Origin of the sequence: Nocardia sp. NRRL S-836 (assembly GCF_001279525.1) — a bacterium.
Classification (GTDB): Bacteria; Actinomycetota; Actinomycetes; order Mycobacteriales; family Pseudonocardiaceae; genus Lentzea.
On the sequence record NZ_LGDY01000025.1, the window covers coordinates 1 to 57,671 of the forward strand.

A 57,671-nucleotide genomic window follows, 5' to 3' on the forward strand; every position below is an offset into this window, starting at 1 on the left:
CAGCGGGTTGTTGCTCGCGGCGACCGCGACCGGGTCGGCGGCCATGCCGGACACGGAACCGGAGCCGGACGGGACCTGCTTGGCGTAGTCGGCACAGCCGGGACCGACCAGGTCACGGGCCGGGTCCGCCATCGCGGACGAGGACGACGGAGCGGTCGAGGTCGCCGGGGTGGTGGCGGTGGTGGAGCTGCTGCCGCTCGCCATGTCGCCCGAGCCGCACGCTGCGCCGAACAGGGCGAGCGAAGCGGCGCCGATGGCCAGGGCGGTGCTGCGGACGGTCTTGTTCATGACAGGACATCTCCAGGGGGTTGCCGAACGGTTGTTGCCGGTGATTCGGCACCCCTGGACGAACGGATGGGTGCGGTTACCCGTTCGTTACCAACCGCTTCCACGCCACACCGGAGAGAACCGGGATTGTGCTGCGCGGCAACGACATCGTCACCCCGCCTCGGGACACAGGGCGGCAGCCATGCCCTCCCCGCCACACCGCAGCTGCGCGAACACCGTCTTGCCGCCCAGTCTGAACCGCGTTCCCCAGTCACAGGACAGGGTGTGCACCATCACCAGGCCGCGCCCGCGGTGCTCACCGAGCCGCGATCTGCCGCGCACGGGTTCGAGCCACGACGCGTCGTCCACCTCGACCGTGATCTGGCAAGGGTTCCGGCTGCGCGCGAGACGCAGTTGTCCCGGTCCGGCGGTGTGGTCGACCACGTTGCGGACGAGCTCGCTCACCACGAGGACGACGTCGTAGCGGTGGTCGGGGCCGAGGTCGGTGAGAGCCGTGTCGACCTGGCCGCGCAGAACGGACAGGTCGGTGTCCCTGTCCAGCCGGACGTCCAGGAGACAGGGCTGGGCGTGCTCTCCGGTTCTGGTCACGGTGGATCTCCGCCCTGCCGCACTGGTTGGTCGGCAGTGCGGCGGCACCGACGCTACTCCCCCGCGTTTCGGCGGCCCTACCGGCCACCGGCAGGTTCGCCGAGGACCGGACCAGGAACCCCGGGAGCGACCTGTGACCAGCCGCACGAGACGCGATGTGCACGCGCGCGCCACGGGGGTATTCCGGACCATGAGCGAGATCAGCGCAACGGACGTGCTGCTGGACGGCTTCGACCGGGTCGAGCAGGCGGTGACGCGGGTTCTGGACGGCCTGTCCACCGACCAGCTCGTGCAGCGGGTGGGCGGTTCGGCGAACTCGATCGCCTGGCTCGTCTGGCACCTGACCCGCGTGCAGGACGACCACGTCGCCGACCTGGCGGGCACCGACCAGGCCTGGGTCGCCGACGGCTGGGCCGAACGGTTCGACCTGCCGCTGCCCGTCGCGGACACCGGCTACGGCCACGACTCCGGCCAGGTCGCCGCGGTGGTCGCGCCGGCTGAGCTGTTGCTCGGCTACCACCGGGCCGTGCACGAACGCACCGCCTCCTACCTGCGTGAGCTGAAGGCCGCCGAGCTGTCCACTGTGGTCGACGAGTCGTGGGACCCGCCGGTGACCCGCGCGGTGCGGCTGGTCAGCGTGATCGAGGACGACCTGCAGCACGCCGGGCAGGCCGCCTTCGTCCGCGGACTGCTGCCGTAACGCCGAACGCGTCTCTCCGTTGCCGCACGGCTGCGGCGATCGGGTGAAATGGGCAGGCGCTCCTGTTCGGACGGCCGAAGTGTTCACCGGCGCCGGTGAACGGGAACCCGTAGCGGCATGGACGAGCGAGAAGTGGCCTGCCCATGAGCGCCGAGCAGCTCGACATCAGCTTCCTCACCTGGGCGCTGACGGTCGGTTTCATCGTGCTGCTGCTGGCCGTCGACCTCGTGGTCGCGGCCAAGCGCCCGCACCACGTCGGGTTCGGTGAGGCGACCGCGTGGACGGTGTTCTACGTGGCGGTCGCCCTCGGGTTCGGCGTGTGGTTCCTGCTGCACTACGGCACCGGGCCGGGCTCGGAGTACTTCGTCGGCTACCTGGTCGAGAAGAGCCTCTCGGTCGACAACCTGTTCGTCTTCGTGATCATCATGTCGACGTTCGCGGTGCCGGACGAGCACCAGCACAAGGTGCTCACGTTCGGCATCGTGCTCGCGCTGGTCATGCGGACGATCTTCATCGCGCTCGGTGCCACGCTGCTGTCGTTGTTCACCTTCGTGTTCCTGCTGTTCGGCCTGCTGCTGATCTACACGGCCGTGCAGCTGTACCGGCACCGCGACGAGGACCCCGACATCGAGGACAACGTCGTGGTCAAGACCTCGCGCCGGGTCCTGCCGGTGACCGACGACTACGTGAACGGTGACCTGGTCACCCGCCACGACGGCAGGCGCATGGTCACGCCGCTGTTCGTGGTGCTGGTCTCGATCGGGACCATCGACCTGCTGTTCGCGCTGGACTCGATCCCGGCGGTCTTCGGCATCACCGCCCAGCCCTACGTCGTGTTCGCGGCGAACGCCTTCTCCCTGCTCGGCCTGCGGGCGTTGTTCTTCCTCGTGCAGGGCCTGCTGGACCGGCTGGTGTACCTGTCCGCGGGGCTGTCGGTGATCCTCGCGTTCATCGGGGTCAAGCTGATCCTGCAGTGGGCGCACGAGGACGTCGACGACCGCGTCCCGGAGATCCCCACGCTGCTCAGCCTCGTGGTGATCGCCGTGGTCCTGGCGGTGGTCACGGTCGCCAGCCTGGTCAAGACCAGGCGCGACCCGTCGGCCAAGGCACGCCCCGGCTCCCTGCGCACCCGCCGGGCCGCCGCGGGCCGCGAGGAGCGGGAGCAACGCCCCGCACGCCGCCGCTGACGTTCCAAACCCCCTCCACCGCATGAGCTGAACCGGCGAGCACGACTAGGCCGTTCGGGTTACCTTCGGACTCCTGGCGACTGGGCAACACCCCAGGGATCGGAGGTCGCCGTGCGCGCCGCACACGACTTCGTTCCCGCGTGGATCGACCCATGCTGGCCAAGCCGGACGGTGGCCGGCTGCGGGAGGGGCCGCAGTGGGCCTACGGGTACAAGCTGGACGGCTACCGGGTCGCCATGCGGATCGCTGCGACCGGCACGACCATGCTGACCAGCCGCAACGGTCTCGACCTCACCGCCGAGTTCGCCGAGCTGACCGAGGTGTTCACCGCGGCGCCGCGAGGGCGTGCCGCGGTGCTCGACGGTGAGGTCGTGGTCTACAACGAGTCCGGCCAGATCGACTTCGGCCTGCTGCAGCAACGCCGCGGCCAGTTCCAGAAGCACCGCACCGCCCGGCGCGACGAGCCGTTCACCGACGTCCCGGTCCGCTTCCTGGCGTTCGACCTGCTGCAGCTCGACGGGCGGCTGCTGCTGGACGAGCCGTACGAGCAGCGGCGGCGCCTGCTCACCGAGCTGCCGATGCCCGACCCGTTCCGCGTCGCCGTCGTGCCGTCGTTCACCGCCGAGGAGCTGGCCGCCGAGCGCCTGACCCCCGCGCGACTGCTCGACCGGGTGGCCGCGCAGGGTCACGAGGGCTCGTCGCCAAGCGCCTCGACTCGCCCTACCTGCCCGGCAAGCGGCCCGACTTCTGGTGCAAGCACCCGCTCGTGCAGACGTGGGAGGTCGTCGTGTGCGGGTGGCGGCCGGGGCAGAGCGGGTTCACCGGCACGGTCGGCGGCCTGCTGCTCGGCGCGCACGACCCGGACACCGGCGAGCTGGTCCACCTCGGCGACGTCGGCACCGGCTTCACCCGCCAGGACCGCGACCTGCTCCGCGATCGGCTGCGACCGCTGGAACGGCCCGGCCACCCCTTCGCGGCCACTCCCCCGCGCGAGGACGTAGTCCGAGCCAGGTGGGTGGAGCCGGTGCTGGTCGGCGAGGTGCGGTTCCGGCAGTTCACCCGCGGCACCGACGGCCGGCTGCGGCACACCGCGTGGCGCGGCCTGCGCGACGACCGCGACCCCGCCGAGGTGATCGCACCACGGCCTGGCCGGTCCAGCCCACCGCCCGCCCAGCCCGAGGCCACCCCGCCCGCGGCAACACGGTCCAGGAGCACGTCGTCCGCAGCCATCCGTCCCAGGACGACATCGGTTGTGACCGCCCGGTCCACGCCCAGACCTCCCGCATCCGCTCCTGCCCGGCCCACGTCCGCGGTCGCCCCGCCGGAGACGGGCAACCGGGTCGCGGTCAACGCGGGCGGACGCACGCTCACCCTGTCCAACCTGGACAAGGTCCTCTATCCCGACGGCACCACCCAAAGGCGAGGTCATCGCCTACTACACCCGCATCGCGCCGGTCCTGCTGCCGCACCTGCGCGACCGGCCGGTCACGTTCGTCCGGTTCCCCGACGGCGTGCACGGGCAGCGGTTCTTCCAGAAGAACGCCGACTCGGGTGCACCCGAGTGGGTGCCGGTCGTGCCGTTGCGCGGCGGAGGGTCGCGGCGCGGCGCCGACGAGGTCGTGAACTACCCGCTGCTGACCGAGCTGGCCGCGCTGGTGTGGGCGGCCAACCTCGCCGCGCTCGAACTGCACGTTCCACAGTGGACCGTCGCGGACGGCGCGCGGAACCCGCCGGACCGGCTGGTGTTCGACCTCGACCCCGGGCCGGGCACCACGGTCGTGCACTGCTGCCGGGTGGCCGAGCGGCTGCACGACGTGCTGGCCGCCGACGGACCGGACCCGGTGGCGACGACGTCGGGTCGAAGGGCCTGCAGGTCTACGCGGGGATCGACACCGCCGACCCGAGGTCCCCGTCGGTCTACGCGAAGTCCGTCGCGGTGGCGTTCGAACGGGAGACGCCGGGGCTCGTGACGGCGACCATGACGAAGGCCCACCGGGAGAACCGGGTCTTCATCGACTGGAGCCAGAACAACCCGGCCAAGACCACCATCACGCCGTACTCGCTGCGCGGCCGCGACGAGCCGACCGCGGCCACCCCGGCCACCTGGGACGAGGTGCGCGGGTGCCGGAAACCGGAGCAGCTGACGTTCACCGCGGACGACGTGCTCGACCGCGTCCAGGCCCTCGGCGACCTCTTCGCACCGGCCGGGCGGCACCGCGCGGCACTGCCCGGCTGATCCCGCAGCGCGACGCCGGCACCCGGTCGGGGACCGAGTTGTCGGCGCACCCGTTAGGCCCTACGGTCGTGAACCTGTTGGCCTGCAGTCGAGTTGAGCACGCAGCTCGGTGACCGGACCTCGTCGCGAGGGAGCACCCGAGATGCCGGACCCGGTTCACGACGCGCCTGACGGCTGGGCGGTCCACGCGGTGACGCGCGACGGGATCTCGGTGGTCGCCGTGGCGGGTGAGGTGGACGTGCGCACCGCTCCCGCGCTGGCCGCGGAACTGATCGCGCAGGTGGAACTGGGGCCCTCCGCCCTGCTGGTGGACCTGGGCCAGGTCGAGTTCTTCGGCTCGTCCGACGTCTGCGCGCTGCTCGACGTGCACGACCGGGCGGTGCACCGCGGCGTTGCGCTGCACCTGGTCGCTCCGGGGCCGAACGTGGTGCGAACACTGGAGATCAGCGGCCTCACCGGGGTCGTCACCCGGCACGAGACGCTGCGCGACGCGGTCCGTTGCGTGAGCCCCGCGGCACACCACCGGGTGAAGATCGCGCTGGTGTCCGAGCACGCGAGCCCGCTCGGCGCCGGCTTCGGCCAGGGCGCGCACATCGCACAGCTGTCGACCGCCTTGACCAGGCTCGGGCACGAGGTGGTGGTCTACACCCGAAAGGATGATCCTTCGGCTCCCGACCGGGTGCGCACCGACGCCGGTTACGACGTCGTGCACGTGCGGGCCGGGCCCGCGTGCCGGTTGCCGGAGGAAGAGGTCGCGGGCCGCCTCGGCGAGTTCGCCGAGTTCCTGGTGCGGGAGTGGCGGGCCGGGCCGCCGGACGTGGTGCACTCGTACCACTGGACGTCCGGCCTGGCCGGGGTGATCGCGGCACACGTGGTCGGGGTTCCGGTCGTGCACACCTACAACGCGCTGGGCACCGGGCGGGCGGGCTACCGGACCGACGCCGAGGCGCTGGCCGCGCGCAGGGCGTCGTGGATCGTGGCGTCGAACGCCCAGGAGGCCGCGGAGCTGGGGCGGCTCGGGGTGCGCCGGACGCGGGTCTCGGTCGTGCCGTGCGGCGTGGACACCGGCCTGTTCACCCCGGACGGGCCCGCCGCCCCGCGCAACGCACTGCGGCGGATCGTCGCGACGGGTGAGCTGACCTGCCACGACGGGTTCCCCGACGCCGTCGCCGCGGTGTCCACGATGGACGACACCGAGCTGGTGGTCGTCGGTGGGGGCGACCGGATCGCCGGGCTGCGCAAGCTCGCGGACGAGTTCGGCGCGCTCGACCGGGTGGTGTTCGCCGGCGTGGTGCCGCCCGCCGGGCTGCCCGCGCTGGTGCGTTCGGCCGACGTCGTGGTGTGCGTGCCGTGGTGCGACCCGTTCGGTGTCGCTGCCTTGCAGGCCATGGCCTGCGGTGTCCCGGTGGTGACCACCGCGGTCGGCGCGCTGACCGACGTCGTGGTGCACAACGTCACCGGCGTGCACGTCCCCGCGGGCAAGCCACGCGTACTGGCCCGTGTCCTGCGCCGGCTGCTGGCCGACGGGACGTGGCGCGAGGAGCTCGGCATCGCCGCGCGTGACCGGGTCGTGGCGCGCTACTCGCTCGACCGGGTCGCGAAAGAGGCTGCCGCGGTCTACGAACGCCTCGTGGCCGGATGCGGTCCCGGACGAGTGGTCGGCTGAGCCGGGTCAGCTCGGCCAGACCAGCGTCTGGTGCCTGCCGGTGTACTGCGCCGCGGGTTGGTCCTGCCGCGGCTGCTCCGCACCGGCCGGGGGCGCGGGGCACGTCGCGACGGCTCCCGAGGCAGCGGCTGCGCCCGCCACGTACTTGGCGTACAGCTCGTCGAAGATCGGCGTACCACTCATGCAGAAGATTGTGGCGACAAAATGTCACAGAAAGTGCACAGCGAACTGAAATCGCATGATCAGGTGATTTACGAGATATTTTTTCACCCACATCGTGGTGGCGGTAACAGCACGCAGTGACCAAACGCAGCACAGCGCCCGGCCGGGTGTACCGGCCGGGCGCTGTGGGGTGGCAGATCGCCGTGCTCGGAAACACGGCGGCACATGCCTGTTGACCACGCTCACGACGTTCGCCCGGCTCTCCCCCTTCGACCGAGGGGACGGAGACGACCTTCCGAACGTCACGCGACGATCAGACCTGGGCACCGCACCGAGGCGCGGTCAGGCCGGTGTCGACTGGTCTCAGTCGTCGTCGCCGTGCGAGTGGTGGTGGTTGTGCGTCTGCGCCTCGTTGATCTCGGTGTCCGGGTTCGCGCACAGGCCGCTGTCGTTGTTCGACAGGATCGGCACCGCGATCACGTTCACGTCGACGTGGCAGACGTTGATGTCGCTGAGGATCTCGGAGTCCTCCATGTTGACGAGGCCAACCTGGTGGTTGTGCTCGTACTGCGCGGCGAGCGCCATCATGTCGCCGAACTCGTCGGCCTCTCCGGCGAACGCGGGCGTGCCGACCAGCATGAGAGCGGCACCGACAGCGGCAGCAGCAACAGTCTTCTTCAGCATGAAGAATCGTTCCTTTCGGGCTTGACGTACGAGGTTTGACGATCTGCACGTACCGGCGAGAGGACCGGAGCCCGGCACCCCCGCCACAACTCCGTGCTCACCGCTGCAGGCGGCGCGACTGCGCCGCCTCACATCACTTGTCGTCGGGGTTTCCGCACAGGCCGCTGTCGTTGTCCGACAGCACCGGCACCGCGATGACGTTCACGTCGATGAAGCAGACATTGAGGTCGCTGAGGACCTCGGAGTCGTTCAGGTCCGCGACACCGACCTGCTCGGTGATGTCGAGATCAGGGGTGTCGGCCAGTGCCTGCGAGCCAAAACCGAGGAATGCGCCCGCGATAGCGACGGCCGCCCCTGCCTTCTTCAGCACGTGAATCTCCTTGAGTGATGGTATTTCAATCGGACCTGAGCCGTTCAGTTGATACCGGCCGCAACTCCGCGAGAACCGTATCGAAATACCTTCGCGGCACAAAATCCGACATCACGCTTTGGTGTGAATACCACCACTTGATCACACTATTGGGTGGTCCGCAGGAGTCGGCGTTTAGCAGTTTTCACGCATTTAAGCTGGCCCGATGTGATTCGCGAGCCGGACCGGGCTCCGAAGTGGTGGTGTTGTGCATCGACGACGGCGCCGGGCGTGTCGCTCACACGCCGGCACCCTCTTCCCGGCGGTCGAGCACGACCGGGCGCCGCGGCACCGGCGGGCTCGGCAGCACGCGCTGGTAGACCGACGCCACCTCCAGCGCCACGCGGTCCCACGCGTACCGCACGCGGGCCCGGTCCTGTGCGGCGAACCCGAGCTCCTGGCGCCGCACGTCGTCGCGCAGCAACGACCGCAGCGCCCGCGCCAGCACGGCCGGTTCCCTTGGGGGAACGAGAAGTCCGGTCGCGGCGTGCACCACGCTCTCGGCCAGCCCGCCCACCGCCGACGCCACCACCGGTACACCGCACGCCATCGCCTCCAGTGGCACGACACCGAACGGTTCGTGCCGCTGGGGGCACGCCACGACGTCCGCGGAACGGTAGAGCGGCGGCAGTTCCGAGTGCGGGACGTGCCCGAGGAAGGTGACGCGGTCGGCCACGCCGTGGTCGGCCGCCACCGCCCGCAGCCGGTCCACCTCGGCGCCGTCCCGCCCGCCGGCGACGACCAGCTCGGTCCACAGCACCCCGGGCAGAGCGCTGATGAGGTCGTCCACGCCGGCGCTTTGGCCGAGGTTGCTGACCGTGAGAACGCGGGACATCGCACCGCGCGCGGCGGCCGGACCGGTCGGCGTGAACAGCTCCGTGTCCACGCCCCACGGCACGGTCGAGACGACGGGCCGGCGCACGCCCAGCTTGACGAGCTCGTCCGCGTCGTGGCCCGAGGTGGCGACCACGGCCGCGGCGGCACGGCCGACCAGCCGCTCCGCTCCCGCGGCGTCACCACCGACGGGGTCGTGGAAGCTCTGCACGACCGGAAGCGCGTCCTGCCGGGCGCTGAGCACGGCCGCGAGGCCGGACGTCCACTGGTGGGCGTGGATCACGTCCGGCACGTCGTCGGTCCAGCACGCCTGCAGGTGCCGGGCGAACTCCCCGAGGTGCGGGACGACGTCGTCCTGTTCCAGCCGGCGTGGCGGGCCGGCCGGGAGGTGCACGACGGCGAACCCGTCGTCGAGGCGCATCCGGCAGGGCAGGCGCTCGTCGGTCTGGCGGGTGTAGACGGTCAGCTCGTGGCCCTGCCGGTGCAGCGCCTCCGCGAGCTTGGCGACGTGCAGGCGCGGACCGACCGCGTCGCCGTCGCGCAGCGCGGTCAAGGGGTTCGCCTGCAGCGAGACCATCGCGATCTTCACCTGGGTACCTCCGGGTTCGGCCATGGGTTCGGCACGCACGTCTTGCCGTCGCGTGGGACGGTCAGGCCCTGGGGGGTGGGGGCGGTGATGTCGGCCAGCCGGTCGTTGGAGACCGAGAACGTCTGCTGCATCATCACCGGCGCGGGTGCGCCGTCCGCCGGGCAGAACTCGTGACCGCGGCCGAGGAAATGCCCGATCTCGTGGTTGATCACGTACTTCCGGTAGCCCTGCAGGTCGCCCGCGTACGACTGGGCGCCGCGGTACCACCGCGGCGCGCTCACGTACACCACTCCGCCGGCGTAGCAGGAGGTGTCGTAGGGCAGCGTGTAGCCGCAGATGGAGCGGGCCGTCTCCGTTGCGGTGAGCCGGATCCGCACGTCGGGTTCCTCGACGTCGACGCGGCGGAAGGCGACGTCGCCGGAGGCGGTCCAGCCGCGCGGGTCCGCGAGGGCCTGGTCCACCGCCGCGGCGAAGGGCTGCTCGGCCTGGGGCGGCACCGCGCCCTGCTCCACCTCCACCGAGTAGGTGTGCACCTGGCCGGTGCCGACCTGCGCGGTCGTGCCCGCGACGGTCCGCCACCAGCCCTCCCCCAGCGCGCGCACCGGTTCACCGGGCGGCAGCTCGGGTCCCGGCCGCGGTGCGGCCGGGCTGGCCATCGCGAGCGGCGTCGTAGCACCGGAGGACGACGGCGCCGAGGAAGGCGGCGACGAGCTCCCCGGCCGCACCGAGATGTACGTGTCGATCACCGGAACCTGGGGCTGTGCGGCCCCGTTGCGCAGCTGCACGTCCGACGGCCAGCTCCGCAGCAGGCCGATCGTCACCCCGGCCAGCATCGCCGCGAAGACGTACATGGCGATTCTGCCGATGGACATCAAGTCACTCCCCCGGTCATGAACAGCTGAACAGCACTGGGCAGGGCGCGTGGTGCAGCGCCGCGAGCGCGCCCGGTTGCAGTCCTTCCGCCGGGCCCCTCTCCCGGCCGGACACCACGAGCAGGTCGCTCGGGTGCGAACGCGTCTCCTCGTCGACGGACCTGGTCTCGTGCACCAGCTCGACGATCACGTCGGGGCAGGTGGAGTGGACGAGGTCCGCGGCGGCGTCGAGCGAGTCGACGACGCCGGGGTACGGGCGGGTCAGCACCCGCAGGCGGGTGGCTCGGCGCGCACGGCAGAACGTGATAGCCCGGTGCAGCACGCCTTCACCACCCACCGCGTCGACGACCGCGGTCACCACACCGAAGCGACCGGCGATCGCCGCTGGCACACCGTCCACGACCACGACGTCACGGCAGTCGCGGCCGGCGAGCGGTGGTGCGGCCTGGGCAAGTGCGCGCGAGATGACCACCAGACCGCCTTCCCAGCGCGCGGGCAGCTGGCCGGGGTGTTCGACGTGGACGGTCAGGTCCGGGTGCCCGGACAGCAGGGCGGCGACATCCACGTGGTCCGGGTCGTCCTCGTCGGCCGCGCGCACCACCAGCCCGACGCCGAGCGACTCCGCGCACGCGGCCGCCCACCGCACCCCGACCACGCCGCAGTCGCGCAGGTCCACCAGCACGCAGGTGGCGGCGGTGTGCTGCACCAGCTCGTTCGCGAGCGGTTCGTTCGCGAGCGCGGTCATCACGCCACCTCCGCCGTGTCGGCGGCGTCCTCGCTGCCGGACGGGGCGGCGTCGAGTGCGACCTTGACCGGTGCCGGCTCCGCCCGCCGCGGCAGCGGCAGGTCCGACACGGCGGCGACCTCGGCGTACCACTGGTCCAGCAGTCGCTGCCGTTCGGCCAGGTCGGCGAGCATGCCGCGGGACTGCTCCAGCGCCTCACCGACGATCTCGCGCGCACGCTGGCTCGCCTCGGCCAGCCGGCGCTGGGTCTCCTGCTCGGTCTCGTCGAGCAGGCGGGCGTGCCGGCCGGCGGACTCCTCGGCGCGCTGCACGGCGTCCTCGGCACGGGCACGGGCGTCGTCCTCGATCTCCTGCGCCTTGCGCCTGGCGACGTGCAGCAGGTAGCGGATGCACCCGGAGACCGCGTTGTCCTTGTTGTACCCGGCGTGGATCATCCGGTACTCGGTGAGCTCGGAGCGCGCCTCCTCGAGGTGGCGGGCGAGGTCCTCGGCCGTGGCGAGAGCCGCGTCCCGGTCGGTGCAGGCGGCCGCGAGCTGTTCCTCCAGCCGGGCCACCACCTCGTGGACCTGGTCGCGGTCGTAGCCCATCCACTTCGTGCGGAAGGTCTCGGCGCCCTCGTCCAGGAGATCGTCGATAGCCATTGCCCTGTCCTTTCTCCGAACGCGGGCGGTGATCCGGTCGTTGGGTGGCAGGTACCCGCCTCCCGGCTCTCCAGTCGTTCTCCACCGCGTAAGCACTCGCTCTAGTGAATTCCTCACGGAGTGTCATCAATCGGCGTTCCGGTTCATCCGTTGTGGCCGCGCAATTCGCACCTCGCGGGGTATCCCGGTCGAAATCCGCCGGAGGTGAACGCGATGAGCGAGCACGAAGCACCTGTCGAGAAGAACGCGCACTGGCAACCGTTCACGGCCGCGCTGTGCACGGCTGCGTCCACCTGGGACACTGAGCTCGGGTGGGTCGTCGTCGACGACGAGCACCCCGTGCCGATCAGCCCGGACGACGCCGAGGACGTCATGCGTGCCATCGCCGCGCTCTCGCAGCGGATGGGCGCCGCGACGGCCTCGATCGTGCGCGCCACCGCGGAGGCGCGGCTCGATCCGACCGTGGACGAGGACGAGCTCGCCGGCCACGTCGAGTCACTCGGGCTGATGGCGCTGTACGCCGAGGCGATGCACCGCGCGGCCGACCTGGCCAGGGCCGTGGTCGTCACCAGGACCGGCGCCGCGTAGGCCGGCCGGGGCCACCTGCAGGCCGGCCCGCCAGGGCTCCGAGGTGTTGTCCACGGTGAACTTGAACTCGACCTCGGCCGTGAGCGACAACGACGTGGCGCTCGGCGCGCGGGCGATCAGGGTGTGCCTGCCCTCGGCCGGTCTGACCTCCTTGAGCGACAACCGGTCGCCCTCCCGCCGGGTGGCGACGGCGGTGTCGTCGACGAGCACCTCGACCCGGTCGAGGATGCGCGGGTCCCGTGCGGTGATCCGGACGTTGCTCATCGCCGCGGCCGTCAGGACCGCACCGTCCTCGATTCCCTCGACCGTGAGGCCGGTCCGCTCGATGTGCACAACCGAGATCACCACGAGTGTCGACGACACCGCGAAGACCACGGCGAGGAACACCAGCAAGATGAGGTTCGACCTGCTCGCCGAGATGGCCATGGGTCATCCTGTTGCCAGGGCGGCGAGCCGGTCGGCGCCGCCGTTGAAGACGTTGAGGTCGATCGGTGAGGACGAGTACTGCCAGATCGTGTGCCACGGCCACTGGAACGGCATGGGGCCGACCGCAGCCGCGTACCTGGCGAGCCACAACGGGTTGGTGGAGCTGAAGTCACCGGTGCGGCCGGTGCACCTGTCCCACCACTGCGTCGACGTGTAGATCACCGGCCAGCGCGAGGTGAGCGCGTGGTAGGTGTCGCTGAAGCTGCGGATCCAGTTGACCATCGCGGCGGCGCTCAGGCCGTAGCAGGTCTCGCCGTACGGGTTGTACTCGATGTCCAGCGTTCCCGGGAGCGTGCGGCCGTCACGCGACCACCCTCCGCCGTTCGCCACGAAGAACCGCGCCTGCGTGGCGCCGTCGGAACGGTCGGGCAGCGCGAAGTGGTACGCCCCGCGGGTCATGCCGACGTCGTACGAACCGTTGTACTGCTGGGTGAAGTTCGCGTTGCGGTAGGCGGTGCCCTCCGTCGCCTTGATGTAGGCGAACCGCTTGCCCGACCGCCACCAGTGTCCCCAGTCGACGTTGCCCTGGTGGCTGCTGACGTCGATCCCCTCCACCTGGCCCGCGGCGAGCTCCGGTGGTGTCATGAGCATTTCGCCGGTGCCCTCGTGCTTGGCGATCTGCGAGCCTGCGAAGTGGTCCTCAGACCCCTGCTCCACCGCCTGGGCGGGAACAGGGCACAGAACACTCAGGACCAACGCGATCGCAGCGGTGCGAACAAAACGAAGGCCAGCACATGAATGCGACGGCATTGGTTTCCTCCCCGTGCGTGAATCGTCTGCAGGCCAGCTACCCGTGTCAGGAACGGAAAAACCGGACACCCGCTTGTTGACACGAGCGGGTGGACAGACCGCTGTAGAAGCACGCTCGGTGACCAAGTTCGTGACCGGGGTTCATTCGATCCGGGCGCCTGATGACCGGTGCGGCGGGTAACCGTCGGAAGCCGTATCAGCGAGGGGAGTTCGACCGTGGACCGCAAGCGGATCGCGTCGTGCGTCGGCAAGCTCACCGGGCTGTGCCTGGTGGCCGGCGTTCTGGTCGCCGGCCTCATCTTCCCCGCCGCGGGAACGCTCGGAACGGTGTCGAACAAGATCAGCGATCAGGTGAAGTCCACATTGGCGCTGATGCTGAACAACGACCCGCCACTGATGACGACCGTGGTGGACAAGGACGGGGCGCCGATCGCCTACCTGTACGACCAGTACCGGGTGCGCACGCCGCCGGACAAGATCTCACCGCACATGAAGACCGCGTTGTTCGCGATCGAGGACCGCCGGTTCTACGAGCACAACGGCGTCGACTGGCTCGCGACCCTGCGCGCCGCCGCGCGCAACAACGCGAGCGGCGGGGTGGAGCAGGGCGCGTCCACGCTGACCCAGCAGTACGTGAAGAACTACCTGGTGCACGTGATCGCCCGCAACAACAAGACGGCGCAGCAGGACGCCCAGGAGCAGAGCATCACCCGCAAGCTGCGCGAGGCGCGGATCGCGGTCGGCCTGGAGACGGCGCTGAGCAAGGATGAGATCCTCGCGCGCTACCTGGACCTCGTGCCGTTCGGCGGGACGATCTTCGGCATCGGTGCGGCCGCACAGGCCTACTTCGACACGACGCCGGACAAGCTGACGATCCCCCAGGCCGCCACCCTCGCCGGCATGGTGAACAGCCCGACCTTCCTCGACCCCGAGGCGCGGCCGGACAAGGCGACGCAGCGCAGGAACACCGTGATCGACGCGATGGTCCACGACGGGAAGCTGTCCCAGGAGGACGCGGACCGGTACAAGGCCTCGCCGCTCGGGCTCCAGAACCCCGTCCGCCCGCTGCAGACCGGCTGTGTCGGCGCGGGGCCGTCGCACGGGTTCTTCTGCTCGTTCCTCGTGGAGTACCTGGCCGAGGCCGGTTTCGACCTGGAGCAGCTCAAGATCGGCGGGTACCGGGTGGAGACCACGCTCGACCCGAAGATCACCGAGCAGGCGAAGCAGGCCGTCGAGCGGCAGGCACCCAAGGAGACGCCCGGTGTGGCCAACACGATGGCGATCGTGAAGCCCGGCAAGGACGCGCACGAGGTCGTGGCGCTGGTGGCCAACCGCGACTACGGCCTCAAGAAGGACCAGTTCCAGACCCAGTTCGACCTGCCGAGCGGGGTGGAGAACAAGTTCGGCACCGGATCGGTGTACAAGGTCTTCACCGCGGCCGCCGCGCTGGAGAAGGGGTTCGGCATCGACACGGTGATCGCCTCCCCCAACTCCTACACCTCGCGGGTGTTCAAGGGCGGCGCGGCGTCCTGCCCCGGCGCCGGTGAGCCGAACACCTACTGGTACTGCCTGAACAACCACAACGACCGCTACCCGCCGCAGATGCCGCTGCGCCAGGCGCTCGCGACGTCGCCGAACACGGCGTTCGTGATCCTGGAGGAGAAGATCGGCCTCGACTCGGTCGTGGACATGGCCTCCCGGCTCGGCATGCGCAAGACGATGGCGACGAACATCGCCGGTGTCCCGCCGGACCCCAAGGCGGCGAAGGACCTGCGCATGACCCAGGCGGAGTTCTACAAGTCCAACGGCAACGCCTCGTTCACCCTCGGCCCCGCACCGTCGAGCACCCTGGAGCTCGCCAACGTCGCCGCGACGATCATGAGCGGTGGCACGTGGTGCAAGCCGACCCCGGTGCGCCGCGTCATCGACCGCGACGGCAAGACCCTGCAGCTGACCAAGCCGCCGTGCGAGCAGGCCCTGCCGGAACCGGTGGCGAACGCGCTGGCCAACGGCCTCAGCGAGGACAGCAAGGGCATGGGCACCGCCGCGTACACCGCGCGCCAGGCCGGCTGGACGCGTCCGATGATGGGCAAGACCGGCACGACCGAGGAGTACAAGTCCGCGGCCTACATCGGCGCCACGCCCGACTACGCCGGTGCCGTGCAGGTGTTCAACGACAGCACCTCGCCGCAGGGCATCTGCATCAGCTCCGGACCGCCGAGGCTGTGCCCCGAGGGCAACATCTACGGCGGCACGGCGCCCGCGGCCACCTGGTTCGACGCGATGATGAAGGTGCACGCCGGCCTGCCGGAGAAGCCCCTGCCGCCGATCGAGGACCGCTACCGGCGCGGTGACGGGCAGAACAGGGCTCCCGACCCCGGGACCAGCGGCACGCCCCAGGCCGCGACCCCGCCCGCCCCTGGCACGCGGACACCGGACCCGGTGGCGCCCGCGCCGAGCACGCCGCCACCGAACCCGGTGCCGCCCGCGACCGCGGAGTCCCAGCCGCCGACCACCGGACCTCCCACCGGTCCACCCACCGGTCCGCCGTCCGGTCCGCCGGGGCGGTGAGCCCGGGCCGGGAAGGGATCCCGTCGAGGTAGCGGCCGCGCCGTGCTCACCGTCGCCGAAGTGGAGGCGTGAGCACGGCGCGGCCTGCGTCACCGGGCACAGTGGACCGTCACGGGTGCTCCGGCAGGTAACGGTTCCCACTCGGCTTTCACCCGATCGGGGCGTGACATTCCCGTCACGACGGGTGTCCACAGTGCACCTGGAACTCGACTCGGGAGGACGCGATGTCGCTGTCGGACAAGATCGGCAACAAGGCGGAGGAGCTGGGCGGCAAGGCCAAGGAGGTCACCGGCGAGACCGTCGGCGACGAGCGGCTCGCCGACGAGGGGCGTGCCGACCAGGCCAAGGCCGCGCTCAAGGACGGTGTCGAGAAGGTGAAGGACGCGGTCGGCGGGATCGTGGACGACGTCGCGAAGCACCTCAAGAAGTAGCGCTGTGAGCCGGGACGTCCACAAGGGGCGTCCCGGCTGTTCGTGCGCGGGCGACGGGCCGGCGCCGCGTCCGATTTGGCAGAAGATTTTTTTCGTGTAAGCTGATCCCATCAGTCATGGTTCCGAAGTACTTCTCGCCCGTGATCGCGGATCACGGGCTTTTTGCTGTTCAACGTCTCCGTGGGCCATGACCGATCACTCCGGCTCCGCACGGTGCGGGTGCCGATTCATGGTTGGAGAACACATGGCCACCGGAACCGTCAAGTGGTTCAACACTGAAAAGGGCTTCGGCTTCATCGAGCAGGACGGTGGCGGCGCCGACGTGTTCGTCCACTACTCGAACATCGCCGCCCAGGGCTACCGTGAGCTCCAGGAGGGCCAGAAGGTCTCCTTCGAGATCACGCAGGGCCAGAAGGGCCCGCAGGCGGAGAACGTCGTCCCCGCCTAGTTCCCCCAGCCGGTCGCTGGTTCGCCAGCGGCTCGTTCGGACGGACTTCCGAAGCCCGGCCAGGTGACAACCTGGCCGGGCTTTGTGCTGTTCACGCCACGTCACACCGCACGTGCGTCACTCGTTCGAGGAAATCTCCAGTGGCGGGAGTAGACATTTGCGCCTGGCTGTGTGTAGTCTTCTGCACGTCGTAAGAGAGAGAACGTCGTATCGGCACGGGAGATGACGAACTACCCGTGAGATGAGGCAAGACGGTCGGGCACGCCGGAGCTGATCAGCAGTACGAGCTCCCCGCGGACGATCGTGACCGGCCGGCGACGCTCGACCTGCCGGCCGGTCGAGCAAGTGGAAGTCGAACAGCAAGAGTCAGTCAGCACCAGAGGAGAAGGGAAGGGTTGCACGCCATCGGATCGCTCGTCTCCGGCTGAACTCCGCCGGGCGGGTACCGCAAGTTCCATCGAGATTGGCAGGTGGTCTTCGGTTAAGCACAAGCAACGATCCCCGCACCTCCCGCTCAGGCGGGCCACGCGGACACAGGAACCCGATCTCACGGTCGGTTGATGGAAGTGGACCCACTAACCCTTGGGGCCCCGGTGCTCAGCACCGGGGCCCCTCGTGATGCGGAGGCGCGATGACCCCAGAGACACCCCGGCCGGACTCCGGCGAGCCGCGGAGTGCGGCCGAGAAGTTCGACGACGACCACTACCCCGCCTACACCATGGGCCGCGCCGCGGAGATGCTCAACACCAGTGCGGCCTTCCTGCGCAGCCTCGACGAGGCGAAGCTCATCGAGCCGCAGCGCTCCGCCGGCGGCCACCGCCGGTACTCCCGCCAGCAGCTGCGCCTGGCCGCCCGCGTCCGCACGCTGCTCGACGAGGGCATCGGCCTGGACGCGGCCTGCCGCATCGTCACCCTCGAAGACCAGCTCGAAGAGGCCCGCGGCCACAACGCCGGGTCCCCGCCCGACCCGATGACCGCTGTCTGACCGCGTCCGCACCGGGGCCGTCCACGCGACAGCCGCCGGTGTTCGCAGGTCAGCTCGCCCGTGAACCCGATGCGGCCGCCTCACGTCGTGGTGGCGGCCCCCTGGTCGGGCGCCACCGCACGTCGCACGCTGTCGCGCAGGAGCTCCCTGCGCCGCTCATGGACGTTGGCGGGTTCGTCGGCGCTGGCCGCGTAGACATTGCTGACCGGTGACCACGCCATCGACATGGCGATGACCAGTGCCATCAGGTCGAACGGGTCGCCGGCACGCACCAGCCCCGCCGCCTGCGCCTGCTCGATGGCCCGCAGCTTGCTCGCGTCGAGCCGGTCGACGTCGGCGACGAGATGTCCGGTGGGCCGTCGTTCCAGCCGCGCCCAGGTGGCGAGCCGGATGAGGTCCGGACGCCGCAGGTACTCGTCGTAGAGGCGCACGGCCCAGTCCGCCAGGTCCGCGGCGTCGATGGGGACGACGTTGACGATCCGTTCCAGCGATCCGAAGAAGATCGCGTCGAACAGCCCCTCCTTGTTGCCGAAGTAGGCGTAGAGCTGGGCTTTGTTGGTCTGCGCCGCAGCGACGATCCGCTCGATGCGGGCACCGGCGATGCCGTGCTCCGCGAACTCGCGGGTGGCGACGTCGATGATGCGCTGCCACGTGGCCGCGCCGCGGGCGGTCAGCCGCTGGTCGGACATGCCCCGAAGCCTACAGAACGGTTGGTTTGCTTTCTCCCGTCAGCGGAGCTAGCTTCAAATAGACCGAACAGTCTGTTTGAAGGAGAGTCATGCGGACGACCACCGGCTGGGGCACCCGCGGTCCCGGCACGCTGCGGGAGACCCCGATCCACCGCCGTGAGCTGCGCCGCGACGACATCGCCGTGCGCGTGGACTTCTGCGGGGTCTGCCACACCGACCTGCACTCCCTGCGCGCCCACAGCGGCGCGGACCTGCTCGTGCCCGGCCACGAGTTCACCGGCGTGGTGAGCGCGACCGGCGAGGACGTGACCGGCTTCCGCGTCGGTGACCCGGTCGCCGTCGGCAACATCGTCGACTCGTGCGGCACGTGCCCGATGTGCTTGGCGGACCAGGAGAACTTCTGCCGCGAGTTCCCCACCCTGACCTACGGCGGCACCGACCGCCACGACGGCTCGACGACGCTGGGCGGCTTCTCGCGGGAGTACGTGGTCCGCGACCGGTTCGCCCATCCCCTGCCGCCCGGGCTGGACCCGGCCGCGGCGGCGCCGTTGCTGTGCGCCGGGATCACCGTGTGGGAACCGTTGCGGGCACTCGGTGTCGGGCCGGGCACCCGTGTCGCGGTGAGCGGGCTGGGCGGGCTGGGCCACCTCGCGGTCAAGTTCGCCGCGGCCATGGGCGCGGAGGTCGCGGTGGTCAGCCGGTCGGCGGACCGCGCGGCGGACGCGGCCCGGCTCGGCGCCCACGACCTGGTCGTCTCCTCCGATCCGGCCCAGCTGGCCGCGGCCCGCGACCGGTTCGACGTCCTGATCGACACCATCCCCGTCGCCCACGACCTCGGCCCCTACCTCGGGCTCGTCGCCATGGACGGCACGCTCAGCCAGGTCGGCCACCTCGGCCCCGTGACGGTCGAGGCGCTCGACCTGCTCGTCGGCCGCAAGAAGCTCAGCTCGGCGGGCAGCGGCGGCCGCGCCTCGACCGCCGCGATGCTGGAGTTCTGCGCCACCCACGGCATCACCGCCGACGTCGAGGTGCTCCCGTCGAGCGAGGTGAACACCGCCCTCGACCGCCTGTCCCGCAACGACGTGCGCTACCGCTTCGTGCTCGACCTGGCCGACCTGTCCTGACGTTCGCAGGGCAGCGGTGCGGAACGGCGGGCAGCGCGGGGTCCGGTGCCGGACCCGCTTCCCGTTGCGGCCGAAGCGGTTGACGGGTCCGCGCACACCAGGGACCAAGGTCCTTTCGTGGAGGCGACCTTCCCACCTGCACCGCCCGCACCCGATCACGCAGGCTCGACGTGCGGCCGAGCTGATCGGCCGCCCAGGCCGTCCCCGAGGAGCCACCCGTGCTGTCCCCTGCTTCCGCTGCCGTCGTGCGTGCGACGCTGCCCGTGGTCCGCGACCACGCCACCGAGATCACCGCCGAGTTCTACCCGTCGATGTTCGCCGCGCACCCCGAGCTGCTGAACCTGTTCAACCAGGGCAACCAGGCCAGTGGCAAGCAGCAGGTCGCGCTGGCGTCGGCGGTCATCGCGTACGCACAGCACCTCCTCGACGGCACGCCGTTCGGGCCGATCGCCGAACGCATCGCCCACAAGCACGTTTCGCTCGGTGTGCGGCCGGAGCAGTACCCGATCGTCGGCAAGCACCTCATCGGTGCGGTCGCCACGGTGCTCGGCGACGCCGTCACGCCGGAGGTCGCGGCCGCGTGGGACGAGGTCTACTGGCTGTTCGCCGTCTCGCTGATCGCCGCCGAGGCACGCCTGTTCCAGGCAGCGGGCGTCACCCCGGACACGCTCTGGCGGCCCTGGCGCGTGGCCAAGCGCGATGAGGAAGCCGTCGACACGGTGTCCTTCACGCTCGTCCCCGACGACGGCGGCCCGGTGCCGGCGTTCCAGCCGGGGCAGTACGTGTCCGTGGCCGTCGACCTGCCCGGCGGACAGCGCCAGCCACGCCAGTACTCGCTGTCCCAGGCGCCCGGCCGCGGCGAGCTGCGCATCACCGTGCGGCGGGTGCACGGTGCGGACGGCGCCCCGGACGGTGCGGTGTCAGGCTTCCTGCACGACCACGTGCACGCCGACGACACCGTGCTCCTCGGCCCGCCGGCCGGTGAGGTCACGCTCGAACCGGGCGACCGCCCGGTGGCGCTGATCAGCGCGGGCATCGGCATCACCCCGATGCTGTCCATGCTCGACCACCTGCACACCACCCAACCGGCCCGCACGGTCGTCACCGCGCATGCCGAGCTCTCGGCCGACCGGCACGCACACCGCGCCGAGCACGCCCGCCTCGCGGGACACCGCCGGCTCACCTGGTACGAGAACGGCGACGAAGGCGGCCAGGCCGGCCGGATCGACGTCGACGCGATCCCGCTGCCGCCCGGCGTGGTCGCCTACCTGTGCGGCCCGATCGCGTTCATGCGCGACGTCCGCGCCGGGCTGCTGCGCCGCGGGATCGCCGCCGACGACATCAGGTACGAGGTGTTCGGTCCCGGAATGCTCTAGACGAGTAAGTCCCTAAGTCGTGGCGGTGTCTGGACATAGACGAAGGGTGTTCAAGATCAGTTTGTGAGGACCGACCTGAACACCCTTCTGACCGCACTCTATGTCAAGATCGATGACCACCTGGGCAGGCCCGCCCGGACCGGCCGGCCACCACGGCTCACCGACGCCGAACTGCTCACCCTCGCCGTCGCCCAAGCCCTGCTCGGCATCCGCTCCGAAGCCCGATGGCTGAGGTTCCTGCCCCGCCACCTGCCCGGCGCCTTCTCCTACCTGCCACAGCAATCCTGCTACAACAAACGACTGCACACCGCGGTCCCGCTGCTCAAGCGAATCATCCGGCTGCTCGCCGTCGACACCGATCTGTGGACCGACGCGACCTGGGTCGTGGACTCCACCCCGGTCGAGTGCGGCCGCTCCCGCGAGACCACCAAGCGCTCGGAACTGGCCGGCTGGGCAGCCTACGGCTACTGCTCGTCGCACTCGCGGTTCTTCTGGGGCCTGCGCCTGCACCTGATCTGCACCCCGGCCGGCCTGCCGATCACCTGGGCACTGGCCAACCCGAAACTCGACGAACGCCAGGTGCTGATGGCGATCTTGGACCACGACCCGTCCGTGCTGGCAGACCGGCCCGGCCTGCTGATCATCGCCGACAAGGGCTAAGTCTCCCGCGAACTGGACACGTTCCTGGCCGAACGCGGAGCCCGGCTGCTGCGCCCGTCATATCGCAACCGCACCCCGCACAGCACCTGCTCAAACCCGTCCGGCAGCTGATCGAGTCAGTCAACGACACCCTCAAAGGCCAGCTCGACCTCGAACTGCACGGCGGCCGCACCATCGACGGCGTCACCGCCCGCATCGCCCAACGCGTGCTCGCTTTGACCGCCGCGATCTGGCACAACCGCGCCACCGGCCAGCCCATCACCCGATCCCTGATCGCCTACGACCACTGATCAGTTAGGACTTACTCGTCTAGACGCGCGGGTTCCTCGAACGGGTGCCCGGCGAGCTTCCAGTGCGATGGGTCAGAGTCCTCGCAGCAGCAGCCGCAGGGCGAAGTCGAACCGTTCGTGGCCCTCGCCTGAGTTGATCTTGTCGGCGTGTTCGACGGTGTGCGGAAACCGGCTGACCGGCAGCATCCGCAGCCGCGCCACCAGCTCGGCCCGGTCCACGACACGGGTGTCCTCGTCGTGGTCCGGGTGACGGCGCAACGACGCCTCCACGGTGTAGGCGCTGACGTACAGCAGCGCGGCGTCGATCGTCCACGCCGCCTGCTGCGGGCCGACGCCACCGGCCAGCAGGATCGCGAGCATGCCCTCGGTGATCCGCAGCGTGTCGAGGTTGTTCGGCGCGGCGGACAGCGCGGCCTGCGCGATGCCCGGATACCGGAGGAACTCCTCGCGCAGCTGACCGCAGACGTCGACGAACTGGTCGCGCCACCGCGCGGCGTCCGGCGCGGGCAGCGCGACGTTCCGGCTCAGCGTGCCGATGAGGAGGTCGTCCAGCTCGGCCTTGTTGCGCACGTGCGCGTAGAGCGAGGCCGGTCCGGTGCCGAGGGCGGCGGCGACCCGGCGCATGGTCAACGCGGCGTACCCGTCGGTCTCGACCAGCCGCAGCGCCGTGCCGACGATGCGGTCGACGGTGATGGGCTCCTTGCGCGCCACGGGTTCCTGCTCCAGTGCCGCGATCCGCGTCGCCCACTCCTCACGTGAGGAGGCTCCGCGCGCGCCGCTCTTCCGGTTCATGTCACCCAGCCTACCAGTTGACACGAACACCGTTCGTCCGTAGAACAGTGTTCGTGTCAATCTCGATCGCGCGGCCGCTGCCGCGCTCCCCCGGTTCCCTGCGCGAGGCGTGGATCGCGCTCGCCGGGCTGTCCGCCGTCTTCCTCTTCGAGATGCTCGACAACTCGATCCTCACCGTCGCCCTGCCCACGATCGGCCGCGACCTGCACGCCTCGACGACCGCGCTGCAGTGGGTGTCGAACTCCTACGCGGTCGTGTTCGGCGGCCTGATGCTGGTGTTCGGTGCGGTGGCGGACCGGTTCGGCCGACGCCGCGTGATGCTCGCCGGGCTGGCGCTGCTCGGTGCCGCGAGCCTGGCGACCGTCTTCGTCACGTCCGTGAGCGGGCTCATCGTCGTCCGCTCGGTGATGGGCGTGGCGGCCGCGATGACCACGCCGGGCTCGATCGCGCTCGCGTTCCGGCTGTTCCGCGACGACGACCTGCGCGTCCGCGCGATGACCCTGATCTCCACGGTCGGGCTGGTCGGCCTCGCGGTCGGCCCACCGCTGGGCGGCTTCGTGCTCACCGCCGCGCCGTGGCAGGCGTTGCTGCTGGTCAACGTCCCGATCGCGGTGCTCGCGATGATCGGCATCGGTCGCGGCGTCGAGGCCGACACCGCGGCCGAGCTGCACCGCGGCCCCTCCGACCTCCTCGGCGGCGTGCTCGGCACCGCCACGATCGTGCTCGTCCTGGTCGTGCCGACGTTCTTCGTCGAGCAGGGCGCGGCGGCGTGGCTGCCATGGGCTGCCGTCGGCGTGACGGTCGTGGCCGCGGTCCTGTACGTGGTTCGCGCGCGCACGGCTCGTCATCCGCTGCTCGACCTCAAGCTCGTCGCACGGCCGCAGGTCGCCGGTGGTCTCGCGTACAAGGCGGCGACCGGGCTCGCGGCGGCCGGTCTCACCTACCTCGTGACGTTGCAGCTGCAGCTCGACTGGGGCTGGTCCCCCGCGCTCGCGGCGGTGGGCATGCTGCCGCAGGTCGTCGTCCTGATCGCCGGCGGTCCGCTGGTCAACCGCTTCGTGCGGCGGGTGGGCCTGGACCGGGCCGCGTTGCCCGGCGGGCTCTGCGTCGTGGCCGGGCTCGCGGTCTACGCGCTGCTGGGCCGGCTGGGGTACGTGCCGGTCGCGGTCGCACTGGTGCTGGTCGCCGCCGGTATCCGCGTGGTCGGCGCCGTCGCCGGTGTGACCGTGCTGAAGGGACTGCCGGAGAACCGGACGTCGATCGGCGCCGCGCTCGTCGACACCGCGTCGCAGGTCACCTCCGCCGCCGGTGTCGCCGTCAGCGGCACGGTGCTCGCCGTGCTGTTCGCCGGTGGCATCGCCCAGCCGGGGTGGAGCGCCGGGCAGACCGCGCAGTTCGAGCAGGCGGTCACGATCGGCGGTCTCCTGCTCACCGCCATGTCCGCCGCTCTCGTCGGCTGGGCGTTCCTGCGCGTGCGCCGGTCCCAGGCCTGTTCGTGAGTTAGACGAACCAGGTCAGCGCACGGGCGCGGTCGACGTCCTCGGCGAGCTGCGCCGGGTCGCGGTGCCACAGCAGCACCGACGCGCCGAGCACCCCGACGACGCCGTCGTTGCCCTCCACCGCAGCCCGGCGGACGTGGACCTCGTGCCGGCTGCGCAGACCGCTGAGGTCAGGGCCCGGTTCGCGGTACCTCGTGCCCGGCATGACCGGTGGCCACAGCCAGGCCGCCTGGACGTCCTGCGGAACCGGCTCCGTGATCGGCAGGCCCGCCTGCAACCTCAGGTTGGCCACCTCCAGGTTGACCCCGGCGTGCAGCCGGGCCAGCTCCGACACCAACGCTCCCGGCGCCCGGCCGGCGACCTCCAGCACCACCGGTTCGCCGTCGCGGTTCACCGCGAACTCGGTGTGCACGACGAAACTCCCCTTGTCGCCCAACGCTCGCACGACGCGGTTGTTCAGCTCGTGCGCGGCCCTGGTGAACGGGGACTCCGCCTCGGTCACGCCGCCGAGGACGCGCCCGGCGTCCAGGCCGAGCAGCGGTCCGAGGTACCGGCCCACCTGCACGGGGGTGGTCCGGCCGTCCCGCACCAGCCCGTTGACGTGGTGCAGGGTGCCGTCGACGAACTCGTCGACCTGCCAGCCGGTCTCGCCGTCGTGCGCGGTCAGCCAGTCGCGAAGATCCTGTGGTGTGCGCAGGACCGTGATGCCGCGGGAGTTCGCCTCCTGCCGCGGTTTCGCCACCGCGGGCAGTCCGATCTCCGCGATCAGCAGTCCGGCGGCGTCCGCCGTGACGACCGGTTCGAAGGCGTGGAACCGCGGCACCCGCACGCCACCGGCCGCGAGCAGCCGCTTCATCACGACCTTGTCCAGGTACGCGACCGGCCGCCCGGGGTGCCGACCGGCCAGTCCGAGCTCCTCCCGCAGCCGCGCGCATTCGGCCAGGCAGTACTCGTCGTTCGTCACGACCTCGACCGGGCCGTCGAGCGCGAGGAGGTGTTCCAGCCACCGCTCCCGGCCGAGCGGGGTGACCGGCGGCGCGGGGCCGGTGACGTCCTCGCGCAGCACCGCCGCCGCCGGTCCGTCGGTCAGCACGACGACGTCGAACTCGTCCGGCGGGAACGCCACCGCGGGCGCGACGGTCAACGGCTGCTTCGACTGCAGCGCGACGATCGTCGTCCTCATGCCGTGCCGATGGCGAACACGTGGAGCTGCCGGTCCTTCGCCAGGGTCACGCTCGCGATCGCCTTGCCGTCCGGCGCCTGGAACGGGGTGGTCGCGAAGACGAACGCCGGCCCGGTCCCGCCCCGCACCACGTTGCGGTACCTCGGATGCGCCACGACGGTGTTGCCGAAGACCGGCTCGGTGGTGCTGCCGCCGGGCAGCACCCAGTCCCCGAACGACAGGTCGGCCTCGGCCGTGGTGCCGTCGGTGAACGTGACGGTGGCTGTGCCGCGGTGGTCGCCGTTGCTCGCCGCGCCGACGAACACCAGCCGGGTGGGCCCGCCGGGCAGCGCGACGGTCTGGCCGTTCGCGGTGACGTTGTCCGTACGGCCGGGCGGGGCGGCGGGCCACGTGAACCGGGTGCCGCCGACCTCGACCTGACCGCCGCCGGTGAGACCCGCGTCGGCGAGCGCCTGGCGGGAGTGGCTGTTGCCGGCGCCGTCGAGGTTCGCCTGGGACCTGTCGCCGTCGTCGGCGATCCCGGTGTTGTCGTAGCGGGTGACCAGGCTGCCTTCCGGGGCGACGAGGACGGTGACCGTCGTGGTGACGGTGCGGCGGGCGCCGGTGATGGTCAGCGGGACGTCGTAGTAGCCCTCGGGTGCGGTCGCGCTCACCTGGAACCGCGCCTGGCCGTCGGCCAGCCGGAACCGGGGCGGGCCGGTGACGGTGATCCCGGCGGGTGGCGTGCCGGTGACGCTGACCGTCCGGTCGTCGCCGGCCAGCCGGAGCGCGGACACGGTGAGGTCCGCGGTGCCGCCGGGCCGGACGGTGACCATGCTGCCGGCACTCGCGAGGAAGTCGTGCTCACCGTCGCGATAGGATGGTGGCGCCTCGTCCGCGTCGGTGGCCCAGTCGCGGTCCGGGGTGGTGCGCAGGTCGAAGTCGAGCACGCCGCCCGTGCCGACGAGGGTGCGGGGCAGGCCGGTGCGTTCGTGGTCGCGGCCGTCGAGGTCCAGGTCGTGCACGTACATCGCGGTCGCGGAAGCGTTGGGGGCGTTGATGGTCAGGTCGCGGCCCGGCAGGTCGAGCACGATGCGCGGGAACAGCGGGCTGTGCACGGCGAGGTCGGCGGTACCGGGCGTGGCCGGGTACAGGCCGAGCGCGGCCCAGACGTACCAGGACGACTGGGCGCCGAGGTCGTCGTTGCCGGGCTCGCCGTCGGGGGTGGGGCTGAACAGGGTGGTCATGATCTGCCGGACCACCTGCTGGGTGCGCCACGGGCGCCCGGTGTGGTTGTAGAGCCACGGGATGCCGAACGCCGGTTCGTTGCCGGCCCACATGTACGGCTCGGACGGGCCGGCGTTGAGCTTGGTGGTGAACGCGTCCAGGCGCGCGGCAGCGGCGTCCCGGCCGCCCATCGCGGTGATCAGACCGGCCGGGTTGTGCGGCACCATCCAGCTGTACTGCACCGCGTTGCCCTCGTCGAAGCCGTCTTGGCCGAACCCGCCCGCGGCCGGTGGCCACGCCGGGCCGTCGGGGAACCGGCCGCTGCCGTCACGCGGCTGGACGTGGCGGGTGGCGGGGTTGAACAGGTTCTGCCAGTTCTGGCCGCGTCTCGTGAACTCCGCGGCGGTCGCGCGGTCACCGGCGGCCCTCGCGAGCTGGGCGATGGCGAAGTCGTCCACCGACCACTCCAGCGTGATCGAGGCGCCGACCCTGGCGTGGTCACCGCGCGCCACGTCGGTGTTGGGCAGGTAGCCGCGCCGGACGTACTCGGTGATGCCCGGCCGTTCCCGGTACGCGCCGGGGGTGGTGTCGACGCTGGTCGCGCCCTTGACCAGGTAGCGCAGCGCGGTCGCGAAGTCGAAGTCCCTGGCGCCGTAGGCGTGCAGGTTCGCGATCAGCGGCACCGAGCTGTCGCCGGTCATCTGCCCGGTGTAGTCGTTGGCCAGCGGCCAGCGCGGCCACCAGCCGCCCTGCACGGCGTCGTTGACGAGCGACTGCGCCATGTCGCTCGCCTCACGCGGCCACAGCATGGCGTGCAACGGGGCCAGGCTGCGGTAGGTGTCCCAGTCGGAGAAGTTGGCGTACTGGGTGCGACCGGCCGGCAGGGTGTGGACCTCGTCGTCGAAGCCGGGGTAGCGGCCGTCCACGTCGTTGAACGTGTTGGGGTGCATCAGCGAGTGGTAGAGCGCGGTGTAGAAGGTCTTGAGCTCACCGGTGTCCGTGCCGGCGACGCGGATCTTGCTCAGCTCGGTGCGCCACCTCGCCCTGGTGTCCGCGCGGACCTGGCCGGCGTCCCAGTGCGGGACCTCCTGCGCCATGTTCCGCTTCGCGCCGTCCACGCCGACGTACGACAGCGCCACCTTCGCCTTGACCTGGCCCGCCGGGAAGCTCAGGTAGGCGCCCGCTTTCGGCGCCCGCACGCTGGTGCCGCCCGGCGTGACCGCGGTGCCGTCCCACGTGCCGGTGGCGGTGAACGGGCGGTCGAAGGTGATGGCGTAGTGGACGGTGTAGCTGTTGGGCTTGCCGCAGAAACCACCGGTGCTCGCCGAGCCGGTGATCGTGGTGTCGTTCTCGACCGTGACCTCGGCCGCGGAGTTGCCCGACAGGCTGGCCCCGCCCTTGACCAGGACGTGGCCGTCGGCGGGCAGCGTGAACGTCGCGAGCCCCGTGCGGGTGGTCGCGGTGAGCTCGGCCCGGACGTTCGAGTCCTCCAGCGTCACCGCGTAGTAGCCGGGTTCGCCCTGCTCGCCGGTGTGCCGGTAGTGCTCGGTCCGGTCCCACGGCCGCTCCCCCACCTCGCCGGTGATCGGCAGGATCGGCACGTCACCGAACGCGCTGCAGCCGACGCTGGCGTGCGTGAGGCTGAAACCCCGGATCCGGTCGTCGTGGTACTGGTAGCCGGCGTAGGAGTCGAGCGTGTCCGGCGAGAACTGCACCATGCCGAACGGCACGGCGGGGCCGGGGAAGTTGTTGATCTCACCGACGGCCGCGGCGGCCTTGCCGGTGCCGATGAACGGGTCCACGTACGCGGTCGGATCGGCGACCAGCGGCGGGGGCGCCGTCGCCGGTGCGGCCGCCGCGACCACCGGCGCCGCGAGCACGAGCGCGGCCGCCATCACCACCACTCCGCTGCAGCGCATGATCGGAACGTTCCGCAGACACCGGGCGCTGTCAACGTTGTCCGCGCCGACCTGACCCTTTCCGGACACAGCCGCCCATCCGGTCGTCACCCGGCCGGGTTCACCGGGCCCACGCCTGCCGCCGCGGGTAGGTTCGCGGTCGGTCCCTCGATCAAGAAGTGACGCCGGTCACAACAGCGGGACGCTGCCGCCCGGCGCGGACAAGTACCGGTGTGACCAAGCCCAAGGAGCGCGCCGTGGACGGCACCAGGCCGGACCTCGACGGTGAGGACCCGGCCACCGCCTTCGCCGCGCTCTTCGACACCCATGCCCCGGCCCTGCGCGGCTACCTGGCGGGCCGCGTCGGCATCGACACGGCCGACGACCTGGTCGCGGAGACGTTCCTCGTCGCCCTGCGCAGACGGAAGGACTACGACCCGGCCCAGGCCCCGGTGCGCGGCTGGCTGTACGGCATCGCGACCAACCTGCTGCGCAACCACGTGCGCGCGGAAGTGCGCGGGTACCGGGCGACCGAACGGCTGCACGCCGAGACCGCGCACGGCCACGACGCGCAGGTCGCCGCTCAGGTCGACGCCCAGCGCCAGCTCGCCCGTGCCCTGGCCAGGCTGTCCGCGCCGGAGCGTGACCTGGTGCTGCTGACGTCCTGGGCGGGGCTGGACCCGTCCGAGGTCGCGACCGCGCTGAACCTGCCTGCCAGCACGGTCCGCTCACGCCTGCACCGCGTGCGCGCGAAACTGCAGGCACTGCTCACGGGAGAGACGTCATGACCGATTTGGACGAAGCACTCGACCTGCTGCACCGGGCGGACAGGACGAGCACCCGGCCGCTCGACGCCGTGCGCGCCAGGGTGGTCGAGGCCGCTGCCACCAACGTGGTCCCGATGCGCCGTCGCCGGCTGGTACCGGTGACCGTCGCCGCCGCGGCGGTGGCACTCGTCGTCAGCGGCGTGGTCGTCGTGCGCGCCACCGACGCGCCGTCGCAGGCACCGCCGGTCGCGGCACCACCGGTCGCGGCGCCGCCGACCGTCTCGGAACAGCAGGTGGCACTGCTGTCCGCGGCGGAGCTGCTCGACGACGCGGCGAACAACATCAAGACGGCCGACCAGCCCGTCGCGCCCGGCCGGTACCGGCTCATCACCGAGCACGGCACGTACGCCCGCGGCATCCTGTTCGGGTCCTCTGTGGACGATCCGCAGCCGCTGAAGGGAGCCACCTACGCGGTCGAGCTGAAGTACCAGACTTGGATCCCGGCGGACGTGACGCAGGAGTGGCTGAACCGCCGCACGCAGATCGGTGACGCGAAGTGGCTGGGCGGCAACATCTCTCCGTCGCAGGCGCCGTACCAGCGGCAGGACACCGACTCCGGCGACCGCAGGGGCCGGTGCGGTGACTTCTTCCCGAAGTCGCAGCCGCGCAAGGTCTGCGGTGACCCGTCCGACTGGGACTCCCCCGCGTTCTACGCCGCACTGCCGCGCGACCCGGCGGCCCTGTACGAGTGGCTGCGCGCCCACACCAGCCAGCGAGGTTCCACGCCGACGGCGATGTTCGCCACGGCCACCGAGATCCTCAGGGCCGGTCTGATGCCCGCCGACGTGCGCGCCGGGTGGTACCGGGCGATCGCGCGGATCGACGGCGTCACGGTCTCCCCGCAGAAGGTGACCATGGACGGCCGGACCGGCGTCGGGATCACGCTGGCGGACCGGCGCGAGCGCATCGAGCTGGTCATCTCCCCCGACACCGGCGAGTTCATCGGTGACCGCTCGCTGACCGGGCCGGAGAGCGACTACCCGTGGCTGCCGGAGGGCACCGTGCTGAAGTCGACGGCGATCACGACGGAGGTCGTCGACAGCATCGGCTGACCACCACGACGACGGCGTGCCGGGGCTCGGGGGTCCCGGCACGCCGTCATCTTGCGGGCGCGTTCGAGGTCGAGCGCGAGGTGCGGCCGGCCGTGCAACTGAGCACGGTCCCGGCTGTTGGCACGACCCGGCGCCGGCTGGAAGGGTCGCCGCATGAGTGACCGGCAGGCCCGCGTGCTCCGGGCGTTCGAGACGTTCTTCGCACCGGCCTCCCCGCAACCGGAGTCGTGGGTGCTCGACCTGTTCCAGCGCACCGCCGGCAGCGTGCCCGCGTACCGGAAGTTCCTGGAGGCCAACGGGATCGCGCCGGAGTCGGTGCGGACCCTCGCGGACTTCCAGCGGCTTCCGTTCACGGACAAGGCCACCTACCACCAGCGCCACCCGCTGCCGGAGCTGTGCCGCGACGGCACCCTGGCGGGCTGCGACCTGGTCGCGGTGTCGTCCGGGTCGAGCGGGCAGCCGACGATCTGGCCGCGTGCCCTGGAGGACGAGCTGCACGTGGCCCGCCGCTTCGAGCAGGTGCTCGTCGACGGCTTCCACGCCGGCGAGCGCAGCACGCTGGCGGTGGTGTGCTTCCCGTTGGGCACGTGGGTCGGTGGCCTGTTCACGCAGGCGTGCGTGCGGCACCTCGCGGCGAAGGGCTGCCCGGTCACGGTGGTGGCGCCCGGCAACAACAAGGCCGAGATCCTGCGCGTGCTGCCCGAGCTGGCGCCGCACTTCGACCAGACGGTGCTGCTGGGCTATCCGCCGTTCCTGAAGGACGTCATCGACTCACCCGGCGTCGACTGGCCGTCGTTGCAGGTGAAGCTCGTGCTGGCCGGCGAGGTGTTCAGCGAGCAGTGGCGTGACCTCGTGGCGGCCCGAGCCGGTATCGCGGACCCGGTGCGCGACATCGCGGCGCTGTACGGAACGGCCGACGCGGGCGTGCTGGGCAACGAGACGGCGTTGTCGGTGGCCATCCGGCGGTTCCTCGCCCACCGGCCGGACCTCGCCCGCGCGGTGTTCGGCGACGCGCGCCTGCCGACCCTCGTGCAGTACGACCCGTCGAGCCGGTTCTTCGAGACGTCCGACGGCACGCTGGTGTTCACCGCGGACGGCGGGATTCCGTTGCTGCGCTACCGGATCGGCGACGAGGGCGGCCTTCTTCCGCACGCCGACCTGCTCGCACTCTGCGCCGAACACGGGTTCACGCCGCCCGACGGACCTCCGCTGCCGTTCGTGTACGTGTTCGGGCGGTCGTTGTTCACGGTGTCGTTCTTCGGGGCGAACGTGTACCCGGAGAACGTGGCGGTCGGGCTGGAGCAGCCCGGCATCAGCGACACGGTGACCGGCAGGTTCGTGATCGAGTCGGCCGAGGACGCCGACCGCGACCGGACGCTGCGGCTCACCGTCGAGGTCGCGCCGGAGGCGGTCGCGGACGCCCGTGCGATCGCGGAGTCGGTGCGGGCGCAGCTGGTGCGGTTGAACAGCGAGTTCGCGCACTACGTGCCGGTGGAACGGCAGCTGCCCGAGGTCGTGCTGCGCCCGGCGGGCGACCCGGAGTACTTCCCGGTCGGCGTGAAGCACCGGTACACCCGCCGCTCGTGACGAAGTGGCTGTTCGCGGGGCGCCGTCGGCAACCTCCCACTTTCAGGTGCTCGCGGTCTACGTTGCCTCAGCGGGGCCCTCAGGCCGATAGCGCTCAATGGGCACCCGCTCTGAAAGTGCACCACTCAGCACGCGGCGCGGTTGCCCCGATCCCTTCCGGTGCCAGTGTCGGCCGTTGGCGTCCAGGAAGTGCAGGCTCAACCCGATCTTCCGGGGCAGGTACAAGTCCGCCGGTCCGCTGTCGGCGGGGCGCCGTACGTGCAGCTCGGAGCGAACGGACTCACCCGGTTTCAGCATCCGGAAACCGTCACCTCCGGTACCCACATCCTCCAACTGGACGATCAAGTTGAAGATCGGCATGTCGCTGTAGTTGGAGATCGTGCCCTCCAACTCGAGCACCATGAGGTTGGCGTTGAGCGGATAGGCCTCGTTGGTGATGGCCGACACGATGAGCCTTGCCTGCCTGGCGTTTTCGTCGTCTTCCCGCAACAGAGCCGCTTGCTGTTCGGCTCGCCGCAGACGAACTTCCCTGGCCAGCAAGAAAAGCGTGGCGAAGAACGCACATCCGCTGAACGTGCCCCCGAGGATGGATCCGAGCGCGTCCAACGTGCTCCAAGACATGTCGGTTGTCCCTGCGATCTCGTGGAGGTGACGAGCAGACCGTCGCTGGAACAGGCGCGAGCGTTACCGGGGAACCGATGAGCGCTCGTGACGAAGTGGCGATTGCGCTGATCACGATTCGCCAGATCGGCGATTCCCTCCGAGCCCGCGCTGCCCCACAGTGAGGGGACGGCGACGGAGCGGAGGCGGCGTGGAAGAGCAGAAGCTCGCACAGACGTTGCGCGGACGGCACCTCAGCATGATCGCGATCGCGGGCGTGATCGGTGCCGGGCTGTTCGTCGGCAGCGGCGCGGCGATCAGGCAGGCCGGTCCGGGTGTGCTGCTGTCCTACCTGGTCGCGGGCGTGCTCGTGGTGCTGGTCATGCGGATGCTCGGCGAGATGTCCGCGGCCACGCCGGAGACCGGGTCGTTCTCCGCCTACGCCGAACGCGCGCTCGGGCGGAAGGCCGGGTTCGCGATCGGCTGGCTCTACTGGTGGTTCTGGGTCGTGGTGATCGGCATCGAGGCGACCGCGGGCGCGGCGATCACGCACCGGTGGGTGCCCGGTGTGCCGCAGTGGGTGTGGGCGCTCGTGCTGATGGTGCTGCTGACGCTGACGAACCTCTACTCGGTGCGGTCGTACGGCGAGTTCGAGTTCTGGTTCGCGTCGATCAAGGTCGCGGCGATCAGCGTGTTCCTGCTCGTCGGCATCGCGGCGATCGCGGGGCTGCTGCCCGGTGTGGCGGCGCCGGGGCTGAGCAACCTCACCGGGCACGGCGGGTTCCTGCCCAACGGCGGCAGCCCGGTGTTCGCGGCGATGCTCGTGGTGGTGTTCTCCTTCTTCGGCGCGGAGATCGCGACGATCGCGGCGGGTGAGTCGGCGGACCCGCAGCAGGCGGTGCGCACCGCGGTGAAGTCGGTGGTGTGGCGGATCCTGGTGTTCTACCTGGGGTCGATCGCGGTGGTCGTGACGTTGCTGCCGTGGGACGACGCGGGCGTGGCCAAGTCGCCGTACGTGGCGGTGCTGGAACGGATCGGGCTGCCGGGCGCGGCGACGGTCATGGACGTCGTCGTGCTCACGTCGGTGTTGTCGTGCCTCAACTCCGGGCTCTACACGGCTTCGCGGATGGCCTACTCGCTGTCGCAGCGGGCGGAGGCGCCGCGGGCGTGGCGGCGGCTCGGGGGCACCGGGGTGCCGAGGACCGCGGTGCTGGTGTCGACGGTCGTCGGGTTCGGCACGGTGGTGCTGAACTACCTGTGGCCGGACACGGTGTTCCTGTTCCTGGTCAACTCCTCCGGCGCCATCGCGGTGTTCGTGTGGCTGGTCATCGCGTTCTCCCAGCTGCGGTTGCGCAGGCAGGTGGAGGCGACGGCGCCGGAGCGGCTGACGTTGCGGATGTGGGGCTACCCGTACCTGACGTGGGCGACGATCGGCGGGCTGGTGGTGCTGCTCGCCGGGATGCTGCTCGACGACGCCGCGCGGCCCCAGCTGCTGCTGAGCCTGGCCGTGGCCGCGGTGGTGGTCGTCGTGGCGGTGATCCGCGACCGGTGACCTGTGCGCACCGGACGAATTCGGCTATTTGTGGGACCTGGCGTGACCTATTCGAGTCGGACGGCGATTCGAACACGAAAACAATTGCTCCGACGCCATCGTTGAAATGCTCGGGGGAGCCTCCGGGCCGTGGCAACATGGCCCGGTGAGCTCGTTCGGGGACTTCTTGCGCTTTTACCGATCCCGCGTTCCGCTGACCCAGGAGGAACTGGCGGCCCGCACCGGGCTGAGCATGCGCGCGATCAGCGACATGGAACGCGGCCGGACGCTCACACCGCAGCCGCGCACCGTGCAGCTGCTCGTCGGCGGGCTCGGGCTGGGCGGCGACGAGGCCGCGGAGTTCGCGGCGCTCGCACGTGCCGGGCGGGTGCCGCAGACGCGGGGACGGCCGGAGGCGCCCGCCGCGGTCCTCCCGGCCGCGAGCCTGCCGCCGGTGCTGCTGGCGCTGACCGGGCGGGAGGCCGAGCAGCGGGCCGTCGACGGGTTCGCGAGCGAGGCCGAGTCGTCGCCGGTGCCGCAGGTCGCGGTGCTCCACGGACCGCCGGGGGCGGGCAAGACGGCGCTCGCCGTCGACGCGGCGCACCGGCTGGGCCCGCGGTTCCCGCACGGCTGCGTGTTCCTGGACCTGCGCGGGATGGACGCCGAGCCGTTGTCGCCGGACCGGGCGGCACGGCGGTTGCTGCGGTTGTTCAACGTCGACGAGCGCCAGATCCCCGCCGACCGGGACGACCGGCTCTCGTTGTACCACTCGTTGTTGCGCGACCGCACGGTGCTGCTGGTGCTGGACAACGCCGCCGGCGAAGCCCAGGTGCGGCCGCTGCTCGCGGCCAGCCCCGGCTCGATGGTGCTCGTGACCAGCAGGAACACGCTTACCGGCCTGAACGCGCGGCACCGGCTCGCGCTCGACGTGCTGCCGCCGCCGGAGTCTGTCGCGTTGCTGCGCGCGGTGGCGGGTGAGCGGATCGCGGCCGAGCCGGAGGCGGCGGTGCGCGTGGCCGAGCTGTGCGGCGGCATGCCGCTGGCGTTGCTCATCGCGGGCAACCGGCTGGCGAGCAGACCACAGTGGACGGTCGAGCACCTCGCGACCCAGCTGGCCGACGAGCGGCGGCGGCTCTCCCTGCTCAAGGCCGGCGACCTGCAGGTGCGCACGGCGTTCGAGAACTCCTACCACCAGCTCAGCCCCGGCGCGGCGACGTTGTTCCGCAGGCTGGCGCTGGTGCCGGGGCCTGACCCGAGCGCGGAGCTAGCCGCGCTGGTCGCCGGGGAGCACGCCGGGGAGGCGTTGGAGGAGCTGGCCGGCGCGAGCCTGCTGGGCGTCAGCGGGACGCCCGGCCGGTACCGGCGGCACGACCTGCTGAGGGTGTTCGCCGCCGAACGCCTCGAGCTCGACGAGGACCCCGAGGTGGTCGGGGAGCTGGCCACCCGGCTGCGGCACTCGTTGCTCGCGGTCGCCACGGCCGCCGCCCGCCGGTTCGACCACGACCACCCGCCGGAGCACTCGGAGCTGTTGCCCGACAAGGAGTCCGCCGGCCGGTGGCTGAGCGCGGAGCTGGAGCACTGGCGGGGCGCGCTGCGCTCGGCGGTCCGGCTCGGCGAGCACGAGCGGGTGCTCGAACTGGCCAAGGCGATGCACTGGTACTCGGACCTGCACGGCGTCGGCGAGCTGTGGCGTGAGGTGTTCGGCGCGGGAGCGGACGCGGCGCGCGCGTTGGGCAACGCGCGGGACACCGTGGAACAGTTGAACTACCTGTCGTGGGCGCAGTACGCGTTGTGCGGGCGGCCACGGGAGGCGTTGGCGGCGCACGAACAGGCCGTGGCGATCGAGGTGGACGACCCGCTCACGCAGGCGTGGACGTGGTACTACGGCTCAGCCATCATGCGGCGCATCGGCCGGCCGCTGTCGGCCGTCGAGCTGGGACGGCGCTCGGTCGCGTTGTTCGAGAAGGCCGGGTACGCGATCGGCGAGAACCTGGCGCTGTCGTTGCTGGGCCTCATGCTGCACAACGCCGGCCGGCTCGACGAGGCGGTCGCGGTGCAGCGGCGCAGCGTCGAGCAGCACCGGGCGGCCGGCGGCGACGACGAGCTGCTGTCGATGATGCTGATCCGGCTCGCGACCAGCCTGGCGGCGGCGGGCGAGGTGGACGGGGCGCTGGGGCTGCTGGACGAGGCCGAGGCGTTGTTCGCCGAGCACGGCACGACCGCCGGGGTCGCGCGGGTGCGGCACAACCGCGGGCTGGTGCTGATGGACGCCGGCCGCCTCGCCGAGGCGCGGGAGCACCTGCTGTCGGCACTGGACGAGGCGCGGCTGTCCGACCACCGCATCGAGATCCTGGTGCGGCTGGCCGAGCTCGCCGACCTGGCCGGTGACCCCGCTCAGGCCCGCGAGTTGCGGGTGCGCGCGTTGGCGGAATGCGATCGTTATGACACGCCGGCGGTGCGCGGGATGGCGGCGAAACTGGCTCTCGATCTCGCTTGAACTACATCGGTGGCCGTTGCACCAGAGTCACAAGACCTGTCCTGAGCGGTCCTGACCGCCTTCGGGGCGGCACCGACGTCCCGCGATGTGGATTTCGGCGAGGTCCGCCGCGATGGTCGCCGACCGGTCCAGGAATCATCCACTGTGGACTCTCAATGCATTTGGTCCGGATGAGTGGATTGTTCGTGTTGACGTGTCTCGATAAGGTCCGCTTATCACCCATGGCATGGAGATAGGCGGCAAGCTTGATCGACGAGGAAGGCGCTCCTCGGCCGCCTTCGGACGCGGAGCTGATCGACGCGGTCCGCGGGGGCACGGTCGAGGCGTACGGCCGCCTGTACGAACGGCACGTGCGGGCGGCGCTCAACCTCGCCCTGCAGCTGACCGGCTCGTCCGCCGACGCCGACGACCTGGTCTCCGACGCGTTCGCGAAGGTGCTCGCGGCGTTGCGCACGGGCGGTGGCCCCGACGCGTCGTTCCGCCCGTACCTGCTGACGGCGGTGCGGCACACGGCCTACGACAAGTCCCGCCGCGACAAGCGCCTGGAGCTGGTCGGTGACGTCGAGGAGGTGCCCGGCGCCACCCGTTCGACGAGCGTGCAGTTCAGCGACACCGCGGTCGCCTCGCTGAACCAGTCGCTGGCGGCCACGGCGTTCGCGTCGCTGCCGGAGCGCTGGCAGACCGTGCTGTGGCACACCGCGATCGAGGGCCAGTCCCCCGGCGAGGTCGGACCGCTGCTCGGCCTGTCCGCCAACGGCGTCTCCGCGATGGCCCACCGCGCCCGCGAGGGCCTGCGCCGGGCCTACCTGCAGGCCCACGTGGCGCGCGACCCCTCGGAACGCTGCCGCGCGACGGTCGCGAAGCTGGGCGCGTGGACCCGCGGCGGCCTGTCCGCACGCGAGTCCATCCAGCTCGACGCACACCTCGACCGCTGCGCCGACTGCCGTGCGATCGCCGGCGAGCTGGCCGACGTCAACGGCGCGCTGCGTGCCGTCGTCGCACCACTCGTGCTCGGTGGCGCCGCCGCCGGCTACCTCGGCTTCAGCAAGGCGGGCGCACTGGCCTCCGCGGGCGCCTCCTCCTGGTTCACCGTCGCCGCCGCGTCCACCGCGGTCGTGATCGTCGTGACCGCGGGCGTCAGCGCCCCGCTCAGCCCGCCCAGGGCCGCCCCCGCCGCTCCCCCGGCCACCTCGTCCGCGTCGACCACACCGTCCGCCGGCCTCACCACCACCACCGTGGCGGGCGTGCCGACCACCCAGCCGGGTGCCAGCGCCCCGTCCACGGCCACCTCCGGAGCGGCCCAGACCGGCGCCACGAACACCGTCGACCCCGGCGCACCCGGCACCACCGAGCAGGGCGCCCCCGCCGCGGCACCGTCGCTGGCGCTCAGCTCCCCCTCCGACGTCAGCATGCCCACCGGCGGCCAACCCACCACGGTCACCATCACCGTGAGCAACACCGGGTCGGCCCCGTCCGCGCCGGTCTCGCTGACGCTGACGCTGCCCGACGAGATCAAGACCGTCGGTGCGGGATCGACCGGTGCCGGCGAGGTCGGCTGCCCCGCGGGCAAGGGGCAGGTGACGTGCTCCACCGGCGCGGTGGCCGCCGGGGGGTCGGTGAGGTTCGTCCTGCGGTTGCACGCCGGGCCCAAGGCGGCCGACGGTGTGATCACGGGGGTGACCGACACCGGGCTGCGGGTGCGGATCCAGGTGACGATCACGTCGAAGTGACCGCGCGGCCGATATTCCACTCCGAAGCGCGAGATTCCGCGAACAGCCGCACGATGTGCGGGTGCACGACCAGCTCACCGCCGCCCTCCGAGAGCTCGAAGCGCCGTTCCGGACGCTCGTCGACGACTCGGGGTGGGCGCACGCGAGCATGGAGGGCCTGGTGCTGGACCTCGGCCGCTGGTTCGAGGCCGACCCCCGGACCCGGTTCGCGCCCCAGATCGCGTTCAGCGTGGCCGCGAGCGAGGCGGGCCGGACCACCGGTGGGCTGTACGTCGAGGGGTACGCCTGGATCGACGGCCGGGCGCAGGCGGCCGCCTGGTGCGCGGTCGGCGACCGGGTCGGGTACGGGCCGCGGGCGGAGGCGTACCTCGGCGTTCCCCTCGCGCCCCAGTTCTGCCGGCGGGTGCAGCAGCGCAACGGCACGGCGGCGGTGTTGCTGAGCAAGCACCCGAAGTTGTTGCCGCTGTTGCAGAACGGGTTACCGCGCGGTGCCGTGCTGCCGGGCGGTGAAGTGTGAACCGGCGGCCGGGGTGGAAAGCCGGTGCTGTTCGCGGGCGCCGCCGCATTTTCGGAGCGAACAATCATGCGGCCACAGGACCGGATGACCGCGATGCCTGATGTGGCGGGGCGCAGTGGCGGCAACTTCTTTCTCCTGCTCGGACCACGCTGGGCTATTCGGCCATCACCTCGAAGCGAATGCACAACGCGACAATCGGGCCCAATAGGACCCCTGGGCGTTGTCATGGACTTGTCCGGTTCTTGACAACCGCGCGGCGCGCCGCCGCCGGATTCCGCCGGAGCCCTAGGATGGCGTCATGACGGAGACGGCGAAACGACGGCCCGGACCGCGCATCGAGGAGGTCGCGCGGGTCGCCGGGGTGTCGAAGTCGACCGTTTCCCGCGTGATCAACGGCGAACCGTACGTCAGCACGAAGGCGCGCGAGGCCGTGCACGCCGCCATCGCGCAGCTGGGCTACTCCCCCAACCAGGCCGCCCGCGCACTCGCCGGGCACCGGGCGAACGCCATCGCGCTCGTCGTGTCCGAGCCGACCGGCCGGGTGCTCAGCGACCCGTTCTTCGCCGGGGTGCTGCGGGGCGTGCACTCGGAGCTGGCCGGGCGGCACGTGCAGCTGCTGCTGATGATGAGCCAGCCGTCGGACACCGGCGATCTCGTCGCGTACCTGGCGAGCGGGCACGCCGACGGCGCGTTGCTGGTGAGCCTGCACGGCGAGGATCCACTGGTGCCGATGCTGCACGAGATGGGGCTGCCGGTCGTGGTCGGCGGACGGCCGCTGGGCAGCACCAGCGTGCCGTTCGTGGACTCGGACAACTTCACCGGTGGCCTGGAGGCCGCGCGGCACCTGGTGTCGTTGGGGCGCACGCGGATCGGCACGGTCGCGGGCCCGAAGGACATGGCCGTGGGCGCGGACCGGCTCAGCGGGTTCCGGCGCGGGCTGAGCGAGGGGAAGGTCGCCACCGACCTGGTGGCGCACGCGGACTTCACCCCGGAGAGCGGCGCGCGGGCGATGGCCGAGCTGCTCGACCAGGCGCCCGACCTCGACGCCGTGTTCGTGGCGGCGGACATCATGGCGCTGGGCGCGTTGCAGACGCTGCACGCCCGCGCCAAGCGGATACCGGAGGACGTCGCCGTGATCGGGTTCGACGACTCGGTGCTGGCCGCGACCGCGACACCGCCGCTCACCACGATCCGCCAGGACGTCGAAGAGCTCGGCCGCACCATGACGTGGCGGCTGCTCGCGGAACTGGCCGGCGAAGAGGGCCTGCCGCCGTCGTTGCTGCTGCCGACCTCGCTCGTGCGCCGCGCCAGCGCATAACGAACTGAGAGCGTTCAGCCAGCCGCCTTGACTGCCCCAGTCTCGACGTCAAGACTTCGAACTGACTCTGGGAGCGCTCCCAGAATCGCCGCCGCAACCGTTGGAGCTCTTCCGTGCACCACCGCAGTGGGATCACCGTGCCCTCGACCAGGACTCCGGACACAACGCACAGGGCCGCCAGGTGAGCGTCCGGGCCGGCATCGACGAGGTCGCACGGCTGGCCGGGGTGTCGAAGTCGACCGTCTCCCGCGTGCTCAACGGCGCACCACACGTGAGCGAACGGGCCAAGGACGCGGTCCGGCGCGCGGTGGTGCAACTGGACTACACACCGAACCAGGCCGCACGGTCGTTGGCCGGTCACCGCGCGAACGCCATCGCGCTCGTGGTGTCCGAGCCGAGCGGCCGGGTGCTGGCCGACCCGTTCTTCGCCGGGCTGATGCGCGGGGTGCACGCGGAGCTGGCCGGCCGCACGCAGCTCGTGCTGATGATGAGCGAGCCCGGCGACGTGGCCGCGTACCTGACCGGCGGCCACGTCGACGGCGCGCTCGTGGTCAGCCAGCACGGGCACGACCCGCTGCTGACGTTGTTGCAGGACAACGGGTTGCCGGTCGTGGCGGGCGGTCGTCCGCTGACCGGCGGCTCGGTGCCGTTCGTCGACTCGGACAACTTCACCGGCGCCCTGGAGGCGACCCGGCACCTGATCTCGCTGGGCCGCAGCCGGATCGCGACCATCGCCGGCCCCGCGGACATGGCGGTCGGGCTGGACCGGCTGACCGGGTGGCGGCGGGCGATGAGCGGGCGGCCGGCGGACCTGGTGGCGGTCGGCGACTTCACGCCCCAGGGCGGTGCGGCCGCGATGACCGCGTTGCTGGACCGGGAACCCGCGCTGGACGCCGTGTTCGTGGCCGCGGACATCATGGCCGTCGGCGCGCTGCAGGCGTTGCGCGCGGCCGGGCGGTCGGTGCCCGGCGACGTGGCGGTGATCGGGTTCGACGACTCGGTGCCCGCGGTGCCGCCGTTGTCGACCGTGCGGCAGGACGTGGAGAAGTTCGGGCGCATGCTGACGTGGCGCCTCCTCGCCGAGATCGACGGCGAGGAGGGGCTGCCACCGTCGGTGCTGCTGCCTACCTCGCTGGTGCTGCGGACAAGCGCCTGACCAGCTCCACGAACTCCGTCACGTGCTCGCGGTGGGTGCGGTGGCTGAGCACGCACAACCGCAGCGCGTACCGGCCGTCGAGCCGGGTGCTGGACAGGAAGAACCGCCGCGAGTCGTTGATCGCGGTCAGCAGGCGTTCGCTGGTCTCGTCGTCGGCGCAGCGGAACACGACCACGCTCAGCTCCGAGGGCAACACCTCCAGGCCGTCGATGCCGTCGAGGGCGGTGCGGACCTCGGCGGCCAGGTCGAGCTTCTCGTCCAGCGCCGCGCGGAACGCGGCCACGCCGTGCAGGTGCAGCGGGAGCCAGACGCGCAGGCCGCGGAACTCGCGGGTGAGCTCGGGGCCGAGGTCGGAGTAGTTCGGGACGCCGGTGCCGTGGTCGAAGTCCTGCAGGTAGTCGCCGTCGGCCACGTGGGCGGCGCGCAGCCTGGCCTCGTCGCGGACGAGCAGGACGCCGGTGCCGTAGGGCAGGAACAGGCTCTTGTGCGGGTCCCAGGCGATGGAGTCGGCGCGGTCGACGCCGCGCAGGGCCTCCCGGCCGCGTGCGGTCAGCTGGAACGCGCCGCCGTACGCGCCGTCGACGTGGAACCACAGGTCCTCGGCCTCGGCGAGTGCGGCGATGTCGTCGAGCGGGTCGACGATGCCGGTGCTGGTGGCGCCCGCCGTGCCGACGACCAGGAACGGCTTCAAGCCCGCCCGGCGGTCCGCGGCGATCATCGCGCGGGCCTGGCCGACGTCCATGCGCAGGCCGGGGACGACGCGGACGCGTTCGGGCGGGAAGCCCGTGATGCGTGCGGCTTTGGCGACGCAGTGGTGGGTGTGCGCGGTGACGTAGACGACGCCCTCTCGGGCGACGCCGTGGTGTTCGCGGGCGGTGTGGACGGCGGAGAGCGTGGCGAGGGAGGCACCGGTCGTGAACACGCCGCCGGAGCCCTCCGGCAGGCCGAACTCGGTGCAGAACCAGCGGATCACGCTGTGTTCCAGCGCCACGAGCGCGGGTGCGGTGGAGGCGACGCCGGTGTAGCGGTTGGTGACCTGGGCCAGGAGCTCCGCCAGCGCCGAGCTGTACAGACCGCCGGTCGGGAAGTAGGCGAGGAACCGCGGGCCCGCGGTCTCCACGGCCTGGCGCGCGGCCTCTCCAAACTGCGCCAGCAGGTCGGCGAGCTCACCGGGTGTCTCGGCCGGTGACGGGGGCATCACGGCCGGGCCCGGTGTGGAGGCGGGCGCGGCCTCCAGCCCCTCCACGAACTCGTCGACGAACGCGGTGACGGTCTTGGTCCACTCGGCTCTGGTCTCGCGGTCCGGTTGCAGCATGAGCACACGGTACGAATCACGCCGGACCGCGTGCTCGCGGGTTTCCGTCTTACAGCTCCGTGTTGATGATGGCCTCGACCAGCACCTCGCCGTCGTCGGTCAGCGTCACGCCGTCCCGGTCGATCGTGAGCAGCCCGCGGTCCTGCAACGACGTGAACTTCTCCAGCCACGGCGGGTCGAACAGCGACCGGCCGAACCGGGCGCGGTGCAGGTCGTCGCGCACCGGCTGCAACGTGGACAGCGCCATCTTCACGCTCCTGGCCTCCTGCGCCTCGCCGGTGAACCGGGTCGCGGACCCCAGCGGCACCCGGCCGGCCTCGACGGCTTCGACGTAGGACTTCCACTGCACGTCGGTGATCGCCTCCGAGGCGCGGCAGCTGGAGCTGCCGCCCAGGCCGATCGCGACCTCGGCCTCCTGCCGGTCCTGGTCGACCATGATGGACTTCCACTTCTCCGGGCCGAGGCCGTCGCGGGCGAAGTACATCGTGGGGTGCTCGGTGTAGCCGGCGGCGCGCAGCCCGTCGGTCAGCACCTCGCGCATCCGGTACTGCTCGACCAGGGCCGGCCAGCGGTGGCCGTTCTGCACCAGCTTCTCGCGGTAGGCGGGCAGCTGCCACGGCGCCGGTAGCTCACCGGCCACCCCGGTCCGGGTGTCCGCATAGGACTTGAGGTGCAGCTTGGTGCAGACGACGGCGGTGATCTCCTCCTCCAGCACGACGTCGAGGTCGCGCCGGACGCTGTCGACGGTCTGGTCGAGCAGGCCGTACATCAGGTCGATGCTGATCCACTCGAAGCCGGCCTTCTTCGCGTTGCGCACGAAGTCGACGCACATCTGCGAGGTGTGCTCACGGCCGCACTCGCGCAGCACCGGGTCGTCGAACGACTGCACGCCGCTGGACAGCTTGGTGCAGCCCAGCTCCCGCAGCGCGTCGAGCTTCTCCGGCGTGAACGTGCTGGGGTCGCCCTCGAACCGGATCGTGGTGTCGTCGGTGAAGCCGAAGTTGTCCCGGTAGAAGTCGAGCAGGCGGCGGATCTGGTCGAGCGGCAGCAACGACGGCGTGCCGCCGAAGACGTTGAACTCGCCGACCGGGGCCTTGGCGAGCTCGGGCACGCGGGCGAGCCACAGCTGGGCCTCGCGGATGTTCCAGTCCACCCACCTGGTCAGCTTCTCGGTGGCGTTGGCGCCCTTGACCAGCACGACCGGGTACTGGCAGAAGCGGCACTTGTAGGCACACGTGGGGATGTAGGACCACAGGTGGATGGGAGCGGTGCCGACGAGCTGGTCGCTCAGGTCGTCGAGGAAGCCGTCGACCGGGTAGCCGGGGACGTTGCCGGGGAACACGTGCGCCCCGAACGGGTCCTCGGTCACGTAGTCGAGCAGGTGGGCGTTGGCCGGGTTCTGCAACGCCGGCCACACCCTGGGTTCGCGGTCCATCAGAACACGCCTCCGTTGCCGAAGTGGTTGTGCGCCTCGCCGGACTCCCGGTCCTCGCAGTAGTACTTCACGAACTCCGCGAACCGCTCGCGCGGCACGTCGGCGAAGCACTCCGGCAGCGGCGGCGGGTAGCCGATGTCCTCCCCCACGGTCGCGCGCAGCCGTTCGAAGAGCTCGTGGCGGAACTCCAGGTACAGCCGGTAGGACGGCGTCTTGTAGGAGTGGATCGGGGTGAAGTCCACGACCCGCATCTCGTCCTTGATCTCGGCGATCCGGCGGCCGAGCCGGTCGGCCAGGTCGGCGCCGAAGAACGCGGTCACCGCGTCGTCGTCGAGCAGGGACGGGGTGAGCAGGACGGGCAGGATCGTGTTCTTCGGCGTGAAGTCCTTGATGGAGAACTCCCACGCCTGCACCGCTTCTTCCTCGGTGAGGTCGGCGGTCTGCGCCTCCGTCTCCGGGCGGATGTCGCGCATCACGATGATGCCGTCGGAACCGTAGGCGCGGCCGGTGATCACCTCGTCGATGGCGTGGTTGACCCGGCGCGGGTTGATCTCGACCTTCGACAGCGGCGCGTAGGTGATGTCGTAACCGGAGCCGCGGACCTTGATGCCGAAGTCCCAGTCGTCGGACAGGTGGTTGACGAACCGGCCGTTGTGCAGCTGGTAGCAGATCTCGATGCCGCCGACCCGTTCGTAGGCCTCGCGTTCGACCGCGAACCCCTTGCCGTCCGGGAAGCCGCCGAACAACGCGAACGTGACGGCGCGGCACCGGAGCGTGCGCTGGATGGCGTCCCACAACCGTGGCCGGCCGACGAAGTGCTCGGGGTTGTAGTAGTAGTCGCACACGCCGATCGCGGCTTTGTCGTGCTCCATCACGGCGAACAACTCGGCGAGCCACCGGCGGTCGACGCGGCAGTCGGCGTCGGCGGAGACCAGGTAGAACCGCTCACCGGGCTCCTGCCGGGCACGGCTGCGTTGTGCGGCGTAGTCCATGCCGGCCTTGCGCGCGCAGGCGACGCCCTGCTCTGGTTCGGAGATCACGTGCAGCGCGAGGTCGGGGTGCTCGGCGGCGAAGCGGTGGGCGATGGCGACCGTGTCATCGGTGGAGTTGTTGTCCACCAGCACGATCTCGTACCGGTCGCGGTCGATGCCGTCCTGCTCGTGCAGGCTGGTGAGCACGGCGTCGAGGTTGGCCGCCTCGTTGTAGACGGGCAGGACGACGCTGAGTCTGACGTCCGCGCCCATGGCGGGCGGGAACAGCCGGTCGACCAGCTCGTTCGCCGCGGTCCGGCTGTGCACGCCGAGCTCCTGGTTGTGCGCCACCACTTCCGCCCTCCTCCGCGCGTCGGTCATCAGCTCGTGCACTTGCCTTGCGAACTCTTCGGTCGGCAGGTCGTGGGTCAGGATGTCCAGCACCGGCGCCCTGAAGCCGGGGTAGACCGTGTCGTACAGGGCGTACCGGCTGGCCGCGTACGGCACGCCGGCGGCGACGGCCTCGCTGATCGGGTTGCCGTAGCTCTCGTAGTCGTACGACGTCAGGAACGACACGATGTCCGCGTGCGCCAACAGGTCCCGCACCGAGAACGAGGTGCTGGCCGACTCGGCCTGGGTGAGCGTGCCGCCGAACACCACGCGGCGGGTCAGGCCGAGCTCTTCGGTGAGCCCGCGCAGCTTCCGCGTCTCCGCGGGGTGTTCGGCCGTGTCGCCCGCGATGAACAGGTGCACGTTCTCCGGCAGCAGCTTGAGCAGGTGCAGGTCCCGGTCGATGCGCTTCTGCGGGATGATCCGGGTGAACCGCGCGATCAGCTTCGCGTCGTCGGGGATGCCGTGGTGGCGCTTGAAGTCCGCGCGGCCGTTGCGCTGCGGCGGGCTGAACGTGTTCGGCAGGACGTCGAGGTTGCGCAGGTGCGGCTGCCACTCCAGTGTGCGCCGCCTGGCTTCCTCGTGCAGCGCGAAGTAGTGGATGTGCGGGGAGTTGCGCATCCGCGGCGTGCCGGGATAGGGGAAGGTGCCGTACTTGCCGGGTTCGCTCTGCCACATCATGTCGTGGTCGCGCCAGAACACGTAGCGGCCCAGCGCGTGCCGGGCGCCGTAGCGTTCGATCGCCTGGTAGAGCGCCGTGGTGTAGGCGACGTTCTCGGGCAGCGTGCCGTTCTCGACCATGACCATCGTGACGCCGCGGTCCTCCCAGGTCCGCTCGATCCTGGCGGCGATCCGGTCGGCGACCTCCCGCACCCGCGGAACCTCGTTGCGCTGCACCGCGGCCAGCGTCGCGGCGACGAAGTCCTGGTCGTAGCCGCTGACCTCGGCCAGGCCGTCGACGCGGTCCAGCGTGACCCAGTCCGGCACCTGTTCGCCGCCGTAGGGCCGGAAGAACAGTCCTTTGTCCGCTTTGACGTCGTACCCGAGGTCGAGGTGGATCCGGTGGCCGCGGCCGGCGAACAGCTCGGCGGTCTTCACGAACTCGACCACCACGCCGGACATCGCGGTGGCGTCGAAGGACACTCCCCACAGGACGGCCATGAGCACCCGCTTTGGTCGGAACCCCATCCACGACCGAACCTAATCCGAAAGCGCTCTCCCGACAGTTCGGCGTCTCAGCAGGCAGCCTGAGGAAAGGGTTTCATCGCCGATCTGGCACTGCGCGTGACACGTACTCGCCATTAACACCCGCTTGGCCCAATCTCGCGGCACCGCCGGTAACGCTGCGCTGCCGTTGTCGATGGTCAGGCGTACCGACCCTGGCAGCGAGGAGCGCGCAGTGATCGAGAACTCGGCCGCCGGCCTGGTGGTGGTGCCCGGCGAGGTGGCGGTGACCGTGACCCGCGAGGAGCACCACCAGGACGCCCTGGCCCGGTACGCCGTGCCCGCCGACGTGGCGCGGTACGTGGCCGTGCACCTGACGTGGTGCGTGATCGGCGCGGGCAGACATCGCGGGCAGCGGGGCATCGAGGTGCGGCTGGACGGGCAGCGGGTCGGTGAGCTGACGTTCCTGATGTCGCAGCGGTACGCGCCGTTGCTCGCACAGGTGGAGTCCGGTGGCGGTGCGGTCGGGTGTGCGGCCTCGGTGCAGTTGGGGCCGAACGGGTTGCTGCAGGTCGTGCTCCGGCTGCCCCGCGAGGTGCCGCGCGGTGCGGTGGTGCCGGCCGCGAAGCGGAGGTCGTGGGTCGCTCCGGTGGCGATCGGTGCGGCGAGCGTGCTGACGTTCTTCGTCGCGATCGGTGCGGTCGGGGCGGCGCTGGACCCTCCGGCGCACCAGGCCCCGCCTCCGGCCGCGGCGCCGGTGACGACGACTTCGGCCGTGGCACCGTCGAGGAGCACCACCACGACCACGACGACGACAACTACCACCACGACGACAACGACAACGACGACCACCACCACTCCGCCGGCCGTCGCGCAGCCGAAGCCCGAGCCGAATCCGCAGCCGCAGACGCAGGTCCAGGCGCAGACCCAGGCGGCCCCGGTGCCCGCGCCCCGGCCGGAACCGGAACCGGCACCCACCCCGCAGCCGAGTTGCGACCCGAACTACAGCGGGTGCGTGCCGATCGCGTCCGATGTGGACTGTGCGGGCGGCAGCGGGAACGGGCCCGCCTACGTCGTGGGACCGATCCGGGTCATCGGCAGCGACATCTACGGGTTGGACAGCGACCACGACGGCATCGCCTGCGAGTGAGCGGGGCAGCCGGACGACCTCGACGAGGAGCAACGGGAGCCGGGCGGCGAGGCCGCAGCCGCGTTCGACCGTGCCTACGGCCTCGTTCCCGACCCCCCGGGTTGTACCGCCGGCGGAGTTCTATCCCTGCTCGTACGGCGTGAGCTCGCCCGCCTCGACCTTGAACGGCAGGTGGTTGCCGGCGGGCGGCAGCGGGCAGGTGGCGAAGGCCGTGAACGCGCAGGGCAGGTTCTCGGCCCGGTTGAAGTCCAGCACCACCTTGCCGTCGACCGGCTTGGCCGAGATCTCCCGGTTCGCCGCGTAGGTCGTGACGCCGCTGGTCTCGTCGGTGAACAGGATCGTGATGCCACCGTTGACGCCGTTGAACGCCGTCAGCGTGTGCTCGGTGCCGTTGTGCGTGAACCGCACACGCCCCGGTGCCTCGTACACGTGGCTAAGCCCCTCCACGACCGCACCGACAGTCGTCGGCACAGGGGTGTCGAACGGCTCGTAGACGCCTTCGAGCACCCATTCCTCGCTGGGCTCGTACGACGGGACGCCCCGGAAGTTCTTCAGCACCTCGGCCTTCGGGTCGTGGACGCGGATCAGGTACCCGCCGCGCCTGGCGATCTCGATGTCCACCTCACCGGCACGGACCCGCGTGCCGGGGCCGCTCTGGACCAGCTTGAAGCTCGTGGGTTCGGTGATCGCCACACCGTCGTGCGTGACGTCCGCACCCTGCGGGTCGAAGTGCGCCTCTTCGTCGTCCTGCCACCACAAGCCCGGGATGCCGTCATAGGCGCGTGGCTTGGTCTCCAGCCAATCGAGCGAGACCAGCGCCAGCCATCCGTACGGATCGGCCAGGCCGCGTTCCCGTTCCGTCTTCCACGTCTGCCAGTCTTCCGCGAAGCCGCTCATGTCTGAGCAAACGATCGGCGCGCTCGGTCACTTCCCTGTTCCAGTTCGTGGGAACACCCAGCTCCCACCGGATCGAGTCGCGCGTCCTGGTGTCGAACCAGGCACCCCAGGCTCATGAGGCCTGGGTGACCACCGGATCCCGCGCGTGGGGTGACCGACCGGACTCGCACCGGCTTCGACCAGGACCACAACCTGGCGCCTCGACTGCTTCGGCTTCGGTCACAGCTGCCCGTCGAGGACTCGAACCTCGATCTCCGCGTCCAGAGCGCGGCGTCCGTGCCTATTGGACCAACGGGCATTGAAAAAGCCGCTCGTCGCGGTGGCGACGGGCGGCTCCCCGGTTCAGCTGACGCTCAGGTCAGGTCGGGGAGCTCCGGCGGCTGGTGCATGTGCTGGTGCTGCATCACAACCGCCTCCCCTCGGGTTCGTTGCCACAACTCTGCCGCGCGCCACTCGTCCGGGTCAACGCATTTACCGAATCTATGAAAAAGTTTGCAAGATTAGGGCCAGATCTCAAGTAATCCTCATGGCGACTTGCGGAAAACTTTTGCAACGACTTTCCTGGACCGCTGACACACCCCACGGAAGGCAAGGACATGTCCCAGGACTGGTGGCGACACGCCGTCATCTACCAGGTCTACGTGCGCAGCTTCGCCGACTCGAACGGCGACGGCGTCGGCGACCTGCCCGGCATCCGCTCACGCCTGCCCTACCTCCGCGACCTGGGCGTCGACGCGGTGTGGATCACGCCGTTCTACGCCTCGCCCATGGCCGACGGCGGGTACGACGTGGCCGACTACCGCGCGGTGGACCCGCTGTTCGGCGGGCTCGACGACGTGCGGTCGCTGATCGACGACGCCCACGGGCTCGGCATCCGCGTGATCGTCGACATCGTGCCGAACCACAGCTCCGACCAGCACGCGTGGTTCCAGGAGGCGCTCGCGGGCCGCGGTCGTGAGCGCTACGTGTTCCGCGAGGGCGTCGGCGACCAGCCGCCGAACGACTGGGAGTCGGTCTTCGGCGGACCGGCGTGGACGCGGGTCGAGGACGGGTCCTGGTACCTGCACCTGTTCGCGCCCGAGCAGCCGGACCTGAACTGGGACCTGCCCGAGGTGCGCCAGGAGTTCCTGTCGGTCCTGCGGTTCTGGCTCGACCTCGGTGTCGACGGGTTCCGGGTGGACGTGGCGCACGGGATGGTCAAGGCCGAGGGGCTGCCGGACATCGGGCACGCCGACCAGCTGAAGCTGCTGGGCACGGAGCCGTTGCCGTTCTTCGACCAGGACGGTGTGCACGAGATCCACCGCGAGTGGCGTGCGGTGGTGGACTCCTACCCCGGCGAGCGCGTGCTCGTGGCGGAGGCGTGGACGCCTTCCGCCGAGCGCACGGCCATGTACCTGCGTGCCGACGAGATGCACCAGGCGTTCAACTTCCACTACCTCACGGCCGAGTGGAGCTCCGGAGCGCTGCGGTCGGTGATCGACTCGTCGCTGGCGGCGGTCGCCCCCGTCGGCGCGCCCACGACGTGGGTGCTGTCCAACCACGACGTTCAACGGCACGTGACGCGGTACGGCGGCGGCGAGACCGGTGTGCGGCGTGCGCGCGCTGCGCTGGCGTTGATGCTGGCACTGCCCGGATCCGTGTACCTCTATCAGGGCGAGGAACTCGGTCTGCCCGAGGTGCTCGACCTGCCGGACGAGGTGTTGCAGGACCCGATGTGGGAACGGTCCGGGCACACCGAACGCGGCCGTGACGGCTGCCGGGTGCCGCTGCCGTGGTCGGCGTCGGGCCCGTCCCTCGGCTTCGGCACCGGCGGGTCGTGGCTGCCGCAGCCCGCGGACTGGGCGAAGCTGAGCGTCGAGGCGCAGCTGGGCGACCAGGACTCGATGTTGTCCTTCTACCGCACCGCTTTGCGCGTGCGGCGCGAGCACCCGGCGCTGGGTGCGGGCGACGGCGTGACGTGGGTGGACGGTCCCGCGGACGTGCTGTGGTTCCGGCGCACGCGCGACGACCGGGAGATCTCCTGCGTGGTCAACCTCTCCGGTGAGGTGGTCGCGCTGCCCGATCCCGGCGCGGTGCTGCTGGCGTCGTCGTACTACGGCGTCCGGGACGGGTCGCTGCTGCTGCCGCCGGACACCGCGATCTGGTTCTGACCTGTCTGTTTCCTGAGTTCACCGAAAATTGTCAGACCTCCTGAGTACGGTCCCGGACATCAACTCCGAATCGGACTCAGGGGGTACGGCAGTGCGCAGGTGGGAGCTCGTCTCCGGCGGCTCGGCGAAGTTCTGGGAGGTCGAGCGGGACGGTGCCGCGGTGACCGTCCGCTTCGGACGGCTCGGCGCCGCCGGCCAGACCCAGACCAAGGAGCTGGCGTCGGCGGAGGCCGCCACGGCGCACGTCGCGAAGCTGGTGGCGGAGAAGGAGAAGAAGGGCTACCGCTCCACGACGGCACCCGCCTCCGGCTCGGCCACCCCCGCCCCCGCGGCTCAGCCTGCGGCCACCCAGTCGGCCGCCGCTTCCGTCGCGACGCAGGCCGCCACGGCACAGCCCACCGCCCAGCCCGGCACCGCCCAGCCCGCCGCTTCCGGCGCCGCGCAGGCGACCACGGCACAGCCCACCGCCCAGCCGGACGCCGCCCAGCCAGGCACCGCTGCTCTCGCGCAGACCACCGCCCAGCCCGCCCCCACGGCACAGCCCGGCGCCACCCAACCGGCCGCCGCCTCCGCGGCTCCCGTCTCCCCGCACCCACCGGTCGTCGACGAAGACACCTGGACCATGCCCAAGGCGTGGCTGCGCGAGGTCGTCCGGCAGCGCGGCTTCGAGCCGCCACCGGTGTTCTCGCTCGACCCCGAACTGGCGGAGACGGGCCGTGGCCGCACGACCAAGCAGGCCGCCACCCTCGACCGCCTGCTCGCCGCGCCGGAGTCCGACCCCGACCTGGTCGCGGCCGCACGCGACCACCTCGCGGGCCGGGCGAACCCCGTCGGCGCGGCCGCGATCGCGGTCATGACGGCCAGGGACGTGGCGACGTTGCACCACTGGATCGCCGACCACGGGCTGGCGTTCGCGGTGACGGCGCTGGTGGAGAGCATCGGCATGTTCGCCGGTGCCAAGTGGCTCCCGCAGACGAGGACCAGCAGCGAACCGCACCTGTACCGCTACGGCGCCGCCGTGGACGTGCGGCAGGACAGCTCGCAGGCCCAGGTGCTCACGGCGGCCCGGTACGCGCTGGCCGTCGCGGACGACGCCGAGCGCGAGCAGGCGGAGACCGCGCTCGGGCAGCTCGACACGCCCGACTCGGCACTGCTGCGGGCGTTCCTGGTGCCGTGGCGGGACGACTGGTTCGACGAGGCCTGTGAGGTGCGGTCCCCGTCGAGCCGGTTCTGGATGCGGGCGTGCAGCGCCAGCACCCCGGAGCAGTTCGACCGGACGCCGTCGTTGATGAACAACGGGGCGGCCGTCCTGTACACCGCGGTGTACGTGCTGGGGCCGGCCGTCGTGCCGTTGCTCGTCAGCGACCTCGACCACTCCTACCAGCTGTCGGACCGGCGCAAGAAGGTGTTGAAGGTGCTCGCCGCGCTGCCGACCGACGAGGCGTTCACAGCCCTGCTCGACCGGCTGAGCACCAAGTACGTGCGGCCGGTGCTGTTGTCGGCGATGGCGGCGTTCCCCGCGCGGGCGGCCCGGCTGCTGGGCGAGCGGGCGGCCAGCGACGCGGACACCCGCCAGTTGCTCAGCGTGCACCTGAAGACGCACCCGCACCTGCCGGCTCCCGAGGGCTTCTCCCCCACCGACGACGACCTGGTGCCGGAGGCCGCCGCGGACGCGTTGCCGCCGGTGCTGGCCACGCCGCCATGGGTGCACCGCAAACCGCCGGTCAAGGCCGTGGTGGTGGCGGACCTGCCGGTGCCGGAGCCGTCGATCGTCTGGCGGCAGGGCGAACGCGAGGAGTGGCTCAACCGCGACTACTGGAACAGCCGCACCTCCTGGCAGGACCTCATGGCGGAGTTCCAGGCCGGCCGCCACGGGTACCGCACGCGTGACCTGTTCGCGGTGGCGCCCGAGGACGAGGTGCGCCACCTGCTGGCCGACTGGCGGCCGCACGTGAGCTGGGGCGCCGACATCACCGGCAAGATGCTGGCGGCCCGGTTCGGGTTCGACGCGTTGCGGCCGTTGTTGCGGATGGTCGAGGCGAGCTCGACCAACGCGGTGGTCGTGCTCCCGTTCGCCACGCCGGAGGTCGCCGCGCTGATGGCGGACTGGTTCGTGCGGCTCAAGCAGGTGCGCAAGGTCGCGCTGGAGTGGCTGGCCCGGCACCGCGAGACGGCCGCGCGGTTCCTGGTCCCCGCCGCACTGGGCAAGCCGGGTGCGCAGCGCCGCAACGCCGAGGCGGCGCTCCGCCAGCTGCACGCGATGGGGGTGGACGTGCTGGCCGCGGCGCCGGAGGCGGCGGTGGATGGGCTGCGCACGCTGCTGTCCGTCGACCCGGTCGACGTGCTGCCCGCGAAGCTGCCGGTGCTCGGCGAGTGGGCCGACACCCGCCTGCTCCCCCAGGTCCTGCTGAGCGACCGCACGTCCGCGCTGTCGCCGGAGGCGGCGAGCTCCCTGCTGATGACCGCCGCGCTGTCCAAGCCCGGCGAGGTCTACGCGGGCCTGCCGCCGGCCCGCGAGGCACTGGACCGCGAGTCGCTGGCGGCGTTCGCGTGGGCGGTCTTCGAGCGCTGGCAGGAGATCGGCGCGCCCTCGAAGGAGGGCTGGGCGCTGAGCGCACTGGGCTGGTTCGGCGACGACACCACCGTCCGCGCGCTGTCCCCGCTGATCCGCAGCTGGCCGGGTGAGAGCCAGCACGCGAAGGCTGTGGCCGCGCTGGACGTGCTCGCCGACATCGGCACCGAGGTCGCCCTCTCGCACCTCAACGGCATCGCGGAGAAGGTCAAGTTCAAAGGCCTCAAGACCCGAGCCCAGGAAAAGGTCTCCCAGATCGCCGCCGAACTGGGCCTGTCCCGCGACCAGCTCGCCGACCGCCTCGTCCCACGCCTCGGACTCGACGACGAGGCATCACTGGTCATCGACTACGGACCGCGCCAGTTCCGCGTCGGCTTCGACGAACAACTCAAACCCTATGTGCTGGACCCGGATGGCAAGCGGCGCAAGGACCTGCCGAAGCCCGGCGCCAAGGACGACCAGGAGCTCGCCCCGGCGGAGCACAAGCGCTACGCGGCGTTGAAGAAGGACGTCCGCACGATCGCGGCCGACCAGATCCACCGCCTCGAACGCGCCATGGTCGACCAGCGCACCTGGACCGCCACCGAGTTCCACACGGTCCTCGCCGCGCACCCGCTGCTGTGGCACATCGTCCGCCGCCTCGTGTGGGTCACGGACTCCGGTCTGTCGTTCCGGCTCGCCGAGGACCGCACCCTCGCCGACTCGAACGACGACGAGCTCACGCTCCCCGAGACGGCGACCGTCCGCGTCGCCCACCCCGTGGAGCTGCGGGACGCGCTGGCCGCGTGGGGCGAGGTGTTCGCGGACTACGAGATCCTCCAGCCGTTCCCCCAGCTGGGCCGCCCGCTGCACGTCCTCCCGGCCGGCGAGAACCTCCTGACCCACCTGAAGAAGTACAGCGCCACGCCGTACCCGGTGGGCAAGATCCTCGGCCTCACCAAGCGGGGCTGGGTCCGCGGCGAACCCCAGGACGCCGGCGTGGAGTGCTGGATCACCCGGCCGTTCCCCGGCGGCGGCGCCCTCGTCGCCTCCCTCGACCCCGGCATCGCGGTCGGCGCGGTCGACGTCTTCCCGGAGATCAAGTTCGACGACCTCTGGTACTCCGCCAACGGCAGGGGCTACTGGTCCGCCAGGGACAACGCCGCGTCCACCCTCGACCTCGACCCGATCACGACCTCCGAACTGCTGTCCGAACTGGAGTCCCTGCAGCCGTGAACCCGACCACGAGGAGTACAGCAGTGCACAGGTGGGAGCTCGTCTCCGGCGGCTCGGCGAAGTTCTGGGAGGTGGCGCAGGACGGCGCCGCCGTGACCGTCCGATTTGGACGGATCGGCACCGCCGGACAGACGCAGACCAAGGAGCTGGCGTCGGCGGAGGCCGCCACGACGCACGTCGCGAAGCTGGTGGCGGAGAAGGAGAAGAAGGGCTACAGCGCCGTCGCCACGACCGCTGCGGCTACCGCTTCCCCGGCCGCCCCCGCACCCGGTCAGCCTTCGGCCGCTGCCCAGTCGGCCACCACCGGCGCGACACCCGCTGCCCAGCCGACCACGGCTGGCGCCACAAACCCGCCCACTGCCCCTGACGAGCAGCCACCAGCCGCCACACCCCCGTCCGGTACCCCAGCGCCGCAGCCACTCGCCCACTCCTCCACACCCGCACCCACCGAGCCGCCAGCCGCCGACACCCCCGCCACCGACCACGCCGCGGCGGTCGTCGACGAGGACGCCTGGGAGATGCCCAAGGCCTGGCTCCGGCACGTCGTGCGCCAGCGCGGTTTCACCCCGCCGCCGGAGTTCATCCTCGACCTCGACCTGGCCGCCGAGGCCCGCAGCCAGGTGACCGTCAACGCCGGTGCGGTCGGACGCGCGCTGACCGCCCAGGGCACGTCCGCCGAGCTCGTCAGCGCCACCAGGGAACACCTGGCCGGACGACCGAACCCCGTCGGCGCGGCGGCGGTCGCGACCATCACCGCGTGCGGCCTGCCGTCGGTGCACGCCTGGATCGCCGACCACGGCGTGGCGTTCGCCGCCGAGGCGGTCGTCGAGTTCATGGGGCTGGCGTACTCGGAGGAGTGGGACAGCGTGCGGTCGAAGCAGACGAACTGCCGTCTGCACCGCGTGACCGACGGCTTCCAGACCGCCCTCGACCGCGTCGAGGGCCGGATGCTCACCGCGGTCCGGTACGCGCTCGCGGTCGCGGACGACGCGGAGCGTGCGGCCGCGGAGACCGCGCTGGAGGAGATGGCCGCGACGGACACGGTGCGGGAGCTGCGGTCCTACCTGCTGCCCGAGCGCTCCGACTGGTTCGCCGAGGTCTGCGCCCTGCCGTACACGTCGAGCAAGTGGTGGATGCTGCCGTGCACGGCGCGCAGCCACGAGGACTTCGTGCGCGCCGATTCGTCGCTGACCAACTCCGCGTTCGTGCTGTACACGGCGGTGTACGTGCTGGGTCCGGCCGTCGCGCCGTTGCTCGCGCAGGAGCTCGACCAGGAGTACGTGTGGGCGGAGGGCGTGAAGCAGGCGGTCAAGGTGCTCGCGGCGCTGCCGGCGGACGAGGCGTTCACGGTCCTGCTCGACCGGCTCGACCGGAAGTACGTGCGGCCGGCGGTGCTGACGGCGATGGCGGCGTTCCCGCGGCGGGCGGCCCGGCTGCTCGGTGAGCGGGTGTCGGGCAATGCGGACGTGCAGCAGCTGCTGAGCGCGCACCTGCGGACGCACCCCACTCTCGACGTGCCGGCCGACGTCCTCGCGGTGCTCGCCGAGTCCGAGGTGGAGAGCTGGCCGGAGGCGGACGTGGACCAGCTGCCGCCGCTGCTGGTGTCACCGCCGTGGCGTGACCGCAGACCGGCCGCGAAGCCCGTGGTGCTGGAGGGCCTCCCGGTGCCCGCCGGGTCGGTGCGGTGGGAGGAGGGCGAACGCGAGCAGTGGCTGGCGTCCGGCCGCGAGTGGATCTCCACCCACCACGACTGGCGCAAGCTCCTCGCCGACTACCGGTCCGGCATCGTCGGCTACCACGACAACGACCTGTTCCTCCTCGCTCCCGAGAACGAGGTGCGGCCGTTGCTGGCGCAGTGGCAGCCGAACTACCACTACGGCGTCGAGGAGTGGGGCAAGCAGCTCGCCGCGCGGTTCGGCGCGGACGCCGTGGCGCCGCTGACGAAGCTCGCGCAGTCCAGTCCGGCACAGGGTGGCGTGGTGCTGCTGCCCTTCGCCACGGCCGAGGTGGCCGCGGTGATGGCCGGCTGGTTCGCGCGGACCAAGCTGCCCCGCCGCTGGGCACTGGCGTGGCTGGCCCGCCACCGCGAGCAGGCCGCGCTGCTGCTCATCCCCGCGGCCGCCGGCAAGCCCGGTGCCGCCCGCCGAGACGCCGAGGCGGCCCTTCGGCACCTGCACGGCCTCGGTGTGGACGTGGCGGGTCTTGCGGCCTCCTGCGGTGCGCAGGCGGCGATCGACGCCGTGCTGGCGGTCAACCCGGTGGACGTGCTGCCCGCGAAGCTGCCGGTGCTCGGCGACTGGGCGGACGTCCGCATGCTGCCGCAGGTCCTGCTCCGCGGCCGCACGCACGCCCTGCCCGCCGAGGCGTCGGCCAGCCTGCTGATGACGGCCGCGTTGTCCAAGCCGGGCGAGGTCTACGCCGGGCTGCCGATCGCCCGAGAGGCGCTCGATCCCGCGTCGCTGGCCGCGTTCGCGTGGGCGGTGTTCGAACAGTGGTACCGGGCGGGCGGGCCGTCGAAGGAGAGCTGGGCGCTGCACGCGCTCGGCTGGTTCGGCGACGACTCCACCGTCCGCAAGCTGTCCCCGCTGATCCGCAGCTGGCCGGGTGAGAGCCAGCACGCCAGGGCGGTGACCGCGCTGGACGTGCTCGCCGACATCGGCACCGAGGTCGCCCTCTCGCACCTCAACGGCATCGCGGAGAAGGTCAAGTTCAAGGGCCTCAAGACCCGAGCCCAGGAAAAGGTCTCGCAGATCGCCGCCGAACTGGGCCTGTCCCGCGACCAGCTCGCCGACCGCCTCGTCCCACGCCTCGGTCTCGACGACGAAGCGTCACTGGTCATCAACTACGGCCCACGCCAGTTCCGCGTCGGCTTCGACGAACAACTCAAGCCCTATGTGCTCGACCCGGACGGCAAGCGGCGCAAGGACCTGCCGAAGCCCGGTGCCAAGGACGACCAGGAGCTCGCCCCGCTGGAGCACAAGCGGTTCACGACGCTCAAGAAGGACGTCCGCACCGTCGCC

The 57,671-nt window shown here is 71.2% G+C and carries 42 protein-coding genes, 2 tRNA genes and 6 pseudogenes (1 of these 50 running past the window's edge); 28 read left to right on the forward strand and 22 right to left on the reverse strand.

Features of this window, described 5'->3' with window-relative positions:
- Both ADL03_RS48125 and ADL03_RS04930 read right to left on the reverse strand, forming a co-directional pair.
- Nucleotides 1-204: pseudogene (locus ADL03_RS48125) on the reverse strand (fasciclin domain-containing protein); the annotation flags it as partial.
- A gap of 234 nt (nucleotides 205-438) precedes the next feature.
- A complete protein-coding gene (locus tag ADL03_RS04930; RefSeq protein ID WP_053732170.1) occupies nucleotides 439-876 on the reverse strand; it encodes an ATP-binding protein in 438 nt (145 codons plus the stop codon).
- Nucleotides 877-1,075: 199 nt separating this feature from the next.
- On the opposite strand from ADL03_RS04930, the gene ADL03_RS04935 reads away from it, so the two are divergent.
- From ADL03_RS04935 to ADL03_RS04955, 6 genes and pseudogenes are all read left to right on the forward strand, one after another.
- On the forward strand, nucleotides 1,076-1,576 hold the full coding sequence (locus ADL03_RS04935; RefSeq protein ID WP_304438793.1) for a DinB family protein: 501 nt from the start codon (nucleotides 1,076-1,078) through the stop codon (nucleotides 1,574-1,576).
- Between the two features lie 143 nt (nucleotides 1,577-1,719).
- Entirely contained in the window at nucleotides 1,720-2,763 is a 1,044-nt protein-coding gene (locus ADL03_RS04940) for a TerC/Alx family metal homeostasis membrane protein (protein WP_053732171.1), read from the forward strand.
- Between the two features lie 236 nt (nucleotides 2,764-2,999).
- A pseudogene (locus ADL03_RS50435) lies at nucleotides 3,000-3,398 on the forward strand (hypothetical protein); the annotation flags it as partial.
- A gap of 152 nt (nucleotides 3,399-3,550) precedes the next feature.
- Nucleotides 3,551-3,820 (forward strand): annotated as a pseudogene (locus ADL03_RS50440) (DNA ligase); the annotation flags it as partial.
- Between the two features lie 412 nt (nucleotides 3,821-4,232).
- Nucleotides 4,233-4,999: pseudogene (locus tag ADL03_RS50675) on the forward strand (hypothetical protein).
- A 142-nt stretch (nucleotides 5,000-5,141) separates the two neighbouring features.
- Nucleotides 5,142-6,665, forward strand: a complete 1,524-nt coding sequence (locus ADL03_RS04955) for a glycosyltransferase (RefSeq protein WP_053732172.1) — start codon at nucleotides 5,142-5,144, stop codon at nucleotides 6,663-6,665.
- A 6-nt stretch (nucleotides 6,666-6,671) separates the two neighbouring features.
- On the opposite strand, the gene ADL03_RS46560 is transcribed toward ADL03_RS04955, so the two are convergent.
- The 7 genes from ADL03_RS46560 to ADL03_RS04985 all read right to left on the reverse strand — a co-directional run bounded on the left by ADL03_RS46560 (nucleotide 6,672) and on the right by ADL03_RS04985 (nucleotide 11,601).
- Nucleotides 6,672-6,848, reverse strand: coding sequence for a hypothetical protein (locus tag ADL03_RS46560; RefSeq protein WP_157527989.1), 177 nt, complete (start codon nucleotides 6,846-6,848; stop codon nucleotides 6,672-6,674).
- Nucleotides 6,849-7,190: 342 nt separating this feature from the next.
- The gene (locus tag ADL03_RS04960) at nucleotides 7,191-7,511 is read right to left on the reverse strand and encodes a hypothetical protein (RefSeq protein ID WP_157527992.1); all 321 of its coding nucleotides are present in this window, start codon (nucleotides 7,509-7,511) and stop codon (nucleotides 7,191-7,193) included.
- Nucleotides 7,512-7,644: 133 nt separating this feature from the next.
- Nucleotides 7,645-7,881, reverse strand: coding sequence for a hypothetical protein (locus tag ADL03_RS04965; protein WP_053732174.1), 237 nt, complete (start codon nucleotides 7,879-7,881; stop codon nucleotides 7,645-7,647).
- 277 nt (nucleotides 7,882-8,158) lie between these two features.
- Complete coding sequence (locus ADL03_RS04970) at nucleotides 8,159-9,343, reverse strand: glycosyltransferase (RefSeq protein ID WP_053732175.1); 1,185 nt, start codon at nucleotides 9,341-9,343, stop codon at nucleotides 8,159-8,161.
- Entirely contained in the window at nucleotides 9,340-10,215 is an 876-nt protein-coding gene (locus ADL03_RS04975; RefSeq protein ID WP_053732176.1) for a DUF3152 domain-containing protein, read from the reverse strand. The genes ADL03_RS04970 and ADL03_RS04975 overlap by 4 nt, the downstream gene beginning before the upstream one ends.
- A gap of 16 nt (nucleotides 10,216-10,231) precedes the next feature.
- Nucleotides 10,232-10,960: a hypothetical protein gene (locus ADL03_RS04980; protein WP_053732177.1), complete on the reverse strand. Its 729-nt coding sequence runs from the start codon at nucleotides 10,958-10,960 to the stop codon at nucleotides 10,232-10,234.
- A complete protein-coding gene (locus tag ADL03_RS04985; protein ID WP_053732178.1) occupies nucleotides 10,960-11,601 on the reverse strand; it encodes a hypothetical protein in 642 nt (213 codons plus the stop codon). The genes ADL03_RS04980 and ADL03_RS04985 overlap by 1 nt, the downstream gene beginning before the upstream one ends.
- Before the next feature lie 213 nt (nucleotides 11,602-11,814).
- On the opposite strand from ADL03_RS04985, the gene ADL03_RS04990 reads away from it, so the two are divergent.
- Nucleotides 11,815-12,189, forward strand: a complete 375-nt coding sequence (locus ADL03_RS04990) for a hypothetical protein (protein ID WP_157527995.1) — start codon at nucleotides 11,815-11,817, stop codon at nucleotides 12,187-12,189.
- Here ADL03_RS04990 and ADL03_RS04995 read toward each other — a convergent pair.
- Together ADL03_RS04995 and ADL03_RS05000 are read right to left on the reverse strand one after the other, a co-directional pair.
- Nucleotides 12,097-12,615, reverse strand: coding sequence for a hypothetical protein (locus tag ADL03_RS04995; RefSeq protein WP_053732180.1), 519 nt, complete (start codon nucleotides 12,613-12,615; stop codon nucleotides 12,097-12,099). The two genes, ADL03_RS04990 and ADL03_RS04995, sit on opposite strands and share 93 nt — an antisense overlap.
- Before the next feature lie 3 nt (nucleotides 12,616-12,618).
- Complete coding sequence (locus ADL03_RS05000; RefSeq protein WP_231641533.1) at nucleotides 12,619-13,332, reverse strand: lysozyme; 714 nt, start codon at nucleotides 13,330-13,332, stop codon at nucleotides 12,619-12,621.
- Nucleotides 13,333-13,641: 309 nt separating this feature from the next.
- Here ADL03_RS05000 and ADL03_RS05005 point away from each other — a divergent pair, with 309 nt between their 5' ends.
- From ADL03_RS05005 to ADL03_RS05020, 4 genes are all read left to right on the forward strand, one after another.
- Nucleotides 13,642-15,996, forward strand: a complete 2,355-nt coding sequence (locus ADL03_RS05005; RefSeq protein WP_063798469.1) for a transglycosylase domain-containing protein — start codon at nucleotides 13,642-13,644, stop codon at nucleotides 15,994-15,996.
- A gap of 224 nt (nucleotides 15,997-16,220) precedes the next feature.
- Nucleotides 16,221-16,427 (forward strand): CsbD family protein, encoded by a 207-nt coding sequence (locus tag ADL03_RS05010; RefSeq protein WP_053732182.1) that lies wholly within the window; start codon nucleotides 16,221-16,223, stop codon nucleotides 16,425-16,427.
- Nucleotides 16,428-16,671: 244 nt separating this feature from the next.
- Complete coding sequence (locus ADL03_RS05015; protein ID WP_053732183.1) at nucleotides 16,672-16,875, forward strand: cold-shock protein; 204 nt, start codon at nucleotides 16,672-16,674, stop codon at nucleotides 16,873-16,875.
- Nucleotides 16,876-17,506: 631 nt separating this feature from the next.
- Nucleotides 17,507-17,860, forward strand: coding sequence for a MerR family transcriptional regulator (locus tag ADL03_RS05020; protein WP_053732184.1), 354 nt, complete (start codon nucleotides 17,507-17,509; stop codon nucleotides 17,858-17,860).
- An 80-nt stretch (nucleotides 17,861-17,940) separates the two neighbouring features.
- Here ADL03_RS05020 and ADL03_RS05025 read toward each other — a convergent pair whose 3' ends face one another.
- On the reverse strand, nucleotides 17,941-18,549 hold the full coding sequence (locus tag ADL03_RS05025) for a TetR family transcriptional regulator (RefSeq protein WP_053732185.1): 609 nt from the start codon (nucleotides 18,547-18,549) through the stop codon (nucleotides 17,941-17,943).
- 89 nt (nucleotides 18,550-18,638) lie between these two features.
- Between ADL03_RS05025 and ADL03_RS05030 the strand changes: the two genes are divergently transcribed.
- The 3 genes and pseudogenes from ADL03_RS05030 (at nucleotide 18,639) to ADL03_RS05040 (ending at nucleotide 21,999) form a co-directional block, all read left to right on the forward strand.
- Nucleotides 18,639-19,673, forward strand: a complete 1,035-nt coding sequence (locus ADL03_RS05030) for an NAD(P)-dependent alcohol dehydrogenase (RefSeq protein WP_053732186.1) — start codon at nucleotides 18,639-18,641, stop codon at nucleotides 19,671-19,673.
- Between the two features lie 218 nt (nucleotides 19,674-19,891).
- Nucleotides 19,892-21,049 (forward strand): globin domain-containing protein, encoded by a 1,158-nt coding sequence (locus ADL03_RS05035; protein WP_053732187.1) that lies wholly within the window; start codon nucleotides 19,892-19,894, stop codon nucleotides 21,047-21,049.
- Nucleotides 21,050-21,112: 63 nt separating this feature from the next.
- Nucleotides 21,113-21,999, forward strand: a pseudogene (locus ADL03_RS05040) (IS982 family transposase).
- A 72-nt stretch (nucleotides 22,000-22,071) separates the two neighbouring features.
- Here ADL03_RS05040 and ADL03_RS05045 read toward each other — a convergent pair.
- Nucleotides 22,072-22,791 carry a TetR/AcrR family transcriptional regulator gene (locus ADL03_RS05045; protein WP_053732188.1) on the reverse strand — a complete coding sequence of 240 codons (720 nt, stop codon included), beginning with the start codon at nucleotides 22,789-22,791 and terminating at the stop codon, nucleotides 22,072-22,074.
- A 53-nt stretch (nucleotides 22,792-22,844) separates the two neighbouring features.
- On the opposite strand from ADL03_RS05045, the gene ADL03_RS05050 reads away from it, so the two are divergent.
- Complete coding sequence (locus ADL03_RS05050; RefSeq protein WP_231641535.1) at nucleotides 22,845-24,290, forward strand: MFS transporter; 1,446 nt, start codon at nucleotides 22,845-22,847, stop codon at nucleotides 24,288-24,290.
- 1 nt (nucleotide 24,291) lies between these two features.
- Here ADL03_RS05050 and ADL03_RS05055 read toward each other — a convergent pair whose 3' ends face one another.
- Together ADL03_RS05055 and ADL03_RS05060 are read right to left on the reverse strand one after the other, a co-directional pair.
- A complete protein-coding gene (locus ADL03_RS05055) occupies nucleotides 24,292-25,473 on the reverse strand; it encodes an acetyl-CoA carboxylase biotin carboxylase subunit family protein (protein WP_053732190.1) in 1,182 nt (393 codons plus the stop codon).
- 557 nt (nucleotides 25,474-26,030) lie between these two features.
- Nucleotides 26,031-28,598: pseudogene (locus ADL03_RS05060) on the reverse strand (GH92 family glycosyl hydrolase); the annotation flags it as partial.
- A gap of 212 nt (nucleotides 28,599-28,810) precedes the next feature.
- Here ADL03_RS05060 and ADL03_RS05065 point away from each other — a divergent pair.
- The 3 genes from ADL03_RS05065 (at nucleotide 28,811) to ADL03_RS05075 (ending at nucleotide 32,043) form a co-directional block, all read left to right on the forward strand.
- The gene (locus ADL03_RS05065) at nucleotides 28,811-29,365 is read left to right on the forward strand and encodes an RNA polymerase sigma factor (RefSeq protein ID WP_053732191.1); all 555 of its coding nucleotides are present in this window, start codon (nucleotides 28,811-28,813) and stop codon (nucleotides 29,363-29,365) included.
- Nucleotides 29,362-30,456: a CU044_5270 family protein gene (locus ADL03_RS05070; RefSeq protein WP_157527998.1), complete on the forward strand. Its 1,095-nt coding sequence runs from the start codon at nucleotides 29,362-29,364 to the stop codon at nucleotides 30,454-30,456. The genes ADL03_RS05065 and ADL03_RS05070 overlap by 4 nt, the downstream gene beginning before the upstream one ends.
- Nucleotides 30,457-30,609: 153 nt before the next feature.
- The gene (locus ADL03_RS05075; RefSeq protein WP_053732192.1) at nucleotides 30,610-32,043 is read left to right on the forward strand and encodes a phenylacetate--CoA ligase family protein; all 1,434 of its coding nucleotides are present in this window, start codon (nucleotides 30,610-30,612) and stop codon (nucleotides 32,041-32,043) included.
- Nucleotides 32,044-32,100: 57 nt separating this feature from the next.
- On the opposite strand, the gene ADL03_RS05080 is transcribed toward ADL03_RS05075, so the two are convergent.
- Nucleotides 32,101-32,649 (reverse strand): hypothetical protein, encoded by a 549-nt coding sequence (locus ADL03_RS05080; RefSeq protein WP_157528001.1) that lies wholly within the window; start codon nucleotides 32,647-32,649, stop codon nucleotides 32,101-32,103.
- 253 nt (nucleotides 32,650-32,902) lie between these two features.
- On the opposite strand from ADL03_RS05080, the gene ADL03_RS05085 reads away from it, so the two are divergent.
- From ADL03_RS05085 to ADL03_RS05110, 6 genes are all read left to right on the forward strand, one after another.
- Entirely contained in the window at nucleotides 32,903-34,195 is a 1,293-nt protein-coding gene (locus tag ADL03_RS05085) for an amino acid permease (RefSeq protein WP_053732282.1), read from the forward strand.
- A gap of 145 nt (nucleotides 34,196-34,340) precedes the next feature.
- Nucleotides 34,341-36,671 (forward strand): tetratricopeptide repeat protein, encoded by a 2,331-nt coding sequence (locus tag ADL03_RS05090; protein WP_197288095.1) that lies wholly within the window; start codon nucleotides 34,341-34,343, stop codon nucleotides 36,669-36,671.
- A 245-nt stretch (nucleotides 36,672-36,916) separates the two neighbouring features.
- Nucleotides 36,917-38,401, forward strand: coding sequence for a sigma-70 family RNA polymerase sigma factor (locus tag ADL03_RS50150; protein WP_053732195.1), 1,485 nt, complete (start codon nucleotides 36,917-36,919; stop codon nucleotides 38,399-38,401).
- A gap of 61 nt (nucleotides 38,402-38,462) precedes the next feature.
- On the forward strand, nucleotides 38,463-38,918 hold the full coding sequence (locus ADL03_RS05100; RefSeq protein ID WP_157528004.1) for a hypothetical protein: 456 nt from the start codon (nucleotides 38,463-38,465) through the stop codon (nucleotides 38,916-38,918).
- Nucleotides 38,919-39,216: 298 nt separating this feature from the next.
- Nucleotides 39,217-40,236 (forward strand): LacI family DNA-binding transcriptional regulator, encoded by a 1,020-nt coding sequence (locus ADL03_RS05105; protein ID WP_053732197.1) that lies wholly within the window; start codon nucleotides 39,217-39,219, stop codon nucleotides 40,234-40,236.
- A 181-nt stretch (nucleotides 40,237-40,417) separates the two neighbouring features.
- Nucleotides 40,418-41,392, forward strand: a complete 975-nt coding sequence (locus tag ADL03_RS05110) for a LacI family DNA-binding transcriptional regulator (protein WP_053732283.1) — start codon at nucleotides 40,418-40,420, stop codon at nucleotides 41,390-41,392.
- On the opposite strand, the gene ADL03_RS05115 is transcribed toward ADL03_RS05110, so the two are convergent.
- Genes ADL03_RS05115 through ADL03_RS05125 form a run of 3 tightly spaced genes read right to left on the reverse strand, consistent with a single transcriptional unit; the run spans nucleotide 41,361 to nucleotide 46,691 of the window.
- Nucleotides 41,361-42,707 carry an aminotransferase class V-fold PLP-dependent enzyme gene (locus ADL03_RS05115; RefSeq protein WP_053732284.1) on the reverse strand — a complete coding sequence of 449 codons (1,347 nt, stop codon included), beginning with the start codon at nucleotides 42,705-42,707 and terminating at the stop codon, nucleotides 41,361-41,363. The two genes, ADL03_RS05110 and ADL03_RS05115, sit on opposite strands and share 32 nt — an antisense overlap.
- 49 nt (nucleotides 42,708-42,756) lie before the next feature.
- Nucleotides 42,757-44,142 carry a radical SAM protein gene (locus ADL03_RS05120; RefSeq protein WP_053732198.1) on the reverse strand — a complete coding sequence of 462 codons (1,386 nt, stop codon included), beginning with the start codon at nucleotides 44,140-44,142 and terminating at the stop codon, nucleotides 42,757-42,759.
- Nucleotides 44,142-46,691: a glycosyltransferase gene (locus tag ADL03_RS05125; protein WP_197288096.1), complete on the reverse strand. Its 2,550-nt coding sequence runs from the start codon at nucleotides 46,689-46,691 to the stop codon at nucleotides 44,142-44,144. Before ADL03_RS05125 ends, ADL03_RS05120 begins: the two co-directional genes overlap by 1 nt.
- Before the next feature lie 211 nt (nucleotides 46,692-46,902).
- Here ADL03_RS05125 and ADL03_RS50680 point away from each other — a divergent pair, with 211 nt between their 5' ends.
- Nucleotides 46,903-47,817 (forward strand): hypothetical protein, encoded by a 915-nt coding sequence (locus ADL03_RS50680; RefSeq protein ID WP_369808935.1) that lies wholly within the window; start codon nucleotides 46,903-46,905, stop codon nucleotides 47,815-47,817.
- Nucleotides 47,818-47,937: 120 nt separating this feature from the next.
- On the opposite strand, the gene ADL03_RS05135 is transcribed toward ADL03_RS50680, so the two are convergent.
- The 3 genes from ADL03_RS05135 to ADL03_RS05140 form a co-directional block, all read right to left on the reverse strand.
- The gene (locus ADL03_RS05135; protein ID WP_053732199.1) at nucleotides 47,938-48,714 is read right to left on the reverse strand and encodes a DUF1684 domain-containing protein; all 777 of its coding nucleotides are present in this window, start codon (nucleotides 48,712-48,714) and stop codon (nucleotides 47,938-47,940) included.
- 146 nt (nucleotides 48,715-48,860) lie between these two features.
- Nucleotides 48,861-48,937: transfer RNA gene (locus ADL03_RS46565), tRNA-His, on the reverse strand.
- Nucleotides 48,938-48,939: 2 nt separating this feature from the next.
- Nucleotides 48,940-49,012 (reverse strand) — tRNA-Gln (locus ADL03_RS05140).
- A gap of 298 nt (nucleotides 49,013-49,310) precedes the next feature.
- On the opposite strand from ADL03_RS05140, the gene ADL03_RS05145 reads away from it, so the two are divergent.
- The 3 genes from ADL03_RS05145 to ADL03_RS05155 all read left to right on the forward strand — a co-directional run.
- Nucleotides 49,311-50,864 (forward strand): glycoside hydrolase family 13 protein, encoded by a 1,554-nt coding sequence (locus ADL03_RS05145; protein WP_053732200.1) that lies wholly within the window; start codon nucleotides 49,311-49,313, stop codon nucleotides 50,862-50,864.
- A gap of 91 nt (nucleotides 50,865-50,955) precedes the next feature.
- Nucleotides 50,956-54,651 carry a DUF4132 domain-containing protein gene (locus tag ADL03_RS05150; protein ID WP_053732201.1) on the forward strand — a complete coding sequence of 1,232 codons (3,696 nt, stop codon included), beginning with the start codon at nucleotides 50,956-50,958 and terminating at the stop codon, nucleotides 54,649-54,651.
- Between the two features lie 23 nt (nucleotides 54,652-54,674).
- A protein-coding gene (locus ADL03_RS05155; RefSeq protein ID WP_053732202.1) for a DUF4132 domain-containing protein crosses the window boundary here: on the forward strand, nucleotides 54,675-57,671 show its 5' portion. Its footprint extends 690 nt past the window's final position; only the first 2,997 of its 3,687 coding nucleotides appear in the window; its start codon is at nucleotides 54,675-54,677; the stop codon falls past the right edge of the window.

What these genes read in the sequence shown, in the direction of transcription:
- ADL03_RS04940 (WP_053732171.1), top strand. Translation starts at nt 1,720, where the DNA reads ATGAGCGCCGAGCAGCTCGACATCAGCTTCCTCACCTGGGCGCTGACG.
- ADL03_RS04955 (WP_053732172.1), top strand. Translation starts at nt 5,142, where the DNA reads ATGCCGGACCCGGTTCACGACGCGCCTGACGGCTGGGCGGTCCACGCG.
- ADL03_RS46560 (WP_157527989.1), bottom strand. Translation starts at nt 6,848, where the DNA reads ATGAGTGGTACGCCGATCTTCGACGAGCTGTACGCCAAGTACGTGGCG.
- ADL03_RS04960 (WP_157527992.1), bottom strand. Translation starts at nt 7,511, where the DNA reads ATGCTGAAGAAGACTGTTGCTGCTGCCGCTGTCGGTGCCGCTCTCATG.
- ADL03_RS04975 (WP_053732176.1), bottom strand. Translation starts at nt 10,215, where the DNA reads ATGTCCATCGGCAGAATCGCCATGTACGTCTTCGCGGCGATGCTGGCC.
- ADL03_RS04980 (WP_053732177.1), bottom strand. Translation starts at nt 10,960, where the DNA reads ATGACCGCGCTCGCGAACGAACCGCTCGCGAACGAGCTGGTGCAGCAC.
- ADL03_RS04985 (WP_053732178.1), bottom strand. Translation starts at nt 11,601, where the DNA reads ATGGCTATCGACGATCTCCTGGACGAGGGCGCCGAGACCTTCCGCACG.
- ADL03_RS04990 (WP_157527995.1), top strand. Translation starts at nt 11,815, where the DNA reads ATGAGCGAGCACGAAGCACCTGTCGAGAAGAACGCGCACTGGCAACCG.
- ADL03_RS04995 (WP_053732180.1), bottom strand. Translation starts at nt 12,615, where the DNA reads ATGGCCATCTCGGCGAGCAGGTCGAACCTCATCTTGCTGGTGTTCCTC.
- ADL03_RS05010 (WP_053732182.1), top strand. Translation starts at nt 16,221, where the DNA reads ATGTCGCTGTCGGACAAGATCGGCAACAAGGCGGAGGAGCTGGGCGGC.
- ADL03_RS05015 (WP_053732183.1), top strand. Translation starts at nt 16,672, where the DNA reads ATGGCCACCGGAACCGTCAAGTGGTTCAACACTGAAAAGGGCTTCGGC.
- ADL03_RS05020 (WP_053732184.1), top strand. Translation starts at nt 17,507, where the DNA reads ATGACCCCAGAGACACCCCGGCCGGACTCCGGCGAGCCGCGGAGTGCG.
- ADL03_RS05025 (WP_053732185.1), bottom strand. Translation starts at nt 18,549, where the DNA reads ATGTCCGACCAGCGGCTGACCGCCCGCGGCGCGGCCACGTGGCAGCGC.
- ADL03_RS05030 (WP_053732186.1), top strand. Translation starts at nt 18,639, where the DNA reads ATGCGGACGACCACCGGCTGGGGCACCCGCGGTCCCGGCACGCTGCGG.
- ADL03_RS05045 (WP_053732188.1), bottom strand. Translation starts at nt 22,791, where the DNA reads ATGAACCGGAAGAGCGGCGCGCGCGGAGCCTCCTCACGTGAGGAGTGG.
- ADL03_RS05055 (WP_053732190.1), bottom strand. Translation starts at nt 25,473, where the DNA reads ATGAGGACGACGATCGTCGCGCTGCAGTCGAAGCAGCCGTTGACCGTC.
- ADL03_RS05070 (WP_157527998.1), top strand. Translation starts at nt 29,362, where the DNA reads ATGACCGATTTGGACGAAGCACTCGACCTGCTGCACCGGGCGGACAGG.
- ADL03_RS05075 (WP_053732192.1), top strand. Translation starts at nt 30,610, where the DNA reads ATGAGTGACCGGCAGGCCCGCGTGCTCCGGGCGTTCGAGACGTTCTTC.
- ADL03_RS05085 (WP_053732282.1), top strand. Translation starts at nt 32,903, where the DNA reads ATGATCGCGATCGCGGGCGTGATCGGTGCCGGGCTGTTCGTCGGCAGC.
- ADL03_RS05105 (WP_053732197.1), top strand. Translation starts at nt 39,217, where the DNA reads ATGACGGAGACGGCGAAACGACGGCCCGGACCGCGCATCGAGGAGGTC.
- ADL03_RS05115 (WP_053732284.1), bottom strand. Translation starts at nt 42,707, where the DNA reads ATGCTGCAACCGGACCGCGAGACCAGAGCCGAGTGGACCAAGACCGTC.
- ADL03_RS05120 (WP_053732198.1), bottom strand. Translation starts at nt 44,142, where the DNA reads ATGGACCGCGAACCCAGGGTGTGGCCGGCGTTGCAGAACCCGGCCAAC.
- ADL03_RS05125 (WP_197288096.1), bottom strand. Translation starts at nt 46,691, where the DNA reads ATGGGGTTCCGACCAAAGCGGGTGCTCATGGCCGTCCTGTGGGGAGTG.
- ADL03_RS05135 (WP_053732199.1), bottom strand. Translation starts at nt 48,714, where the DNA reads ATGAGCGGCTTCGCGGAAGACTGGCAGACGTGGAAGACGGAACGGGAA.
- ADL03_RS05145 (WP_053732200.1), top strand. Translation starts at nt 49,311, where the DNA reads ATGTCCCAGGACTGGTGGCGACACGCCGTCATCTACCAGGTCTACGTG.